The sequence below is a fragment of the Mesorhizobium sp. M1403 genome (genome assembly GCF_040317695.1).
Lineage (GTDB): Bacteria > Pseudomonadota > Alphaproteobacteria > Rhizobiales > Rhizobiaceae > Mesorhizobium.
This window is the reverse complement of the sequence record NZ_JAMYKY010000006.1, coordinates 57672-111135: the sequence shown is the minus strand read 5'-3', so window position 1 is coordinate 111135 and position 53464 is coordinate 57672. Positions and strand designations below refer to the sequence as shown.

66 protein-coding genes and 1 pseudogene (2 of these 67 only partly in view) are annotated in these 53464 nt (G+C 62.8%); 34 read left to right on the top strand and 33 right to left on the bottom strand.

What is annotated here, in order from left to right:
- The 5 genes in view from NKH01_RS13465 to NKH01_RS13445 are tightly spaced (at most 23 nt apart) and all read left to right on the top strand, a layout consistent with a single transcriptional unit that may run on beyond the window.
- Positions 1-988: the 3' portion of a glycosyltransferase family 4 protein gene (locus tag NKH01_RS13465; RefSeq protein WP_353020469.1), read on the top strand. 113 nt of this gene lie to the left of the window's left edge; the window shows 988 of its 1101 coding nt (coding positions 114-1101); the start codon falls outside the window, past its left edge; it ends in the stop codon at positions 986-988.
- 2 nt (positions 989-990) lie between these two features.
- The gene (locus NKH01_RS13460; RefSeq protein WP_353020467.1) at positions 991-2121 is read left to right on the top strand and encodes a CgeB family protein; all 1131 of its coding nucleotides are present in this window, start codon (positions 991-993) and stop codon (positions 2119-2121) included.
- A complete protein-coding gene (locus tag NKH01_RS13455; RefSeq protein ID WP_353020465.1) occupies positions 2118-3212 on the top strand; it encodes a CgeB family protein in 1095 nt (364 codons plus the stop codon). Before NKH01_RS13460 ends, NKH01_RS13455 begins: the two co-directional genes overlap by 4 nt.
- Positions 3209-4318: a CgeB family protein gene (locus tag NKH01_RS13450; protein WP_353020464.1), complete on the top strand. Its 1110-nt coding sequence runs from the start codon at positions 3209-3211 to the stop codon at positions 4316-4318. The genes NKH01_RS13455 and NKH01_RS13450 overlap by 4 nt, the downstream gene beginning before the upstream one ends.
- 23 nt (positions 4319-4341) lie before the next feature.
- Positions 4342-5388, top strand: coding sequence for a UDP-glucuronic acid decarboxylase family protein (locus tag NKH01_RS13445; RefSeq protein WP_353020462.1), 1047 nt, complete (start codon positions 4342-4344; stop codon positions 5386-5388).
- A gap of 250 nt (positions 5389-5638) precedes the next feature.
- Here the strand turns inward: NKH01_RS13445 and NKH01_RS13440 are convergent, their stop codons facing one another.
- A complete protein-coding gene (locus NKH01_RS13440) occupies positions 5639-7471 on the bottom strand; it encodes a hypothetical protein (protein ID WP_353020460.1) in 1833 nt (610 codons plus the stop codon).
- A gap of 159 nt (positions 7472-7630) precedes the next feature.
- On the opposite strand from NKH01_RS13440, the gene NKH01_RS13435 reads away from it, so the two are divergent.
- The 10 genes and pseudogenes from NKH01_RS13435 (at position 7631) to NKH01_RS13390 (ending at position 16218) form a co-directional block, all read left to right on the top strand.
- Positions 7631-8734: an inositol-3-phosphate synthase gene (locus NKH01_RS13435; protein WP_353020459.1), complete on the top strand. Its 1104-nt coding sequence runs from the start codon at positions 7631-7633 to the stop codon at positions 8732-8734.
- Positions 8731-9327, top strand: coding sequence for a histidine phosphatase family protein (locus NKH01_RS13430; protein WP_023716620.1), 597 nt, complete (start codon positions 8731-8733; stop codon positions 9325-9327). The genes NKH01_RS13435 and NKH01_RS13430 overlap by 4 nt, the downstream gene beginning before the upstream one ends.
- 14 nt (positions 9328-9341) lie before the next feature.
- A complete protein-coding gene (locus NKH01_RS13425; protein WP_353020458.1) occupies positions 9342-10445 on the top strand; it encodes a CgeB family protein in 1104 nt (367 codons plus the stop codon).
- Positions 10445-11245 carry a nucleotidyltransferase family protein gene (locus NKH01_RS13420; protein WP_352850528.1) on the top strand — a complete coding sequence of 267 codons (801 nt, stop codon included), beginning with the start codon at positions 10445-10447 and terminating at the stop codon, positions 11243-11245. The genes NKH01_RS13425 and NKH01_RS13420 overlap by 1 nt, the downstream gene beginning before the upstream one ends.
- Before the next feature lie 2 nt (positions 11246-11247).
- Positions 11248-12009 (top strand): TIGR04290 family methyltransferase, encoded by a 762-nt coding sequence (locus NKH01_RS13415; RefSeq protein WP_023716617.1) that lies wholly within the window; start codon positions 11248-11250, stop codon positions 12007-12009.
- Entirely contained in the window at positions 12002-12934 is a 933-nt protein-coding gene (locus NKH01_RS13410; protein ID WP_353020457.1) for a glycoside hydrolase 5 family protein, read from the top strand. The genes NKH01_RS13415 and NKH01_RS13410 overlap by 8 nt, the downstream gene beginning before the upstream one ends.
- 20 nt (positions 12935-12954) lie before the next feature.
- Positions 12955-14019, top strand: a complete 1065-nt coding sequence (locus tag NKH01_RS13405; protein WP_353020455.1) for a glycosyltransferase — start codon at positions 12955-12957, stop codon at positions 14017-14019.
- A 7-nt stretch (positions 14020-14026) separates the two neighbouring features.
- Positions 14027-15016 (top strand): GNAT family N-acetyltransferase, encoded by a 990-nt coding sequence (locus tag NKH01_RS13400; RefSeq protein ID WP_353020453.1) that lies wholly within the window; start codon positions 14027-14029, stop codon positions 15014-15016.
- Between the two features lie 59 nt (positions 15017-15075).
- Positions 15076-15807: pseudogene (locus NKH01_RS13395) on the top strand (class I SAM-dependent methyltransferase); the annotation flags it as partial.
- Positions 15808-15999: 192 nt separating this feature from the next.
- Positions 16000-16218: a hypothetical protein gene (locus tag NKH01_RS13390; RefSeq protein ID WP_023717099.1), complete on the top strand. Its 219-nt coding sequence runs from the start codon at positions 16000-16002 to the stop codon at positions 16216-16218.
- Positions 16219-16588: 370 nt separating this feature from the next.
- Here the strand turns inward: NKH01_RS13390 and NKH01_RS13385 are convergent, their stop codons facing one another.
- Entirely contained in the window at positions 16589-17173 is a 585-nt protein-coding gene (locus tag NKH01_RS13385) for a sigma-70 family RNA polymerase sigma factor (protein WP_353020452.1), read from the bottom strand.
- 286 nt (positions 17174-17459) lie between these two features.
- On the opposite strand from NKH01_RS13385, the gene NKH01_RS13380 reads away from it, so the two are divergent.
- The 3 genes from NKH01_RS13380 to NKH01_RS13370 all read left to right on the top strand — a co-directional run bounded on the left by NKH01_RS13380 (position 17460) and on the right by NKH01_RS13370 (position 18471).
- Positions 17460-17663, top strand: coding sequence for a hypothetical protein (locus NKH01_RS13380; RefSeq protein ID WP_353020451.1), 204 nt, complete (start codon positions 17460-17462; stop codon positions 17661-17663).
- A gap of 127 nt (positions 17664-17790) precedes the next feature.
- A complete protein-coding gene (locus NKH01_RS13375; RefSeq protein WP_353020450.1) occupies positions 17791-18138 on the top strand; it encodes a DUF982 domain-containing protein in 348 nt (115 codons plus the stop codon).
- A 33-nt stretch (positions 18139-18171) separates the two neighbouring features.
- Positions 18172-18471, top strand: coding sequence for a DUF982 domain-containing protein (locus NKH01_RS13370; protein WP_084642356.1), 300 nt, complete (start codon positions 18172-18174; stop codon positions 18469-18471).
- A 43-nt stretch (positions 18472-18514) separates the two neighbouring features.
- Here NKH01_RS13370 and NKH01_RS13365 read toward each other — a convergent pair whose 3' ends face one another.
- Together NKH01_RS13365 and NKH01_RS13360 are read right to left on the bottom strand one after the other, a co-directional pair.
- On the bottom strand, positions 18515-18976 hold the full coding sequence (locus NKH01_RS13365) for a hypothetical protein (RefSeq protein WP_353020449.1): 462 nt from the start codon (positions 18974-18976) through the stop codon (positions 18515-18517).
- Between the two features lie 230 nt (positions 18977-19206).
- Positions 19207-20037, bottom strand: coding sequence for an SIR2 family NAD-dependent protein deacylase (locus NKH01_RS13360; RefSeq protein WP_502912622.1), 831 nt, complete (start codon positions 20035-20037; stop codon positions 19207-19209).
- A gap of 331 nt (positions 20038-20368) precedes the next feature.
- Between NKH01_RS13360 and NKH01_RS13355 the strand changes: the two genes are divergently transcribed.
- The 8 genes from NKH01_RS13355 to NKH01_RS13320 are packed head-to-tail and all read left to right on the top strand — an operon-like array spanning position 20369 to position 27926.
- The gene (locus NKH01_RS13355; protein ID WP_353020446.1) at positions 20369-22171 is read left to right on the top strand and encodes a methanol/ethanol family PQQ-dependent dehydrogenase; all 1803 of its coding nucleotides are present in this window, start codon (positions 20369-20371) and stop codon (positions 22169-22171) included.
- A 54-nt stretch (positions 22172-22225) separates the two neighbouring features.
- Positions 22226-22726: a c-type cytochrome gene (locus NKH01_RS13350; protein ID WP_353020445.1), complete on the top strand. Its 501-nt coding sequence runs from the start codon at positions 22226-22228 to the stop codon at positions 22724-22726.
- A gap of 38 nt (positions 22727-22764) precedes the next feature.
- Entirely contained in the window at positions 22765-23739 is a 975-nt protein-coding gene (coxB, locus tag NKH01_RS13345; protein ID WP_502912624.1) for a cytochrome c oxidase subunit II, read from the top strand.
- Positions 23736-25712 (top strand): cytochrome c oxidase subunit I, encoded by a 1977-nt coding sequence (ctaD, locus tag NKH01_RS13340; RefSeq protein WP_353020443.1) that lies wholly within the window; start codon positions 23736-23738, stop codon positions 25710-25712. Before coxB ends, ctaD begins: the two co-directional genes overlap by 4 nt.
- Positions 25709-26314: a cytochrome c oxidase subunit 3 gene (locus NKH01_RS13335; RefSeq protein ID WP_353020442.1), complete on the top strand. Its 606-nt coding sequence runs from the start codon at positions 25709-25711 to the stop codon at positions 26312-26314. The genes ctaD and NKH01_RS13335 overlap by 4 nt, the downstream gene beginning before the upstream one ends.
- Positions 26315-26354: 40 nt before the next feature.
- The gene (locus NKH01_RS13330; protein WP_353020441.1) at positions 26355-26657 is read left to right on the top strand and encodes a hypothetical protein; all 303 of its coding nucleotides are present in this window, start codon (positions 26355-26357) and stop codon (positions 26655-26657) included.
- The gene (locus NKH01_RS13325) at positions 26654-27532 is read left to right on the top strand and encodes a cytochrome c oxidase assembly protein (protein WP_353020440.1); all 879 of its coding nucleotides are present in this window, start codon (positions 26654-26656) and stop codon (positions 27530-27532) included. Before NKH01_RS13330 ends, NKH01_RS13325 begins: the two co-directional genes overlap by 4 nt.
- Complete coding sequence (locus NKH01_RS13320; protein ID WP_353020439.1) at positions 27513-27926, top strand: c-type cytochrome; 414 nt, start codon at positions 27513-27515, stop codon at positions 27924-27926. Before NKH01_RS13325 ends, NKH01_RS13320 begins: the two co-directional genes overlap by 20 nt.
- A 302-nt stretch (positions 27927-28228) precedes the next feature.
- On the opposite strand, the gene NKH01_RS13315 is transcribed toward NKH01_RS13320, so the two are convergent.
- The 9 genes from NKH01_RS13315 to NKH01_RS13275 all read right to left on the bottom strand — a co-directional run bounded on the left by NKH01_RS13315 (position 28229) and on the right by NKH01_RS13275 (position 34646).
- Complete coding sequence (locus NKH01_RS13315) at positions 28229-29155, bottom strand: hypothetical protein (RefSeq protein WP_353020438.1); 927 nt, start codon at positions 29153-29155, stop codon at positions 28229-28231.
- Positions 29152-29547: a phage holin family protein gene (locus tag NKH01_RS13310; protein ID WP_352493900.1), complete on the bottom strand. Its 396-nt coding sequence runs from the start codon at positions 29545-29547 to the stop codon at positions 29152-29154. Before NKH01_RS13310 ends, NKH01_RS13315 begins: the two co-directional genes overlap by 4 nt.
- Entirely contained in the window at positions 29544-30272 is a 729-nt protein-coding gene (locus NKH01_RS13305) for a hypothetical protein (RefSeq protein WP_245278485.1), read from the bottom strand. The genes NKH01_RS13310 and NKH01_RS13305 overlap by 4 nt, the downstream gene beginning before the upstream one ends.
- Positions 30273-30543: 271 nt before the next feature.
- Entirely contained in the window at positions 30544-31017 is a 474-nt protein-coding gene (locus NKH01_RS13300; protein ID WP_023716579.1) for a DUF2269 family protein, read from the bottom strand.
- Positions 31017-32303 carry an SDR family oxidoreductase gene (locus NKH01_RS13295; RefSeq protein ID WP_353020437.1) on the bottom strand — a complete coding sequence of 429 codons (1287 nt, stop codon included), beginning with the start codon at positions 32301-32303 and terminating at the stop codon, positions 31017-31019. The genes NKH01_RS13300 and NKH01_RS13295 overlap by 1 nt, the downstream gene beginning before the upstream one ends.
- Positions 32304-32339: 36 nt before the next feature.
- Positions 32340-32678, bottom strand: coding sequence for a hypothetical protein (locus NKH01_RS13290; protein WP_023716577.1), 339 nt, complete (start codon positions 32676-32678; stop codon positions 32340-32342).
- A complete protein-coding gene (locus NKH01_RS13285; RefSeq protein ID WP_023716576.1) occupies positions 32678-33040 on the bottom strand; it encodes a hypothetical protein in 363 nt (120 codons plus the stop codon). The genes NKH01_RS13290 and NKH01_RS13285 overlap by 1 nt, the downstream gene beginning before the upstream one ends.
- Positions 33040-34260: an NRAMP family divalent metal transporter gene (locus NKH01_RS13280; protein ID WP_353020436.1), complete on the bottom strand. Its 1221-nt coding sequence runs from the start codon at positions 34258-34260 to the stop codon at positions 33040-33042. Before NKH01_RS13280 ends, NKH01_RS13285 begins: the two co-directional genes overlap by 1 nt.
- Positions 34257-34646, bottom strand: a complete 390-nt coding sequence (locus tag NKH01_RS13275; protein ID WP_353020435.1) for a hypothetical protein — start codon at positions 34644-34646, stop codon at positions 34257-34259. Before NKH01_RS13275 ends, NKH01_RS13280 begins: the two co-directional genes overlap by 4 nt.
- A 227-nt stretch (positions 34647-34873) precedes the next feature.
- Here NKH01_RS13275 and NKH01_RS13270 point away from each other — a divergent pair, with 227 nt between their 5' ends.
- Genes NKH01_RS13270 through NKH01_RS13260 form a run of 3 tightly spaced genes read left to right on the top strand, consistent with a single transcriptional unit; the run spans position 34874 to position 35415 of the window.
- The gene (locus tag NKH01_RS13270; RefSeq protein WP_353020433.1) at positions 34874-35086 is read left to right on the top strand and encodes a DUF2934 domain-containing protein; all 213 of its coding nucleotides are present in this window, start codon (positions 34874-34876) and stop codon (positions 35084-35086) included.
- Positions 35087-35092: 6 nt separating this feature from the next.
- Positions 35093-35221, top strand: coding sequence for a hypothetical protein (locus NKH01_RS13265; RefSeq protein WP_353020431.1), 129 nt, complete (start codon positions 35093-35095; stop codon positions 35219-35221).
- A gap of 8 nt (positions 35222-35229) precedes the next feature.
- Complete coding sequence (locus NKH01_RS13260; protein ID WP_353005036.1) at positions 35230-35415, top strand: hypothetical protein; 186 nt, start codon at positions 35230-35232, stop codon at positions 35413-35415.
- Positions 35416-35432: 17 nt separating this feature from the next.
- On the opposite strand, the gene NKH01_RS13255 is transcribed toward NKH01_RS13260, so the two are convergent.
- From NKH01_RS13255 to NKH01_RS13230, 6 genes are all read right to left on the bottom strand, one after another.
- Entirely contained in the window at positions 35433-36218 is a 786-nt protein-coding gene (locus NKH01_RS13255; protein WP_352590418.1) for a GntR family transcriptional regulator, read from the bottom strand.
- A 76-nt stretch (positions 36219-36294) separates the two neighbouring features.
- On the bottom strand, positions 36295-37077 hold the full coding sequence (locus tag NKH01_RS13250) for an SDR family NAD(P)-dependent oxidoreductase (RefSeq protein ID WP_352590421.1): 783 nt from the start codon (positions 37075-37077) through the stop codon (positions 36295-36297).
- 99 nt (positions 37078-37176) lie between these two features.
- The gene (locus tag NKH01_RS13245; protein ID WP_352590424.1) at positions 37177-38091 is read right to left on the bottom strand and encodes a PfkB family carbohydrate kinase; all 915 of its coding nucleotides are present in this window, start codon (positions 38089-38091) and stop codon (positions 37177-37179) included.
- A complete protein-coding gene (gene uxuA, locus NKH01_RS13240; protein ID WP_353020430.1) occupies positions 38088-39287 on the bottom strand; it encodes a mannonate dehydratase in 1200 nt (399 codons plus the stop codon). The genes NKH01_RS13245 and uxuA overlap by 4 nt, the downstream gene beginning before the upstream one ends.
- 153 nt (positions 39288-39440) lie before the next feature.
- The gene (locus NKH01_RS13235; protein ID WP_353020429.1) at positions 39441-40100 is read right to left on the bottom strand and encodes a ThuA domain-containing protein; all 660 of its coding nucleotides are present in this window, start codon (positions 40098-40100) and stop codon (positions 39441-39443) included.
- Positions 40101-40111: 11 nt separating this feature from the next.
- The gene (locus tag NKH01_RS13230; protein WP_353020427.1) at positions 40112-41209 is read right to left on the bottom strand and encodes a Gfo/Idh/MocA family protein; all 1098 of its coding nucleotides are present in this window, start codon (positions 41207-41209) and stop codon (positions 40112-40114) included.
- 265 nt (positions 41210-41474) lie between these two features.
- Between NKH01_RS13230 and NKH01_RS13225 the strand changes: the two genes are divergently transcribed.
- Positions 41475-42383 carry a dihydrodipicolinate synthase family protein gene (locus NKH01_RS13225; protein WP_353020426.1) on the top strand — a complete coding sequence of 303 codons (909 nt, stop codon included), beginning with the start codon at positions 41475-41477 and terminating at the stop codon, positions 42381-42383.
- Here NKH01_RS13225 and NKH01_RS13220 read toward each other — a convergent pair whose 3' ends face one another.
- The 6 genes from NKH01_RS13220 to NKH01_RS13195 form a co-directional block, all read right to left on the bottom strand.
- Positions 42384-42785 carry a DUF1801 domain-containing protein gene (locus tag NKH01_RS13220; protein WP_198030445.1) on the bottom strand — a complete coding sequence of 134 codons (402 nt, stop codon included), beginning with the start codon at positions 42783-42785 and terminating at the stop codon, positions 42384-42386.
- Positions 42786-42874: 89 nt separating this feature from the next.
- Positions 42875-43345, bottom strand: coding sequence for a DUF1801 domain-containing protein (locus NKH01_RS13215; protein WP_023716564.1), 471 nt, complete (start codon positions 43343-43345; stop codon positions 42875-42877).
- Between the two features lie 4 nt (positions 43346-43349).
- Entirely contained in the window at positions 43350-43580 is a 231-nt protein-coding gene (locus NKH01_RS13210; RefSeq protein WP_023716563.1) for a hypothetical protein, read from the bottom strand.
- Between the two features lie 86 nt (positions 43581-43666).
- The gene (locus NKH01_RS13205; RefSeq protein ID WP_353005045.1) at positions 43667-44059 is read right to left on the bottom strand and encodes a VOC family protein; all 393 of its coding nucleotides are present in this window, start codon (positions 44057-44059) and stop codon (positions 43667-43669) included.
- A 75-nt stretch (positions 44060-44134) separates the two neighbouring features.
- Positions 44135-44545, bottom strand: a complete 411-nt coding sequence (locus tag NKH01_RS13200) for an SRPBCC family protein (protein ID WP_352590440.1) — start codon at positions 44543-44545, stop codon at positions 44135-44137.
- Positions 44542-44865, bottom strand: coding sequence for an ArsR/SmtB family transcription factor (locus tag NKH01_RS13195; RefSeq protein WP_023716560.1), 324 nt, complete (start codon positions 44863-44865; stop codon positions 44542-44544). Before NKH01_RS13195 ends, NKH01_RS13200 begins: the two co-directional genes overlap by 4 nt.
- Positions 44866-45064: 199 nt before the next feature.
- Here NKH01_RS13195 and NKH01_RS13190 point away from each other — a divergent pair, with 199 nt between their 5' ends.
- The 4 genes from NKH01_RS13190 (at position 45065) to NKH01_RS13175 (ending at position 46460) form a co-directional block, all read left to right on the top strand.
- On the top strand, positions 45065-45307 hold the full coding sequence (locus NKH01_RS13190) for a type II toxin-antitoxin system Phd/YefM family antitoxin (RefSeq protein WP_352482868.1): 243 nt from the start codon (positions 45065-45067) through the stop codon (positions 45305-45307).
- A complete protein-coding gene (locus tag NKH01_RS13185; protein WP_352482869.1) occupies positions 45307-45732 on the top strand; it encodes a type II toxin-antitoxin system VapC family toxin in 426 nt (141 codons plus the stop codon). Before NKH01_RS13190 ends, NKH01_RS13185 begins: the two co-directional genes overlap by 1 nt.
- 100 nt (positions 45733-45832) lie before the next feature.
- Positions 45833-46063 (top strand): AbrB/MazE/SpoVT family DNA-binding domain-containing protein, encoded by a 231-nt coding sequence (locus NKH01_RS13180; protein WP_023676182.1) that lies wholly within the window; start codon positions 45833-45835, stop codon positions 46061-46063.
- Positions 46053-46460 (top strand): PIN domain-containing protein, encoded by a 408-nt coding sequence (locus tag NKH01_RS13175; RefSeq protein WP_352856208.1) that lies wholly within the window; start codon positions 46053-46055, stop codon positions 46458-46460. The genes NKH01_RS13180 and NKH01_RS13175 overlap by 11 nt, the downstream gene beginning before the upstream one ends.
- Before the next feature lie 84 nt (positions 46461-46544).
- Here NKH01_RS13175 and NKH01_RS13170 read toward each other — a convergent pair whose 3' ends face one another.
- The 8 genes from NKH01_RS13170 to hisD all read right to left on the bottom strand — a co-directional run.
- Entirely contained in the window at positions 46545-47801 is a 1257-nt protein-coding gene (locus NKH01_RS13170) for an RNA polymerase sigma factor (protein ID WP_353020423.1), read from the bottom strand.
- Positions 47802-47919: 118 nt separating this feature from the next.
- Complete coding sequence (locus tag NKH01_RS13165) at positions 47920-48288, bottom strand: YciI family protein (protein ID WP_352547395.1); 369 nt, start codon at positions 48286-48288, stop codon at positions 47920-47922.
- 399 nt (positions 48289-48687) lie between these two features.
- The gene (locus NKH01_RS13160) at positions 48688-49470 is read right to left on the bottom strand and encodes an ABC transporter ATP-binding protein (protein WP_353020421.1); all 783 of its coding nucleotides are present in this window, start codon (positions 49468-49470) and stop codon (positions 48688-48690) included.
- A 10-nt stretch (positions 49471-49480) separates the two neighbouring features.
- Complete coding sequence (locus tag NKH01_RS13155) at positions 49481-50278, bottom strand: ABC transporter permease (protein WP_245278504.1); 798 nt, start codon at positions 50276-50278, stop codon at positions 49481-49483.
- Between the two features lie 97 nt (positions 50279-50375).
- A complete protein-coding gene (locus tag NKH01_RS13150) occupies positions 50376-51377 on the bottom strand; it encodes an ABC transporter substrate-binding protein (RefSeq protein ID WP_502897790.1) in 1002 nt (333 codons plus the stop codon).
- Positions 51378-51592: 215 nt separating this feature from the next.
- Positions 51593-52324: a histidine utilization transcriptional repressor HutC gene (hutC, locus tag NKH01_RS13145; RefSeq protein WP_352547392.1), complete on the bottom strand. Its 732-nt coding sequence runs from the start codon at positions 52322-52324 to the stop codon at positions 51593-51595.
- A gap of 31 nt (positions 52325-52355) precedes the next feature.
- Positions 52356-53378: a zinc-dependent alcohol dehydrogenase gene (locus NKH01_RS13140; protein WP_353020418.1), complete on the bottom strand. Its 1023-nt coding sequence runs from the start codon at positions 53376-53378 to the stop codon at positions 52356-52358.
- 15 nt (positions 53379-53393) lie between these two features.
- Positions 53394-53464, bottom strand: partial view of a histidinol dehydrogenase gene (gene hisD / locus NKH01_RS13135; RefSeq protein WP_352638894.1) — the 3' portion only. The gene runs 1252 nt beyond the window's last position; 71 of the gene's 1323 nt are visible here — the last part of the coding sequence; its start codon lies beyond the right edge, outside the window; the stop codon is at positions 53394-53396.

Here is a 53464-nt window from a genome sequence, read left to right as displayed (position 1 = left end):
CGTCGTGCTTGCCGGGCTTGGTCCAGAACCGTCCAGGCACCAGGCCGAGGAGGCCCAGTCGCTTGCGGCGCTGACATGGCTCAACACGCCGCCCGATTGGATGACCCGCAACGAGCACGTTCTCGACACATTGCAGCAGGAGTTGCGCCCACTCATCTGTGACTACGCTATCGACGTCGTCCATCTCAACGCGCCGACGCAGGCGGCGGCGCTCGATGTGCCCTGCCCCATCGTTGCGGTGTCGCATTCGTGCGTCGTGACATGGTTCCACGCCGTCAAGGGACAGGCGGCGGACGGCGAATGGGCCTGGCAGAAGGACCGTAACCGGCGCGGTCTCGACAAAGCAGGCATTGTCGTTGCACCCAGCCGCAGCCATGCCGACATGCTCGAAACCTGCTACGGGCCGATCGCGCGGCTGAGCGTCGTCGGCAACGGCGCACGGCCCGGCGCGAAGGGCGAAAGACGGGAATCGGTCGTTTTCGCCGCCGCGCGCTGGTGGGATGAAGGAAAGAATGCGGCGGTGCTTGACCATGCCGCCTCGCTGACGCGATGGCCGGTCTTCGTCGCCGGTTCGCTGCAAGGGCCGGACGGCCAGCATGTTGGCTTCAGCCACGCCGTTCCCGTCGGGCCGGTACCGCACGAGGAAGTGCGCTCGCTGATGGCGCGGGCCGGCATTTTCGTATCGCCGTCGCTCTACGAACCGTTCGGCCTCGCCACGCTGGAAGCCGCGATGTCGGCGACGCCCTTGGTGCTAGCCGATATCTCGACCTACCGCGAATTATGGGACGGCGCGGCGTTGTTCTACGACGTGCGCGATCCGGGCGATCTCGCCAGATGCATCAATGGTCTTTGCAGCGACGCGCAGCGCCGGCGAGAACTCGGTGAGGCAGCCGCCCGCCGAAGTCGCAGATTTTCATTGGCAAGACAGGCGACCGCCATGCGCGGCGTCTACGACAAGGCGGCCCTGGCCACCATGGCGGATAGTTGATTATGCGGTTTTTGTTCTACACCCATTCGATTGTTTCCGACTGGAACCACGGCAACGCACATTTCCTGCGCGGCATCATGCGCGAGCTGGTCGCGCGTGGGCACCAGGCGAATGCGCTGGAGCCCGCCGACGGCTGGAGCCGGTCGAACCTGCTGGCCGAGAAAGGGTCCTTCGCGATCGAGCGATTCCGGAATGATTTTCCCGAGTTGATGACAGTCACCTATGACGCCGCCTTCGACCACGAAGCCTGGATCTCCGATGCCGATGTGGTGATCGTGCACGAGTGGACCGCGCCGGACCTTGTCGCGCGGTTGGGTAGGGCGAAAGCAATTGGCGGGCGTTTCACGCTGCTGTTCCACGACACGCACCATCGCGCCATCTCGGCCACGCAAGCGATTTCCGCCTTGCAGCTTGAACATTACGACGGCGTGCTCGCCTTCGGCGAGGCGCTGCGGGAGAGCTATCTTCGCGCCGGATGGGGCAAGCGGGTCTTCACCTGGCACGAGGCGGCCGATGACCATCTGTTCCAGCCCCATCCTGAAATCGAGCGTAGCGCCGACCTGATCTGGATCGGCAATTGGGGCGACGACGAGCGCAGCACCGAAATCAGGGAGTTCCTGGTCGACCCGGTGCATGAACTTGGCCTGAGCGGCACTGTCCACGGCGTCCGCTATCCACGCGAGGCGCTCGCCGACCTCGCCACCGCCGGCCTGCGCTACGAAGGCTGGATCGCCAATGCCGACGTGCCGAAGGCATTCGCGGCGAACCGCATCACGGTTCACATCCCGCGGCGTCCATATCGCGAAAGCCTGCCCGGCATCCCGACCATCCGCATGTTCGAGGCGCTCGCCTGCGGCATCCCACTCGTTTCGGCGCCGTGGTCCGATGTCGAACGTCTGTTCAGGCCGGGCACCGATTTCCTGTTTGCAAACACCGGCTTCGAGATGCGGCATCATCTTCGCGCCGTGCTGCGTGACGCGGATCTCGCCGCTTCTCTGGCGACATCGGGCCTCGAGACAATTCGCTCACGGCACACATGCCGGCATCGGGCGGATGAATTGTTCGGCATGCTCGCCGAATGCGGGCACCGCCAAGCCGCCGATACGATCCTTGCAAAGGAGGCCGCCGAATGAAGATCGCATTTTACGGGTCGAGCCTGCTGTCGTCCTATTGGAACGGCGCGGCGACCTATTACCGCGGGCTGCTCAAGGCTCTGGCCAGGCTCGGCTACGACATCACTTTCTACGAGCCGGACGTCTACGATCGCCAGAAGAACCGCGACATCGAGGCGCCGGACTGGTGTGCCGTCGTCGTCTACGAGGCCACCCCGAATGCGCTCATGCAGGTGGCGGCGCGGGCGGCCGAGGCGGACATCGTCGTCAAGGCGAGTGGCGTCGGTTTCGCCGACGACGCGCTGTTGCGGGCGGTGCTCGATCACGCCCGTGCCGATGCGCTCACCGTATTCTGGGATGTCGATGCGCCGGCGACGCTTGGCCAGTTGCGCGACGAGCCCGACCATCCGCTGCATCGGGCGCTGCAGGAAATCGACCTCGTGCTGACCTATGGCGGCGGCGATCCCGTGGTCTGGGCCTATCGGACCATGGGGGCCGCCGAATGCGTGCCGATCTACAATGCGCTCGATCCGGAAACGCATCATCCTGTCGGCAAGGATATGCGCTTTGCCTGCGATCTCGCCTTTCTCGGCAATCGGCTGCCGGACCGCGAGGCACGCGTCGAGGCTTTCTTCCTCGATCCGGCCAGCCGCCTGGCCGATCAGCGCTTCCTGCTCGGCGGATCGGGCTGGGGCGACAAGCAGATGCCCGCCAATGTCCGATGGCTCGGCCATGTCGGCACGCGTGACCACAATGCACTGAACGTCACGGCCAAGGCGGTGCTGAACATCAGCCGCGACAGCATGGCGGCCAACGGCTTTTCGCCTGCGACGCGCGTTTTCGAGGCCGCGGGCGCCGGCGCATGCCTCATCACCGACGCCTGGCTCGGTGTCGACCTGTTCCTGAAACCCGGTGAGGAAATCCTGGTCGCGCGCGATGGCGACGATGTCGCCGAGATCATGCAAAGCCTTAGCGCCGAACGGGCCAAGGCGATCGGGGCATCTGCGCTTCGGCGGGTGCTTGGCGAACATACTTATACGACACGGGCCGTTTTGGCCGACGCCATTTTCAGGCGCCATTTCGAGCGTCCGACCGTGGAGGCGGCGGAATGACAAAGCCACTCGACATCGTCTTTCTTGGCCTGTCACTCTCGTCGTCCTGGGGAAACGGCCACGCCACCACCTTTCGGGGGCTGCTTAAAGGTCTCCGCGAACTCGGCCACCGCGTCACCTTTCTCGAACGCGACGTGCCGTGGTACGCAAGTCACCGGGATCTGCGCGATCCCGATTTCTGCGCCTTGCGCTACTATGAAACGACCGATGATCTTCGCCGCAATTTCGCGCGCTGCCTGCGCGAGGCCGATATCGTAGTCGTCGGGTCCTTCGTTCCTGAAGGCCCTGAAATCATCGACGTCGTGGCGTCGCTGTGCACGGGTCAGTTCTGCTTCTACGATATCGACACGCCGGTTACGCTGGCGAAACTTTCAACCGATGATTGCGAGTACATTGCCAGGCGGCAGGTTCCGTATTTCGACGTCTACTTCTCCTTCACCGGCGGACCGACGCTTGCCCGTCTGACGGCGGAATTCGGCGCGAGGCGGGCCGAGCCGCTCTACTGTTCCGTCGACCCGGAACGGCACCACGGAACCGGTGATCCAATCCGCTGGGATCTCGGCTATCTCGGCACTTACAGCCCCGACCGCCAGGCGACGCTGGAGGCGCTGTTGTTCGAACCGGCGCGTCGCATGCCGGAGCGCCGCTTCGTCGTGGCCGGCTCGCAATATCCGCGTGAAATTGCCTGGCCGGACAATGTCGATCGCATCGAACACCTGCCACCGGCAGATCACGCGGCCTTTTACAGCCGCCAACGCTACACGTTGAACGTCACGCGCAGTTCCATGATCGCGGCCGGATGGTCGCCCAGCGTGCGACTCTTCGAGGCAGCCGCCTGCGGCACGGCGATCATCAGCGATAGCTGGGCCGGACTGGACAGCCTGTTTCCAGAGCGGACGATCCACACGGCGCGCAGGACCGAGGACGTGATCGGCATCCTGTCTGGGGAATCCGACTGCGCCCGGCTTGCCATGGCCAGGCAAGCGCGCGTGCTCATCCTGGCAGCCCACACAAGCACCGCGAGAGCCCGCGAATTCGTTTCGCTGCTGGCGCGGGCCAAATCGCCACGTTCTGCTCTCGATCTGGATGTCGAGAGTGCAGCATGACCCGCAGACGGGAGAAAATAGAGATGCAGCTATCAAGAAAGGCGCAACGGACCAAGACCGTGCTTGTCGCCGGCGGCGCAGGCTTCCTCGGTTCGCATCTTTGCGAGACATTGCTCCAGGCCGGCTGGCGCGTGATCTGCGTCGACAATTTCCTTACCGGCCGCATGGAGAACATAGCATCGATCGCCGATCGTCCGGATTTTCGGCTGATCAAGCAGGACATTTGCCGGCCGTTGGAGCTTGGCGAACAGGTGGACCGCATCTTCAACATGGCGTGCGCGGCCTCGCCGCCACGCTATCAGGCCGACCCGGTCCACACGACGCGGACTTGCGTCATCGGGACGCTCAATCTGCTGGAGCTCGCCGCCCGCAATGGTGCCCGCTTCCTGCAGGCGTCCACCAGCGAAGTGTATGGCGATCCAGAACAGCATCCGCAAAAGGAGGACTATGTCGGCCATGTGAACTGCATCGGCCCCCGCGCCTGCTATGACGAAGGCAAGCGCACCGCCGAAACATTGTGCTTCGATTATTTGAGAATGGGAAAAGCCGATATCCGCGTCGCGCGCATCTTCAACACCTATGGTCCCAGAATGGACCCTGCGGACGGACGGATTGTTTCCAATTTGATCGTGCAGGCACTCGAGAGACGGCCGCTGACGATATTCGGCGACGGGCTGCAGACCAGGTCGTTCTGCTACGTTTCCGATCTGGTCGACGGCTTGATCCGGTTGATGGAGGTCAATCCCAGCCCGCACCAGCCGGTCAATCTCGGCAATCCGGGGGAGTTCACCATCCTGCAGTTGGCGGGCCTTGTGAGGCGCATGACCGGAACCGGATCGGCCTTGAAATTCCTGCCGCTGCCGCAAGACGATCCTCGTCGTCGGCAACCCGACATTTCCCGTGCAAGGAAGCTTCTCGGCTGGTCGCCAAAAGTGCCGCTCAGGCAAGGTTTGATGCATACCGTCAGCTATTTTGCCGAGCTTGAGGCGACGCAGATGGTCGACAGAAGACGTCGAATTGCCGCCAGCATGCGTTCTGCATCAGGCCGGCTGCAAAACCTGCCGGCCTGACGGCAGTATTTGCCACGTTCTCTCGGAGATCACGGTCGTTTCGCGCCGATCGTCGGTCACTTTTTCTCGTCGCGGGAACAACCCGTCCAGCTTCCGGTTCGGCCAGGGTACCGGCATGGAGACGATTTGTGCATCCAAAGCGATCCGCCAAAGACATCGAGCAAATGGCCGCAAGAGAGACGGCTGCCTTCCTGCAGCGCGCCTCCATCACCTATCTGGAATGTTGCGTGAGCCTGATGCTGACGCATCTTCAGCGGGAAGAGGTAGCCGCCATCCTCGAAAAGGAAGCGGATATGCTTCGCCGGCTGGACTGATCCTGCTCGAAGGGCCGCAGGTGCCCTTGGGTATCCAGGAACCGAAGCAACATCGCCGTATAACGTCTTGCCGCGGCCGCCAGCCGGATCTGTTCCCGATCATCGCCAGATCGTAAAGCCATGCTCCACAAGCCAAGCTGGAAGGCGAGATAGCAGGGCTCGTAGTAGTGGACCAGATTGGCATCGACGGGACGGGAGGCTCTCGCTTCCACAACCTTGCAAAGCGCCGCAGTCGCCGCGTCCGAGAGGCTGTATTCGACGCGGGCGCCGGCAATGTCCCAGGCGATGTCCTGACAGCCGACCAGATCGTGCGACCGGCAATGGTCGAGGGCGTCCGTCTTGATCAGCGTTCCGCCGCGCGAAAGGATGAACTCCCAAGGATGAAGCCGCCCGTCGATCTCGACCCGCTGCATATTCTTGGGTTGAGCCTGTGTCGAAAACCAGTTCTGCAGCTCCGCCGCGCGGCTTTCGCCCAGCGCCTCACTTGTATTCCGCACGGCCATGTCGGCAAGCACCTCCAGCGAGGCGCCCGGCTCGGAGGCGGGCAGATTGGCTGCACGCCAGGCCAGATAGCGCGCGAGATGAGCGACCACTCTTTCTTTCGAATGCCTTGCCCGGTCCAGAGTTGTACCCTCGATCCAGCGTTCGACGAGAAAGCCATGGCACAGCCCGGCGACTTCCGGACCAAAGCCTGCATCGTGCAGCCTCCTGGCGGTCTCGGCCTTGTGCATTCCGATTTCGCCGAGGCCAACGAACTTGACCGACCATTTTTCCCGGCCCGCAGAAGCGAGAAACTTTCGCCGTTCGAAGCCGCGGTGAACGGGTGGCCAATGATCCTTCGAGTAATAGTGAAAGCGACGCCACTCTCCGCCGGATGTTTCCGTCAGGCTGACCGCTGTGCTGCCGATCGTCCGGGCTACCCAATTCCGCAACGTCGGGACAGCGGATCCAGCGGGGAAAGTCCGTTCGAAATCCGCGGTGTGTTTTTGGCAAACCCTCCATGCCTCACGACTGTCCGCCGAAGCCTCGGGACCCGGGCCACCCAAATGGCTTGGGAACAGATGGATGCGCCTGGCATCGATGCCCAGCGCTTGTAGCCATGCGACCACGGCGTGGAACGAGCTGCCGGACAGACCCGGGCCTTCGTCGACGATGGCAAAGCGGGCCGACGGCTTCGTCATCCAGCCACCGATCAGCTCCGGATCGGCGGCAAGCCGCCTGCTAAACGGGTGGCCGGTCGGACGGACGCTGACGGGTGCTGGTGCGCCGATGGCTGCAGCCACCATCGCTGCAAGCCCCAGGCCGATGCTGCGGATGCCGATTACGCATGTGTTCGCATCGAGACCCGACTGCCGCGCGGCGACGAAATAGCTCTCCGGATAAAGCGCGTAATGGGCGTAGCCCTCAGCCGAGCCGGTCAGAATGTCGCCATCGCATTCGAGTTCGGCCAACATTCGCGGCACGTCAGCATCGACCGGGCCATCGATCGTGAATCCGGCCTCCCACGATCTACCCACGTGCCGGGCCAAGCCGACCAGCAGGTTTGCGCCCGCGATCCGCTGTCGAGAATTCCTGTCCGTGCCGTTGGCCTCGAATTCAGCATCGGCAAGGCCTTGGACCAGTTCCGAGGCCCTGATGAATAGGCCGACCAGGGCTGCGTGGCGTTCGATCCCACTTGGCATGTCCGCAATGTGCTCGGCCGCTTTGCACGCTGAGCCGCGAACACGTTGCGCGCCCTGCATTTGCTTGTGGTCGCCATAGACGATCATTGTCCCGTCCCGGTTGGCCTCACCCCTCGCTGCACAACTCGGCGGGCGCTACTTTGATCCACTATCGGTTGCACGATTTTTGCAGCCGGCAAGGAACAATCCGGGAGGAAGGCGGTTTGGCACGAAGAACTTACCTTCAACAGCATAGGCAGCGGTTTCGTGGGATCGAAGAAAGTTCGAATCGGTATAGTCGGCGTCGGCAACTGCGCTTCCTCCCTTGTTCAGGGCATTACCTATTACCGCGACGCAAGGAGCAATGAGCCCATACCCGGGCTGATGCACGCCGATCTTGGCGGCTACCATGTCAAGGACATTGAAGTGGTCTGCGCATTCGACGTCGCCAAGGGCAAGGTCGGACGCGATGTGGCAGACGCGATCTACAGCGCGCCGAACAATACTTTCCGCTTTGCCAATGTGGCGCCTACCGGCGCTCGCGTCGAACGCGGACCGACGCTGGACGGCATCGGCAAATATCTGCGCGACGAGATCGAGGAGGCCGACGAGCCGGTCGCCAATGTCGGCAAGATCCTCGCCGACAGCGGCGCCGAAGTCCTGGTGTCCTATCTGCCAGTCGGTTCGGAAGAGGCAACGCGCTTTTATGCCGAGTGCGCGCTCGAGGCGGGCTGCGCCTTCGTCAACTGCATACCAGTCTTCATCGCCTCGCGGCCGGAGTGGCGCCGCCGCTTCGAGCAACACGGCCTGCCGCTGATCGGCGACGACATCAAGAGCCAGGTCGGTGCGACGATCGTACATCGTCTGCTTGCCAACCTGTTTCGTGAGCGCGGCGTGCGTATCGATCGCACCTACCAGCTCAATTTCGGCGGCAACACCGATTTCCTCAACATGCTGGAGCGCGAGCGGCTGGAATCGAAGAAGATCTCAAAGACGCAATCCGTCACCAGCCAGATCGATGTTCCCTTGGAGCCCGGCAACATTCACGTCGGGCCGAGCGACCACGTGCCGTGGCTGACCGACCGCAAGTGGGCCTATATCCGGGTCGAAGGCACGACCTTCGGCGGTGTGCCGCTGAATGCCGAGCTCAAGCTGGAAGTGTGGGATTCGCCCAACTCGGCCGGGGTCGTGATCGATGCGGTGCGTTGCGCCAAGCTGGCGCTCGACCGCGGCATCGCAGGCGCGCTGACCGGTCCCTGCAGCTACTTCATGAAATCGCCGCCCGAGCAGTTCACCGACGCGGAAGCCCGCCAGCGCACGCTCTCTTTCATCGCCGGTAAGGACGAGCCGATGCTCGATGCCGCGGAATGACGACGACGTTCTTTCTGGTCCGCCACGCCGCGCATGACAATGTCGGCTGTTATCTTGCCGGACGGATGGCGGGCGTTTGCCTCGGCGAAGCCGGCAGGGCACAGGCCTCGCATCTGGCTGACCGTATGGCACGCGAGGCGATAGCGGCAATCTTTTGTAGCCCGCGCGAACGCACGCAGGAGACGGCCAATCCGATTGCACTCGCCTGCAATGCCGGTGAAATCGTAATCCGCGAGGAACTCGATGAGATCGACTTCGGCACCTGGTCGGGAAAGACCTTCGAGGAACTGAACCAGGATGCCGACTGGCGGGTGTGGAACGACCAGCGCCAGCAGGCGAGAACACCGAGCGGCGAGACCATGCTGGACGTGCAGCAACGCGTCGTCTCGCTGATCGAGCAGGTCCGCGGAACATACCAGAACCAGTGCGTTGCACTGGTCAGCCATGCCGACGTCATCAAGGCCGCCGTGTGCAAAGTGCTCGGCCTGTCGCTGGGGAACTGCTTTCGTTTCGATATCGACCCAGCATCGATCACCACGGTTGTTTGGGGAGACTGGGGGTCGAAGCTGATCAGACTCAACGAAGCTGCCTGACGAGGAATTGCCGGATGCGCATGGTCATTTTCGGTCTTACCGTGACATCGTCTTGGGGCAACGGGCACGCCACGCTGTGGCGTGGATTGATCCGGGCGATGGCCGGGCTGGGCTGGTCCATCACCTTCTTCGAGCGCAACACTCCCTATTATGCCGGGACGCGCGACCTCGACCAGTTGGATGGCGGCAGCATTGTCCTTTATCCGGACTGGCAGGACATCCAGAGCGTTGCCGAGCAGGCGGTGAATGAGGCCGATGTCGTCATCGTCACCTCCTATTGCCCCGATGCGGTGAGCGCATCGCGCCTTGCCCACCAGGCCTGTCGCGGGCTGAAGGTCTTCTACGACCTAGACACGCCGGTGACGCTGGCGCGAATCGAACAAGGTGAGCCTCCGGCCTATTTCGGGCCGGAAGGGCTTCGCGATTTCGACCTCGTGCTGAGCTACACGGGGGGGACCGCGATCGATGCGCTGAAGACGATGCTGGGCGCGCGCCGCGTCATGCCGCTCTACGGCCATGTCGATCCAGAGCGACACCGGCCGGCCCCGCCCAAGCCGGAGTTTGCCGGCGACCTTTCCTATCTCGGGACGTATGCGGCAGACCGCCAGGCCGGGGTCGAAAGGCTGCTGGTCAGTCCGGCTGCGCGCCTGCCGGATCGCCGTTTCATCATTGGCGGCGCACAATATCCGCAAGAGTTCCCGTGGAGCGACAATATTTTCTTCGTCCGTCACCTGCCGCCCGCCGAACACCCCGCCTTCTTTTCATCATCACGGCTGACCCTGAACGTGACCCGCGAGGCGATGGCCGAAAGGGGCTGGTGTCCTTCCGGCCGGCTATTCGAAGCCGCCGCTTGCGGTGCTGCGATGGTGAGCGACACGTGGCCGGGACTGGCGGCCTTCTTCCGGCCCGGCGAAGAGATCGTCGTGGCCAACAGCACCGACGACGTGGTCGCCGCGCTCGACCTGCCCGACGCAGAGCTTGACGCGATCCGCCGCCGGGCGCGGGAGCGGGTACTGGACGAACACACCTCGGCGCGGCGGGCGAAGGAATTCGACCGCATCCTGTCCGATGCACTGCACGGCTCCACGCATGGCGAGCCGTTGAAGGAGGCAGTTTGATGTTGGGCATCGTGCCCGCAGCCGGACGGGGAAGCCGCATCCAGCCGCTCGGCTTTTCGAAGGAGCTTCTGCCGGTCGGCAGCCGCATCGACGGCAACACCGAGCGGCCTTGCGCGGTCAGCGAATACCTGGTGCGCCGCATGGTGCGCGCGGGGGCTGACAAGATCTGCTTCGTCATCGGCTCGGGTAAGTCGGATATCCTCGAATATTATTCTGCCGGCTATGCTGATGCGGCCGCGATGTTTGTGGTGCAGCCCTCTCCGGTCGGCCTTTGCGACGCCATCTTCCGCGCCGCACCGCTCGTCGCGGCCGATGAGACCGTTCTGGTCGGGTTGCCCGATACGATCTGGTTTCCCGAAGACGGCTTCCTGGCCCTCCCGGACGACGGCCTGTCCTTCCTGCTGTTTCCGGTGGACCAGCCTGAATTCTTCGATGCCGTCGTTGTCGATGAGGACGACCGGGTGAAGCAAATCCAGGTCAAGCAGCAGAATGCCCAATCGAACTGGATCTGGGGTGCGTTCAAGATGCCCGGCCGTACCCTTCACCGGCTCGCCGCACTGTGGCGGGAACGGGACCGGTGCGACGAATATATCGGCACGCTGGTCAATGCCTACCTCGCCGCCGGAGGCGAAGCACATGGCATCAAGGCTGGCACCGCCTATGTCGATGTCGGTACTTTCAACGGCTACCGCACCGCACTTCGGCTGCTCGAAAGCGCCGCCAGTACCAAGGACGACCAAGCCGCCATGACGCTGCCCGGCCACCAGCACCTCCCTATCCTCGCAGGCGAAGGAGGCTAGCCATGCTGCATTCCGATGCCGAAATCCGCCGCCGCATCGATGCGCTCGGCCCATGGTTCCACAATATGGAGCTGGCCGGCGTGGAAACGGCTCCCGATCATTTCCTCGGCAATTACCCGCTGATCAAATGGCGCAAATTCGCCGACGCCATTCCCGCCGATCTTTCCGGCAAGGCGGTGCTCGACATAGGCTGCAATGCAGGTTTCTACTCTATCGAGATGAAACGCCGCGGCGCCGGCCGCGTGCTCGGCATCGACTTCGACGAGGCATACCTTGCGCAGGCGCGCTTTGCCGCTGAGGTTGCGGACTGCGACATCGAATTCCAGCAGCTCTCGGTCTACGACGTTGGCGCGCTGCGTGAGCGGTTCGACATCGTGCTGTTCATGGGAGTGCTCTACCATTTGCGCCATCCCTTGCTCGCTCTCGATCTGATCCGGGAGCACGTTGCCGACGACCTGATGATTTTCCAGTCGATGCAGCGCGGCAGCACCGACGTGCCGGCACTCGAGCAGAATTATCATTTCTGGACGCACGACCTGTTCGACCGGCCGGAGTTCCCAAAGCTGCATTTCATCGAGCATCGTTATGCCGACGACCCGACCAACTGGTGGATTCCCAATCGCGCCTGCACCGAAGCCATGCTGCGCAGCGCCGGCTTCGAGATCGTGCTGCAACCCGAGCAGGAGGTCTATTTCTGCCGCACCGCCGACGTACCGGCCGGCGGCGGCGCCATCTACCCGTCGAAAGGACAGATAAATGATTGAAGCCGCGATGATCTGGAACGAGCCCAACAACAAATCCCACTGGGATCCAGAGCTCGATCCCGACTGGAGCCGCTTCGCCAACATGGCAATCCTGGCCGCCGACGCGATAGCGTCGGAGAATCCGGCCTTGACCAAGGTCCTTGGCGGCATCTCGCCGATCGACGCCGCCTTCATGATACGGATGAAGGAATTCGGCGTGCTCGATCATGTCGACGCGGTCGCCGTGCACGGCTTTCCGCTCGACTGGAACCTCTGGCAGATCCACGAATGGCCGCAGAAGATTGGCGAGATCTCGGCTGTCACCGATCTTCCGGTATGGGTCAGCGAGGTCGGCGTGTCGACCTTCGGTGCCGAGGAGGTACAGGCCTGGGGCCTGCGCCGGACCGCGGAACTGCTGATCGGCAATGCACCGCGCATCCAATGGTATAGCCTCTACGACCTGCCGCGCGAATGGGAAGCGACGACGCGCCATCGTGAGGCGGAAGGCTCTTCCTACTACCGCCATTTCTACATGGGCCTGCTGCGCCAGGACGGCACGCCAAAGCCCGCGCTCGAGGAATTCCTGCACCACGCGCCGGCAATGGGACTGGTGCAGTGGTTCCATTTCGAAGATCACCGGCTGGATGACGCCGTCGCCTGGATGAAACGGCTCGGCGTCACCAATCTGCGCACCGGGCTTTCCTGGGCCGACAGTTTCAGGCCGAACGCACTTGACTGGTTCGACCGGCAAATGGAGGCTTTGGCCGACTTCGACGTGACGGTCACCTTCTGCTTCACGCCGGAACACCGCGGAATGATGCCGCACCACGCCAGCCCGCCGCTGGTGCCGGAGGAATTCGCCGAGTTCTGCGCGGCAATGACGCGCCGCTATGCCGGCAGCATCGCTGCCCCTTCCGCCGGCAGACAGCGCGCCTCCGCAGCGTGAGGAGCTTCGGCTCGCCAGCCATGACGCTCACCGTCCTCAACGTCGCCTATCCCCTCGCCCCGGTCGGGCCGGATGCGGTCGGCGGCGCCGAGCAGGTGCTGTCGATGCTCGACCAGACGCTCGTACAGGCCGGACACCGTTCGATCGTGATCGGCTGCCAGGGCTCGAGCGCTGCCGGCACTCTCATCGAGACGCCGGCCGAACCGGCTGTGCTCGATGAAGCGGCGAAGCGTCGGGCCCAGCGTGCTCATCGCGCTGCAATCGCTACCGCTCGCGCCCGTTGGCCAATCGACGTGGTTCATTTGCACGGCATCGATTTCGATGCCTATCTGCCGGACTATGGGCCGACATTGGTGACCTTGCACCTGCCGCTCGACTGGTATCCGGCCGATGCTCTCACCCCGGCGCGAGAGGATCTGTGGCTGCATGCGGTATCGGCGGCTCAGCAACGAACCGCGCCACCGGGCGCCAGGCTGATCGGGCCGATCCCCAACGGAGTGGACATCGACGCGCTGAGCGAGCCACAGGTCAAGCGTGAGTTTGCGCTCGTGCTCAGCCGAATCTGCCCGGAAAAGGGCATTCATCTGGCGCTGGACGCAGCCAAGAAGGCCAACGTACCGCTGGTCATCGGCGGCAAAGTCTATCCCTACGAAACCCACACAGCGTTTTTTCGCGACGAGGTCGAGCCGCGGCTGGACAGTCGGCGCCGCTTCCTCGGTCCGCTCGGCTTTGTCGCCAAGCGGCGCCTGCTCAACACAGCCCGCTGCCTGGTCGTCCCGAGCCTTGCCGCGGAAACCAGTTCTCTCGTCGCCATGGAGGCACTCGCCTGCGGCACCCCCGTGGTGGCCTTCCCGAATGGCGCACTTCCGGATGTGGTCGAGCATGGCAAGACGGGGTATCTCGTCAGAGATGTCGACGAAATGGCGGAAGCCATCGTTGCCGCACCCGGCCTGGACCCTGAGACCTGCCGGGCCGAGGCGCGGCGCCGCTTTTCACTCGACCGCATGGTCTCCTCCTACATGGACGCCTATCGGGCGCTGGCACGGCTCGGCACAGACAGCGGACAGCTCGCGGCGGCGAAGTGAGCGGGACATGCTCCGCAGCGAGATCATCGACGATGCGGCGGGCCTCGAAGCCCTCGGGCCACACTGGTGGGAACTCTGGTCGCGCAGTCCCTCGGCGACGCCGTTCCAGTCTCCCGCATGGCTGGTGCCGTGGTGGCGGACATTCGCTCCCGGTGAGCTTGCGACGGTCGCCGTCTGGAGTGGCGACGATCTGGTCGGCCTGGCGCCACTCTATCTGGAATGCCAGGAAGCCGGCGCGCGGTTGCTTCCGCTCGGGATTTCGTTGAGCGACTATCTGGACGTCCTTTGTCTTCCCGAGATCACCGAACCGGTCGGCGCCGTCATCGCCGGCTCGGTTCTTTCCATCGGCTGGTCACAGTGGATCTTGCCGGATCTGCCGGCCGGCGGTGCCGGCCTCGCCATCAGGCATGCCGCACTCGAAACAAGCCAGGCTGTCGGCGACGCTGCCTGCCCGGTGCTCTCCCTCACGGGCGATGAGACGCTTCTAAGCTGTGTTCCGGCGCGGCGACGGCGCCAATTGCGCCGCGCCCATAGAGCCGCTTCGAGACGTGGCCGGGTCGCCATCGAACCCGTTTTGTCCGATCCGCAGACATTCCTCGATCATTTGATCCGCCTTCACCGCGCGCGCTGGGCCGGAAACGGCGACGGCGTCCTGTCCGACAGCCGCGTGGAAGAATTCCACCGTCAGGCGCTGCCGCTGTTAGCTGCTCAAGCACTTGCCCGATGCTGGCTTGTCGCCATCGATGGCGCGATTGTGGGCGCCTATTACGGGTTTCATCATCGGGGCCGCGCTTACGCTTACCTCGGTGGCTTCGATCCGGCCTATGCGGAGGAAAGTCCCGGCGCGCTGCTCATCGGCCAGGCGATAAGGCAGGCGATCTGCGAAGGCGCGGAAGAGTTCGATTTTCTGCGCGGACAAGAGGCCTACAAATACAGCTGGGGCGCCGTCGACCGGTGGACGATGCGCAAGATCTGGACGCGGAGCAAAGGGGGGTGAGCGCGACCCGATCGAGATCTCGGCGGGCGACATCAGCAACGCAGGTGCTGGAGGAGTGCATGGCAGATGGTGCCGGCGTCGAAGCCGTCATCGCCAGGCTGGCTCTCCGTTTTGAGACAGGAATCGACGCCGTAGAACTGGCGAAGATTGCGCAAAATATGCACTCGGCCGACCCGCGAAAGACGGCGGAACTACAGCGGATTGCCGACCTGCTTCAGCGCAGGCCCGAGATCTTCGTCACGCTCCGCAAAACGGGTGCTGCGGTTCGGCACGAACGCGGTGAGGGAGAGACCGACGATGCGGTCGTCGAGCGGCTGGCGGCCGGGTTTGACGCGGCGGCGGCGATCTCCCCGGCGGCGAGCGTCCAGCTGTCATCGCTGGGCAATGAGGAAAAGCTCTCGGCTGCTACGGCTGAAATCGTTGCATGGCTGGAGAGGCGAGGCTTTACCGGCACTGACCGTGACATACTGGACATCGGCTGTGGTATCGGTCGGTTCGAACAGGCGCTCTCTCCTCTGTCGCACCGGATCGTCGGCGTCGACATATCCCCAGCGATGATCTCGATCGCCCGCCGGCGATGCGCCGGGCTCGGCAATGTAGAATTCCGCCCTACCCGCGGTTTCGATCTTGCCGATTTTCGCGATGCCAGCTTCGATCGCGTGCTGGCCGTCGACAGCTTTCCCTATCTGGTGCTGGCCGGCCTCGCGGAACGACATTTCGTGGAAATCGCCCGCGTGCTGAAGAGGCCGGGCATGGCCGTGCTTTTGAATTATTCATATCGCGGATCGCCGGCGCTGGATCGCGCCGACGTTCATGACTTCGCCAATGCAAATGGCATGCAAGTCCTCGTCGACGGCGAAAAGCCGTTCCGGCACTGGGACGGCGATGCCTTCCTGCTTACCATTTCCGGCGGAACATTGCGGCCCAACGCTGGTTCGGATGCCGAACGGGAAAAGCCGCTCGACAGTATGAAGGAGGACAAGATGGCGTCCGGCAGCAAGAAGCACATCGGTCGCGGCAGTCACGGCAAAGGCGCTGGCGCTGGCGCGATGACCGATCTTCCCAAGGACAAGATCGGAGAGAACGCCGTTCTGTCCAACAGAGACAAGAAGCAGCACACCAAGGAGCGTGGGCTCGACGGCAATCGGGTCAAGTCCGAGCAGTACCAGGATCATTCAGCGGATCGGCGGCCTGAAAACTGATCGTTGCGGCGGCATGTGGCTTGCAGCCGGCGAGCAATTGAAACGCAGCGAGAGCCCAACTGCTGACCAAGCTGTGCAAGGACCGAAGCCGGTCGCATGGAATAGCCTGCAAATTCTTGCAAACTCGCACTGTTGCCACCAGAGTGAGGTGAAGGGACCAACATTTGCCAAGAGAACGCGATGTCTCGCTCAAGGGAAGATTCCGTCAGCACGCGTGCCGATCTGACGATAGACCGGGAAATCGCTTCTTTGCTTGCGGCCATCGAACAGGAAAGGGTTCCTGACCGGCTGACCAAACTTGCGATCGAATTGCAGCACGCGCTTGTGGAAAGACGATTGCGCGAAACCAGCAACTAACGTGACATGTATATTAGCGGCGCCTCTCGGCTTCGAAGTCCAGTTGTCCTTCGGATAGGTAGCTGCGCCTTTCCATCAGGGTTTGCGAGGAACTTTCGCCAAGGTATTCCAGCACGCCGGCGCGTGCCCTGTTGAGCCGGCTTTTCACGGTTCCCACTGCGCAACCGCATATTTCGGCCGTCTCCTCATAGCTGACGCCCAGCACGCCTATCAGCATCAGAACCTCGCGCTGGTGCTCGGGAAGGCTCTGGATGGCCTGGTGGACTTCCTTGCCCTGTACGGACCATTCCTGCGTCGCTTCCGAGATTGGACGCAGGGAAGCGCAGTCGAGCAGGCCGGGCGCTTCCCTCACTGCGGCCCTGACACGCGTGTAGTAGGTGTTGCGCATGATGGTGAAGAGCCATGACTTCATACGCGTTCCAGCCTCGAACTTGTCGATGTTGGCCAGTCCCTTGGTCAGCGTCTCCTGGACCAGGTCGTCCGCATCATCGGGAGTGCGGCAGAAGGTGCGGGCGAAAGCCCTCAAAGCGGGTATCAGGTGGACGATGGAAACTTCTTCGGTTTCGCGGGGCGCGAAGGCGTAGGCTGTGGGTGGCAATGGTCCAGCTCCCGTCCAGAATGAGTTCGTGAGCGCAGACCAGTTAAATGCATTGGGCGAAAGATCGTTCCGAGTGGCGAAAATCACCCGGCTCCAGAAACCGGAGAGGCTTGGCTGTGCAATCCAGCCGCCGGCGATATTTTTGACGGAACAACCACCGGTATCGCGGAGTTCGAATCGAGGTCGTCCGAAAATCCGGGGCGCCATTGGCGCGTCGAAACGGATTTCGCAGAGAGCCTTGGCCGCCTAAAGGACGGCCCGCCACCTCAAAAAACAGGAGGAGTCCATGACAGGAAACAAGCACGTTAAAGGCAAAACGCCGGCCGATAGCGACCTCGCCAACGATCCCGGCATCGGCAGCTCCAAGGGCACGATCAAGGAGGGCGACCGGCTCGATCAGGGCGACAACACGTTCGAAGGTGATGTCGAGAACGACACCACGCCCCAAGGCGGTATCAATCCCCGGCAGAAGATCCGGACCAACAAATAATGCCAGGACCGGCCGCCGCACGATCGAACAAACGCGCTGCAACCCGTGCAGCAATCCCGCGTTAAAGAGCATCGGCCTCGCGTCCGTCCCGAGCGTTGATGCGACAGGCTCTTTCGCGGAGACACAGATGACAAAAAAATCCTTTGGCCGCCCCGTTCCAATTCTCGTCGGCCTTGGTTTCCCTCGCCATGTCGAAAATATCTGGCAGGCCTATGACGTCTTGAACGAATGGCCGAGCCGCGGCCCGGCGCACAAGGCGGCGTTCGACGCCTGTCGCGCCGGGCTGGCTGACGAGGTCGATACCCAGACGGTGCGCGCGGCGTTCGAAGCATTCGCCCGCAAGGCGGGCATTCTGGCGCACGATATGACGACCGAAACACCAGCACGCATTACAACACCTGCGAAGGCTCACGACGTTTGGCTAAAACGCCCATCGGACGGCCCTCCAGACCCTGGAGAAACCCAGCTTACTTGAAGCGGCCAGCTTGCTTGAACCGGGAGGAATACGGTGCTGAGAATAGAGTTCGATACTCCTGTTTGCATCTATTTCGGCAAGCCTGGGCGGTCGCGATTGGTCAGTTCCGTTTTCGAAGCATTATATTGCCTGAAAAGCGAGAAATGGCCGGCGCGCAACGCGCCGCTGTCGCTGATGGCGGCAGATTTATTGAATCGCGCCCGGACCGGTGAAATCACGGCCGCCAAAGCCCGCCAAGCATTTGTCGACGCCGCTTGGGAGGCGAACATTCTTGTCGAGGGCGAGCCGCATGATGCGCATGCCCCGACAGCCTTCATGTCCGACATCGAGTGAGCCGGCAGGCTGCCTCCCGGCAGTTCCGTCCAGCGCCAGCTTATCACGAATGGCTGGCGTTCTCGGCCTTTTTCTCGCGCTGCTGCCTGAGGACCTCGTCGGTTCCGACGAGCTTCTTCGATCCGCCGGGGATCGCGGTGGAGACGACCGCCGGCGGGTCGCTCGCCGGGAAAGAATCCTCCAGACCAGCCTGCAACTGGTCTTCCAGCGTCTGCGGCTCTTCAGAGCGGCCGGGAGTCCTTCGAGTATCTACGTTCTCCAGCGGCTGTGTCATATCCGGTGACGACTTGACGTCTCGAATCCAGCCATAGAGCTGTTCGATGGCAAATTCCTTCATCGTGTCGAAATCGGCTTTCTCGTCACGCGATGCCTCGATTTGGTCGACCATGGTCTTCTCGAAACGTTCGAGGCTATCGCTTCCGCAGGCCCGGCAGAGACGCACCAGCGCCTCGCGCAGTATGAGGGGCGCAAAGTGCGCCGTTGCCTCAAGCCTGAGCTGCTGCAAACGCTCTGGGGTGGCGGCTTGGAACTTCGACATGTTCGACCTCTCGCCTTGTGGAGCATGTCAACGAAAATTGTCGATGGATGTTCCATAGGGGCGGCCGCCGGTGCATCGCTCGATCCTCAGCGGTGTGCGCCACCACCGAGTGCCATGCGGATACCGAGGCCGACAACGAAGCATCTGTATCAGGATGACCGTCTCGAGAAAGGCAGCTTCGTCACTGCACATACTTTTCACGCGCCGTCTGGCCGGCCGACCCTGTCCTTGAGTTCGTTCAGGAATGTGAGCAGCGCGTCCTCAGGATCGTCGGCATCCTCGGTCAGCATATCGATGCCCCAGCGTCCGAGGACGGCCTCCTGGACGATGCTTGGCTGCGGCATGAAGATGAAGGATTTCGGCCGATTCTTCTCATAACCGGACCGGCGCCAGGTCTGCCAAAGCCGATGCAGCAGCAGACGGATGTTCATGTCGGACATACTGTAGCCGATGAATAGGATGGTGCGCCCTAGCGCGTCGGCGCGAAATTTCACATCGAGCGGCGAATCGAACGATAGCCGTTCAAAATAATCGGTCTCCGCCAGGACCAACGATTTGTCGTCGTCGAAATCGCCGTGGAATTTGATGATCTGCGTCACCTCGCCGGTGGCCTTGGGCAAATCCTTCGCATTGGCCACTTTCACAAAGGGCCGGCTATGTATCTCGAAGGCAACTTCGAGGTTTCGGTCGTAGTTTGTCGTGTAGATAATCGGAAAATCGAGCGACACGATGAGCTTGTGGATCGCCGAGTCCTGGACTTTCTCCCGCGAGACGCTCCATTCGCGATCCATCCAACTGCGCAGAGGGCCGAGGCTCCCCTGCTTCAGCCGGTAATATTCGGCAAGAGCCTGATAGCTGGCTTCAGGGGCGCCGATCATGTCCTCGTGAAGGCCGAGCTCGTTTTGCATGTGCTCGATGAGCTTTTGCCAAGACGGCAAGCCGACGCTCATCGACACCCCGGCTCCAACGAACAAGATCGCTCGTCGCTCTTTCACCGATTGGGCCAGTTGCTCGACTGCAGACAGCATTCGACACAACTGCGATAGGCGCCGCTCCGTTCCAGCCGAGCCCGGACGCCGCGGGAATGGATTTATTTCCGACTTGAAACGCGAACACTCGGATCGGCTGTCCCGAGCGCCCGGCTACCGACTTTGGCCACCGAATCCGACATTTATTGCGTTCCATTGGCACTTCTGCGCCGCTCACGCGTTGGAGAGTGTTCAACAAACACGGCGCAGCTGCAGCTAGCTAATGGAGCTCGGCGCCAACGTCGGCAGCTCGACGGCAAATGAGGCAAGCGCGACTGGTGGCGGCGAAAAATTGAAAATTAGGGTGCCTGGCAAAGCGGGAAAGAGGCCAATGGCGGCGATGCTGGGCTGGACGCTGCTGGCAGGGTTTGCGCTGATCGCCGCGGCGGTAGCTCAGCCCGAACCAAGTCCTGCGATAAATCCGCCGGCCGCAGCTGCTCCGCCCGACGACGGCCAGTGGGCGATGCCCGCCAAGAACTATGCCTCGACCCGCTACAGCGAACTTACGGAAATCACCGAAAACAACGTCAAGGACCTGCAGGTGGCCTTCACCTTCTCGACCGGCGTCAACAAGGGTCAAGAGGCCGCGCCACTGGTCGTTGGCGATACCATGTACATCGTGACGCCGTTTCCCAACATCCTCTACGCGCTTGACCTTGCCACGCCTGGCGCGCCGATGAAGTGGAAGTTCGAGCCCAATCCCGAACGTGCGGCGCAGGGCGTTGCCTGTTGCGATGTGGTCAACCGCGGTGCGGCCTTCTTCGACGGGCGCATCTATTTCAACACGCTCGACGGCCACGTTATCGCCGTCGATGCGGCCACAGGCAAGCCGGTCTGGAACACCCACATCGGCAACATCAGCATCGGCGAGACCATCACGATGGCGCCGCTGGTGGTGAAGGGCAAGGTGCTGGTCGGCAATTCCGGCGACGAAATGGGCGTGCGCGGCTGGATCAAGGCGCTCGACGCCGGCGACGGCCACGTGATCTGGACGGCCTATAGCACCGGCCCGGATGCCGAGGTGCTGATCGGCCCGGATTTTAGGCCGCATTACGACATGGACAAGGGCAAGGATCTCGGCGTGACATCATGGCCGCCCGACGCCTGGACGATCGGCGGCGGCACTGTGTGGGGCTGGATCTCCTATGACCCGGATCTGAACCTGATCTTCCACGGCACCGGAAATCCCGGTCCGTGGAATCCGGATCTGCGACCCGGCGACAACAAATGGACCGCCGGCATCTTTGCCCGCGATCCAGATACCGGCGCGGCGAAATGGTTCTATCAATGGACCCCGCACGATTTGCATGATTACGACGGCATCAACGAGCAGGTGCTGCTCGACGTGCCCTGGCAGGGCAAGCCCCGCAAGGTGCTCGTCCGGCCGGAACACAACGGCTACGTCTATCTGCTGGACCGCACCACGGGGGAGGTCTTGTCGGCGGTGCCGTTCGGTCCGGTCAATTCCAGCAAGGGCATCGATCTCAAGTCCGGCCGGCTGATTGAGAATCCCGACAAGCGGACCAGCACAGGCAAGGTCGTCCGCGACATCTGCCCCGCAGCATCAGGCCTCAAGAACTGGCAGCCTTCGGCCTTCTCGCCGAAGACGGGGCTGCTCTACATCCCGCACAACAATCTCTGCATGGATGAAGAAGGCACGCAGGTGAACTACATTGCCGGCACGCCTTATGTCGGCATGAATGTGCGCATGATCCCCGGGCCGGGCGGCAATCGCGGCGCATTCACCGCCTGGGATATCGCCGCCGCGAAGCCGGCGTGGAGCTTGAAGGAGAACTTTCCGGTGTGGAGCGGCGCCGTCGCCACCGCCGGCAATGTCGTGTTCTACGGCACGATGGAAGGCTGGTTCAAGGCGGTCAGCGCCAAGACCGGCGAGCTTCTTTGGCAGTTCAAGACGTCCTCCGGCATCATCGGCCAGCCGATCACTTATCGCGGCCCCGACGGGCACCAATATGTTGCGATCCTTTCGGGCGTCGGCGGCTGGGCCGGTGCGATCGTGTCTGGCGACCTAGACCCGCGCGACGCCACCGCCGCATTCGGCTTCGTCAACGTCATGAAGGATCTGAAGGATATAACTACGCCGGGAGGTACGCTGTATGTGTTCCGGCTGCCTTGAGACGGCAGTCGTCTGGGGTCTGTTGGCCGGCCACTTCGCCGGGGCAGCACTGCGATGAACCGTCGCCTTCCACGGTTGCTGTCGGCAATGCTCGCCCTTGCTGCTTGCCAGCGCGAGGAACGTGATCCGCGTCCTCAGCCGGCGCTCGGTTCGGGTGACCAACCGGTGCCGGCTTCGTCCGACGCCAAGGCCGGCGCGTTCGAGGCCAATGCCTTCCACCTCAGCGAAGGCAAGCGTCTGTTCAACTGGTTCAACTGTTCCGGGTGCCATGCCAATGGCGGCGGCGGTATGGGACCGGCCCTTATGGACCAGAAGTGGATCTATGGCGGCTCGATTGAAAGCATCCACGCCACGATCAGGGATGGCCGGCCAAACGGCATGCCTAGCTTCCGCGACAAGATCCCGGATGACCAGATCTGGGAGCTTGCTGCCTTCGTCCGCTCACTGAGCGGCAACGCACCGTCCTCCGCCGCACCGGGCCGCGACGACGACATGATGCCCCATCCATCCGAAAATCGCCTGCCGGATGCGGCGACGCTGGGGAAATCACCGTGAAACGCCTTATCCGAACGGTATGCTGGTACACAGCCTGCATGCTGCTTCTCGCAGGATGCAGCGGCTGGCAATCCGCGCTCGATCCAAAGGGCCCGGCCGCGGGCGAGCTCGCATGGCTGATCTGGTTCTTCACCGCGCTGTGCACGGTGGTCTGGCTCCTTGTGATGGCCGCGCTGATCATGCCATTGGCCCGGCGCCCGGCGCCGCTTGGCGATCTGCTTGTCCTCGAGGCTGCCGCCGAGCGTCGCAAGATGCAAATTGTCGTCGCCGCCCTCGGCGCTACCGCCCTGATCCTGGTCGGGCTGACGCTGCTGAGCTTCTTCGCTAACCGGAGGCTTGCCGCCATCGGCTCGGATGCAGCGCTGACGATCCGCGTGACCGGGCATCAATGGTGGTGGGAGGTCCGCTACGAAAACGACCAGCCGAACCGCATCCTGACGACCGCCAACGAAATCCATATCCCGGCGGGCGAGCCGGTGCGGCTTGTCATGACCTCGACAGACGTCATCCATTCCTTCTGGGTGCCGAACCTCTCGGGCAAGCTGGACCTCATTCCCGGCCACGAGAACGTTCTCGATCTGAAGGCGGACAAGCCCGGCGTCTATCGCGGCCAGTGCGCCGAGTTCTGCGGCGCGCAGCACGCCAATATGAGCACCTTCATCATCGCCGAACCCCGGCCCGTCTTCGACGCCTGGCTGAAAGATCAGTTGCGGCCGGCCGCCGCCCCCATGTCGGCCGAGGCCAAAACCGGCCACGACCTGTTTCTCAAACGGCCGTGCGCGATGTGTCACAAGATCGGCGGCACCATCGCCGGCGGCACGGTCGCCCCCAACCTCACCCATATTGCAAGCCGGCAAACGCTCGCTGCCGGGACGCTGACGATGAGCCGCGGTAATCTCGCAGCCTGGATAGCCAATCCGCAGGGGATCAAGCCAGGCGCCCACATGCCCGTGGTACGACTGGACGGGGACGAGCTGAACGCGATCGTCGCCTATCTCGAGGGCCTGAAATGAGCAACGCCGACGTGGCCCGTGGGCGTCGGCTCGCCGGCGAGCGCGCAGCGGCCAGCAAAGGAGACCTGGCCCCCGTGCGCGAGGGTCCTCGCGACACCGGCCTCGACGACGCCAGCCTCGATGGCTGGCTGGCGCGGACATGGCAGACGCCACCGGGCATCATCGGCGCGCTCTCGTGCGTCGACCACAAGATTGTCGCGCGGCGCTACCTGATCACCGCTTTCGTCTTCCTGTGCCTCGGTGGCCTCAGCGCCGTTGCCATGCGCATCCAACTGTCAGGGCCGGAGCGCGGGCTGATCGGGCCCGACCGCTACAACCAGCTGTTCACCATGCATGGCGTGACGATGATGTTCCTGTTTGCAGTGCCGATCGTTCAGGCAACCGGCATCTACCTCGTGCCGCTGATGGTCGGCACCCGCAACATCGCCTTTCCGCGCCTCAATGCATTCAGCTTCTGGATCTACCTCTCGGGAGGCCTCTTCGCCTGGGTGTCGTTTGTGCTCGACATGGCGCCCGACGTCGGCTGGTTCTCCTATGTGCCGCTGTCCGGCCCTGAATTCGGGCCTGGCAAGCGTTCCGACGTGTGGGCGCAGATGATCACCTATACCGAAGTGTCGTCGTTGGCGGTCGCGGTTGCCACGATCGTCACCGTGCTGAAGCAACGCGCGCCGGGAATGTCGCTGGACAAGATCCCGCTCTACGTCTGGGCGATGCTGGTCACCTCTTTCGTGATCGTGTTCGCGATGCCGGCGGTCATGATCACGTCGACGTTCCTGATCCTCGACCGCCTGGTCGGCACCCATATCTTCAATCCCGCCGAGGGCGGCGACGTATTGCTGTTCCAGCACCTGTTCTGGTTCTTCGGCCACCCCGAAGTCTACATCATTTTCCTGCCGGCCACCGGGATGGTGTCCTCGATCATCGCCGCTTTCGCGCGGCGGCCGGTATTCGGCTATCTGGGCATGGTACTGGCCTTGATTGCGATCGGCTTCCTGTCGTTCGGCCTGTGGGTCCACCACATGTTCGCAACCGGCCTGCCGAAGCTCGGCGCGAGCTTCTTCACCGCATCCAGCATGATGATCGCCATCCCGAATGGGCTGCAGATCTTCTGCTGGCTGGCGACGTTGTGGGACGGACGACCGATAATCAGGACGCCGCTGCTGTTCGTGTTCGGCTTCTTCTTCACGTTCGTCGCGGGCGGCCTGACCGGTGTTATGTTGGCGTCGGTGCCGTTGGATCTGCAAGTGCACGACACCTACTTCGTGGTCGCGCACTTCCACTACGTGCTGATCGGCGGGTCCGTGTTCCCATTGCTGGGCGCGACCTATTTCTGGTTTCCCAAGATCACCGGCCGGATGATGAGCGAGCGCCTAGGACGCTGGCACTTCTGGCTTGCCTTCATAGGCTTCAATGCGGCGTTCTTCCCGATGCACATCGTCGGCCTGTGGGGCATGCCGCGCCGGGTCTACACCTACCCGGTGGAGCTCGGCTGGGGCAACATCAACCTGTTCATCACAGCCGGCGCTCTCGTCCTGTTCCTGAGCTTCGTTCTGTTCACTATAAACTTGGTGCGCAGCGCCTCGAGGGGCGCCCCGGCTGGGGACAATCCCTGGAATGCGGGCACTCTGGAATGGGCGACGACGTCTCCACCGCCGAACTACAATTTCGCCCGTATTCCGGTGGTTACGCACGCCGAGCCGCTATGGGGCGAACGCGATACACTTCCCGTGGCGACCGGGCTTCGCGTCGACGTGCGCGAACTTGTCATTTCGACCGTGGCAGAGGCGGACCCCGATGTGCGCGAGAAGTCGGCGACGCCGTCGATCTGGCCATTGTTCGCCGCGCTCGCCGTCGGCGCCACCTTTCTCTATTCGATCTTCAGCCCGTGGGCGGTGGTCTGGGGAGCCGGGCCGATCGCCATCACCTTGATCGGCTGGTTCTGGCCGAAAGGCGATCCGGAGGATGAGGAATGAAACAGCGCCCTGTCGCCGATCTCTCCAAACTCCCGACCTTCGGGATCGGACCGCGCAGCCCGACCTGGTGGGGCACTCTTGCCTTCATGGCGCTGGAGGGCACCGGCTTCGCGCTCGCCGCGGGCGCCTATCTATACCTCGCCTATCTGTCGCCCGTATGGCCGCTCGGCGCGCCGCCGCCGAACCACTGGCCAGGTACCATCGTCACGCTGTTGCTGCTCGCCAGCGTGGTGCCCAACCACATACTGAACCGCTACGCCGAAGCCTGCGCCATGGTGCCGGTACGCATTGGACTGGTGGTGATGTCGCTGCTCGGCATCGCACCGCTTGTCGTGCGTTGGTTCGAGTTTCCGTCCCTCAACATCTATTGGGATAGCAACGCCTACGGCTCAATGCTGTGGGTGCTGCTCGGCCTTCACACAACGCACCTGATCACCGATGTCGGCGACACGCTGGTGCTGACGGTTCTGATGTTCACGCGCCATGGCTATAGCGGCCGGCGTTTCGGAGATGTGGGCGACAACGTCTTCTATTGGGATTTCGTGGTCGCGACCTGGATCCCGATCTATCTGTTGATCTACTGGATGCCGAGGCTTGACTGAGATGCGAGCGCTTCGCTTGGGCACATCATGGGGCGGGCTGTTGTCTGGACCTTTGGCCTGGGCGGTGTCGACGCAGCTGAATTACGCGGTCGTGGAGTGGCAGTGCGCCCACGGCGTTCCCGTCATACCGGCCATTGCGCTGATGCTGGCATTACTGGCCTTGCTTGGCGGCGTTCTGTCGTGGCGGGCGCGCCAGCAAGGCGGCGCCGCCTTTAAACCGGGGCGTACGCGCGGCACCGAGGATTTCGTCGCCAATGTCAGCATTCTCAGCTCGGTGCTGTTTGCGCTGGTAATCGTCATGCAAGGCGCCGCCTCGCTCATTCTTGACGGCTGCCTAAGATGAGCTTCGACGCGCTCGTCTCGACCTCGATCTGCTACGGTGCCGGCGCCCCGCAGGCTGGCTGGACGCTGGCGTTGCCGATTACGCTGCCGTTGGTCGTGGTGGCACTGCTCTACACGGCAGGCGCCACCCGATTGGTGCGGCGAAGTACTCGCAGCCGGTCGTTGCGGCTGCGGCAGGCCCTGCTGTTCGCGGCCGGCTGGGCCATTTTGGCGGCAGCACTGGTCAGTCCGCTCCATGCATTGGGTGAGCGCGTTTTCACCGCCCACATGATCGAGCACGAGCTGTTGATGGCGGTGGCGGCGCCCCTGCTGGTCGCCTCCTGTCCGGCGACGGCGATGATGTGGGCATTGCCGATCAAGCTGCGGCTGGCATTTGGCGCAGCCGGGCACGCGAAGGTGCTTCGAACTGTTTGGGCCGCTATCAGCCGCCCTGTAACCGCGACCTTCCTGCACGGCGTCGCAATATGGGCGTGGCACGTTCCGGTGCTGTTCGAGGCAGCGCTTGCACAAGGTGTCCTGCACTATGCGCAACATGCCAGCTTCTTCGGTTCGGGGCTGCTGTTCTGGTGGGTGCTGCTGCCGCGCTCCGGCCGCGAACAAGCCTGTGGCAGCGCGGTCATGCACCTTTTCTTCACCTCGCTGCACAGCGGCCTGCTCGGGGTGCTGCTGCTGGTCTCGCCAAGGCTGTGGTATCCGGAAAACGGCACCGGCGCAGAATTGTGGAGCCTTAGCCCGCTCGAGGACCAGCAACTCGCCGGTCTGGTCATGTGGGTTCCCGCCGGCCTGATCTACGGCAGCGCAGCGTTGCTGATGGCCGCCCTGTGGATCCGCTCGAGCGGACGAAAGGAGGCGCCGCATGCGCTTCACGCTGCCTAGAGCCGTAGTCGGCGCTGCGGCGATCGTCGCGCTCGTTGCAGCCCTGGCCGGGATTGCGTTGTACTTCGAGCAAAGCCGTCGGGTCGAGCAGAAGGCCGACAATGCGACCGGCGGTGTCGGCGCCCGCGCCATACCGATCATGATGGCCAATGGCTGCGCCGGTTGCCACACCATCACCGGCGTTCCCGGAGCGCAAGGGCTGGTCGGCCCCCGCCTCGACGCCAGCCTAGCCACCCGGGTCTATATCGGCGGCGTATTGTCCAACAACCCGCCAAACATGGTCCGTTGGATACGCGCCGCAAGGGAGATCAATCCGCACACGGCAATGCCTTCGACCAGGATTTCTGAGCAGGAGGCGCGGGATATCGCTGCCTACCTCTACTCGCTGAAATGACATCGTTGCTCGCCTAGTCGAGATCAAACCCTGCCGGCGGTCTACGATGCCGGTTTGCCGGGACCGGCATTCGTCACCGCCTTCGGCTCGATGCCTTACTTGCCGACGAACCTTTCGGAACCGACCCGCATCGGCGAGGCTGCGCGCGATCACGTCGGACATCGCGGCCAACGCGAGCGCCCGCTATGGCCCGGCAATCTGCTGTGCGGATTGTTTCGCGGGCATCTCGGATATGAGCTTCTTTGGCGAGGCAACCGCGAGGCGACCCGCGGTCGGAATCGCCACGAACGACCGCCGCGCTATCAAGTCGTTTCGGGAGACTCGTTCGATTTGGGAGCCTCGTCGGTCTCCGGCAAACGATCGCGAATGGCTTCCTCGGTTTTGCTTGCCGTCTTTTTCACGACTTTCTCGACGCGGTCGACCAACGTCTCGGCGTCGCCGCTGGAACCCTGTCGGTCAGCCTCTTCCTTTACAGTCTCATATGCTTCGGCGGCGACCTGCTTGGCTTGTTCCACGCCTTCTTCAAAGACTTCTTCGGCACTGTCACGAAGCTTGTCGCGGTAGGGGCCGAGTTGCGCGTCTTCCGCGGCGGTGTGAGGCAGCATCACGCCGATGGCGGTGCCCACGGCAAGGCCCACCGCGGCCATTGCCAGAGGTTCGCGCTGGAACAGGTCCTGCGCCGACTGACGCACCCGCCCCGTGATATCGGTGGCGGCCGAGCCGACCTGCCCGGCCGTGCTTGTCAATCTTTCTTTGGCGCCGCTCGCAACGTCTGCCACAGCCTCAGTCGCACCGCCTGCCACGGAAGCAACCGAACGAGCGGCATCGGAGAGCATGGAGCCGGCGGAACCTTCGCCCTCGGCACCGTACTCATCGCCGCGTGAGCCCTGCCAGGCCCCGCCCAAGCCCCTCTGGTCAGAGAAGTTTCGGGTGGCGTGTTCCCTGCCGGTCGAATAGGCACCAAGTGCTGAACTGTCTACCGACGTGCCCTTGCCAAGCATCAGCCAGGCCAGGCCCGCGCCGACCAATGTAAGCGGCAACGGATTGTCCCTGACCTGAGTCTTAAGATTGCTGAGCATGGCGGATCCCTCGCCGCTGAACATCCCGGTGAATTCGTCGATCAGTTGGCCCGGTGTCATCTTGCTGCGGATCGAGTCTGCGGTATCTGCCACTCTGGCGCGAGCAATATCAGCATCGCGTTCCAACTCGGCTGCGGATTTGTCGGTCATCTTATCTGTTCCTTGATCACGCGTGCGTCGCGTTTAAGTTGGTCTTGTGTCCGGTCGGGGGTCAACTCTGAGGGAGCCATGCTTGCCTTGCCGGACCGCAAGAGTACGACGCCCAGTACTGCCACCACGACGCCGACCAGCAGCGAGGACCATCCGGCTCCCAGCCCGGCGCTCGCCAAGGCAATCACCAGCGCCTGCAAAAGCACCATCAGGGCGGCAAGCAGGCAAATGACGCCTCCCATTACCTCCACGGCGCCGGCGCCGACCTTGCTTACCTTTTCCGACATTTCAGCCCGCAACAGCCTGCTTTCGGTTTGAAGCAGTGTTGTGACCTGCTGTGCCAGATCGCTGACAAGGGTTGTCAGGCTGCGAGTGTCCTGATTGTCAGTCATGGGTTTCGCTCCAGGCTTGCATTGGCCCAGTCATCGCCGGACTGATCGGATCCTAGCGGGGCCGGCTCAACTGCCTCTGCCGATTGCCATCCGAACTCATTCGAGCGAGGACCCGTCTCGGGCGCCCGGCCTGTTTCCGACTGGCCCGGTGCTCCGGTTTGGGCAGAGGGTGGCGAGCTCTTGATGAACCGTCCCAACGCCAGGCCTGCCAATACCGAACCGGCGATCAGCGCGCCCGAGTTTTCGCGGCCGAACGACTGAATTTCGCCAAGCACCTCGTCGAACGGTTTATCCTTCAGGGACGAGGAAAGCCGCTCGAGCCCGCCTGCGGCGTCAAGGGCGAATTTCGAAGCGGTCCGTTGATCATTGTTGGCAAGATGCTCGCTTGCCGCGCGCAATGCGCCGCTGAAGGCCTTGAGGTTGGCGCTCACGTCGCGCTGCGTTCCCTCCGCCTTGTTGAACAATGCTTGCTTTGCTTCCGATGCGTAATCTCCGGCTTTCCTGGTGATCTCGTCACGCGCATCGTGGAGCGCTTCCGTCGCGGTCTGCTTTTCCCGTTGTAGTCTTTCCGAAAGCTCGCTTCTGGCTGTCTCGAAATCGGCCGGCTGACGGCCCTGATCGTCCTGGTCCTGCATGGTGTCTCCTAGTGGAATCCGAGGAAGGAGAGGATCGCAAGCACGACGACGACGAGGCCGATGAGATAAATAACACTGTTCATGGCGCAATCTCCTCCACTGCGCACCGAACTTGCCTGTGCTTCCCGTGTTCCCTCGGACGTCATCTTTTTTGGTAAGCGAAGCCTAACCCGCCTCAAGACGGGATCTTGTCCTGTGCCGATGGCGGTGAGCGCGCGGTTGGGAATGATACGGGACCGGACTCCGGTGCGACTTACGGGTCGAGGCGCAGTTCCTTTCCGGCAGATATTCGTGCTGCATGGGCCGGAATTTTTCCGCAGTGCTTTGACTGCGCATTATCGCAGTTGGACCTGCCTGCGACCTACCACTCGATTGCTGGCCGCGCGATCATCAGCCAGAAAATTCCGAGTACGGCAGCGAAGGCGGGGACGCCGAAGGCGAACCACAGCCAGAAGAGCCGATGATAGCGTGGCGGCAACGGCGCGCCTGCAGCGGCGGCTTGCGAGGCCAGCTTGCGCATCTCCATCTGCATCCAGACGACCGGGAGCCAGAACATTCCGGTGAAGACATAGAGCGCGATCGAAAGCACGATCCAGCCCTCCGACAGCGAGTAGCCTGCCTGCCAGGCGAGCGCAGCGCCCGTCAGCGGCTGCGCGACGACGGCCGTCGCTGTGAAAAGAAAGTCGGCTACGACAACCATGCGCGCCACCGCCGCAACCGTTGCCGTATTGCCCGTCCTGTGGGCGAGCAGCATGAAGAACGCGATGCCGGCGCCGGTGCCAAGCAGCACGGCCGCGCCGATGACATGCAGAAATTTCAGCAGGAAATAGTGCATCAACGCTCCTCCAGCACTGCCAAGGCTACAAAGTGCAGCACCAGGATCGGCAACACTTTGAGGAACGGCCCAAGCGGTTCGTTCCACAGCTCCGGGCGCAGGAAACTTCCGACGGCTAAGTAGAGGAGCGAGAGCGCGATGCCGCCATAGAGGCCTTTTCGCGTCGTCGACCGCCAAGCTATGAGCGCGCCAATGGCGATGTCGGCCAGAGCGCCGACGATCACGGTAGGCGCCGATAAGATGCCAGCCCCGGTGCTTTGCATCAGATCGATGCCGCCGTTATAGCCGGTGGTCAGCGACAGAATACCCGTCGCGATCCAGAAGAACGGCAGGACGACGAAGATCGCAGGCTTGATGAAATACAGCCGGGCAAACCATTTTTCCTGCACCGTTGCCGGATTGAGCGCGAGGAAACCCGCCAGGGTTTGCGGCCGTATACCGGTCAAGGCGGCCCAGTTGGAGGGATCTCCAACCGCCCCTCGGGCGATCTCCCTGGCCGCGTTGGTGCGCATCGGTGGGCGCCAGCCGAACATCGCGGCAAGGTCGCCGAGGCGGTAGAGAAGCCTTGCAACAGCCGCCGGCAAGACAAAGCTAACTGCCGGAGCCCAACCGAGCCATCGGCGATAGCTGCCGACGACCTCGTCCATAGTCAGCTGTTCGGGACCGACAAGTTCCAGCACGACGCGAGACGGACTGGCGGGAGCGAGAAGGAAGACGACGGTTGAGACAACGTCGTCGAGTTGTACCACCTGGAGCCCGCCGGTGTCGGGCATGGACGGCAGCACCGGCAGCGAGGCGAGACCCCGAAACAATGCGCTGGCTCCAAACACCGGCCGCCCGAGCACCACGGACGGGCGCAGGATCACCCAGTTCAGATCAAGCGCCATTAGCGCTTGGTCGCCGGCCAGTTTCGTCGCCGAGAACGTCGAAGGCTGCGCCCGATCGACGCCTATCGCCGAGAAGTGGATCACCCGGGCAACCCCTGCCCTCGCACAGGCGAGGAAGAGTGCTGCCGCCGCATCGCGATGGACTTCCCGCGTCTTTTCACGGGGGCTGTCCTGCAGAACGCCGGCACAATTGACGACGGCGTCGATGCCCGTGAGATGCGGCAACCAGTCTTCGGGCTGCAGCGCCACCGCCATGTCCAGCACCAGCAACTGATAATTGCCGGCCCGGTTTGCGCCGGGGCTGCGGACCAAGCCGATCACCTCATGCCCTTCGGAAAGAAGGCGTGCGACGACCGAGGCACCGATCAGGCCGGTGGCGCCGGCAACCAGAACTTTCACACTGGACCCCATTCTCCGACGGCGGGACAGTATCGTTCATTCCCGCTTATCGCCCTCGATACTCCCCTTCATAGCGGAAAGTTCTTCCTCCGTGCATAACAACCGCGGCCGCGCCGGGTCGGAGATGTCGAGCTTGTCCCAGGGAATGCGGTACATGCTGTCGCGACTGCGCATTCGAAAGACGTCGAGGACCGCAATGCCGATGGCCGAAGCGGACAGGCGCTCGAATGCTGCGTAGATGCCGACATGGTACTCGGTAACCACGAGGTCATCGCCATCCGGTTCGGCGCGTATCTCCTCGATATGGCCGATGCTTTTGCCGCGCTGCGAAAGCACATTCCTGCCAGCCAATTGCTCAAGATTGACGGTGGCCATCATCCAGCTCCCGGGATACGCCCAATGACATGATCGCGCAGCCAGTCCTGCCAGTCGAAAATCGCCGTTTCGCGGACGTCGATATCGAACTCGATGTCGACGCCGATGTCGCGCACCTTGTTCCATGCGATGCGGTGCGGCTCGGCATGGCGCCTGCCGCCGAGCCTTGCCGCAAGCCGCGCCATCCAGCGCCCGGGCCGCTCGCCAAGCCGGCGCGCCAGCGTGATCGAACCGAGCTCGACCGCAATAATTTTTGGCGGCTTGCCTGGCCTGAGTTCGGCCACCAGCCCGTCCACCTTGCCGATCTTGACCTGCTCGCGGTCGACCACTTGCTTGTCCAGGATGTCGCGCAGCAAATCCATCAAGTGCCTCCGAATATCTGCAAAGGAATAGTCACGACTGCGAGCACGAAACCGAGCGCTATGATGAAGATGACCGCTGCATTCGCGATCAGCCCATTGCGGTGCTCGCCGACATAACGCTCGTCGTTCAGCAGGAAGAGGAACGGAACCACGGTCAGCGGCAGGCTGGCGGCCGTCAGAGCCATGGAAAAGATGGTGAGCTTCAGCGGATCGAGACCCAATGCGATCGGAATGGCGGCGAGAAACAACGAGATCGTATAGACGGTGCTGAAGCCGGGATCGTCGCGCGGTTTCAGGTCCTCGCCCCAGGTCCAGCCGAAACCCTGCGCCACAAGGTACGCTTGCTGCAGCCCGATTTCGAGCGCGGCACCGAAGCAAGCTATGCCTAGTGAAGCAACGAACAGGACGAACCCCCAGAAACCGAAGATCGGAATCAGCATCAGCGGCAGTTGGTGGTAGTCATCGATCTGCTCAATGCCGTGCGCCGCCAGCACCAGCGCTGCCACGATCAACACACCGATAGCGATTGTGCCGCCAAAACACATGCCCAAGCCGGCAATGGCCCGATTGGCTCCGAGATAGCTCTTGTCCCATTGGCCCTCGATCGCTCCCGACGAATAGAACATGAACAAATAGGGCGAGATCGACGCACCAAGAATGCTGACCGCCATGAACCAGTAATTGGCCGCGTCGTGCTCGGGCAGAGTGGGCACGGCACCGGCCGCAACCTGTCCCCAATCGGGCTTCAGCATGACGGCGCCAACCACGAAGCACAGCGTGACCAGCCCGAGGACCGCGACGCCTTTTTCGATGAATCCGAACGTGCCTTTCCAAAGGAACAGCCATGCCAGAAAAGCGACCGGCAGCGCCCACCACTGAAAGCCGATGCCGGTGGCGAGCTCGAGCGCAATGGCAACACCGCCGATTTCGGCTGCCATGACCAGGAAGTTGACCAGCAAAGTCGCAAGCAACGGCCACAGAAAGGCGTTGAAGCCAAACCGTTCCCGGATCCCGTCGGCGATGGTGTGATGGCTAACGGCGGCGAAGCGTCCGGCCATTTCGACCAGGAAGATGATGCAGATCGTGCCCAGGACGACGGCCCATATCAGCTGGAACCTGAACGCCGCGCCGGCCTGAGCTGCGGTCGCCATCGATCCGACCTCGAGAAAGCCGCCAACGCTGGTGACGACGCCGAGCGATATTTCGAGTAGCTTCTTCATGATTTCGGCGCGAAATATCTGGCGTAGGACGCGCTCAGATCGGCGGCGGCAGCCCGCAGATCCCGCTGCGCGTGTTCCACGTCCGAGCGGTTGCCGTTCTGCACTGCGGTCGCTGCGCGTGTTACCGCCGCCGAAAGCTGTCCGACCGCCGTCGTCAGACCGGCTTGCTCGCTGGGCTCAGGCGACTTGGCGGACTGGATTTGCGCACCGGCATCGGCGAGGGCCTTGCCGACCGATTGCAACGTGCGCGACGTGTATTTCGAAGGGGCTGCCCCAGCGACCCAAGCCTGCAGGACCAGCGATGCGGTCTGTGTGGCGGAAGCCGCGATTTTCGACTGCTGCTCGACCTGGTCGGAAGACGTGCATGCCGTCAGTACAGATATCATCAGCAGCAAGCACAGGCGGTCTGGTCGAAGACCGACGGCTGTAACGGCATTTACAATACGTGCTCGTAGCGTTGCTGCCACACGATTGTTCTCCCCGCACCAAGCGACTTCGGCGTGAAGTTTGATCTAGAGCGCCCGGTAATCACGTCAACTGAACCGGATGAACGGCGCTGGCAGCGCGGAACAAACCAGCGATCGCCGGATTAGGTGATGAGGAGGCAAAGGCCATGGGCAGGGAAGAGCGTATCAGGCAGCGAGCCCATGATATCTGGGAGCGCGAAGGCCGTCCGCAAGGACGCGAGCGCGAGCATTGGGATCAGGCCGTGCAGGAGATCGAAGCTGAGGGTTCCGAGGCCGAACGCGGTCCGGTCGTGCCCGATCCAACGGTCGGGGCCGGCTCCAATCCCGAGGCGCGCGGAAGCAAGCGGCGGGGGAGGTGAGGCCCAATGCCTCGTCTCGTCGCCTGGATCGTGGTCGTCCTGGTCGTGCTGTTCGCCGCCTGGCTGATGATTGGGCGCGACAGAACCGGCGGCGGAGGTCAGCCCACGCCGCACGCAATTGATCAAAATGGATAGTAGCCGACATGACGGGAACCGATGCTCCTGAACAAGACCCGGCGGAAGGATCGCGATCGATAGTGGAAAAGCAGCTCCGCAAGGAGCAAGGCGGCGAGGGTCAGAATCGCAAAGCCGAGCCAACTTCCGACAAATCCGGCAGCAAGACCAAAACGCCTTCGGAAGAGCGCAAGAAAGGCTCAGGCTTGGATTGAGCCGGCTGACCGCGGGCTCACACCGCTGGTTGACGTTCGACCGAACTGCCGCCATCTGCTTCGGTCCTCTTTCCCGCAGGGCCGTTTGCCTCGAAATAATGGGGATAGCGCTCCTGGACGATTTCGAGGACCTCGAAGATACGGCGAAGATGCGTTCGCATTGCTTCTTCTGCCGCAAGCGCGTCGGCCTGCTCGAGCGCATCGACAATCCGCCGATGCTGGCCGAGGACCACCGACATGCTGTCGAGGCGCGGGAAAGACAGAAAGCGGAAGCGGTCCATGTGCAGCTTCGCCGCGCTGATGTCGGCCCAGATTCCGGGGAACCCGGCATGGCTGGCGATGTGCTGGTGGAACAGCTCGTCCGACTTGAAGAAGCGCCTGTCGTCCGCAATGGAGGCGAACGTCTCCTGGACCGCCAGTTCGCCTTTGAGCACGGCAAGCAGGTCGGCACGGCGCAGGCTCTCGACCGCACGATTGATCAGGCCGACTTCGAGCGATTCGCGCAGGAACTGCGATTTCTCGAGATCGGCGATCCGGAGCGGCGCCACCATGCTGCCGCGCTGCGGATAGATGTCGATCAAGCCAAGACCGGCCAGCCGGGCGAGCGCCTCCCTGACAGGTGTGCGACTCACGCCGAGGGCTTCCGACATCGCCTTTTCAGAAATCAGCTCGTGCGGCTTCAGGCGGAAGGTCAGGATCTGGTCGAGCAGGACCTCGAACGTCCTGGCCGCAACTGAAGCGCCGGGGCCGGTTTCGCCCAGCCGCCCCTCGGTGAGGGTCCGCATTCCCAAAAGCCCTGCCATCGGCGATCCCCTTATAGGCTCTGCAGTTTCAAGCCGTTCATGAAATGCCTGCGCAGCAGCAAGAACAGCGCCGGCGTTATTCCTTGCGCGGAGAACCGCCGATGCGCGCCAGCAGCCCGCCATCGACGCGCACGACCTCGCCGGTGACGAAGGAGGCATCGTCGGACAGCAGGAAGGAAACGACGGCGGCAATCTCTTGCGGTCGGGCGGTGCGGCCGAGCGGATGCATGTTGTCGAGGATGCGCAGTATCTCGTCGGGCTTATCGTTGAGCTTGACCGCATCCCGCAGCATCGGCGTGTCGACGGCGCCCGGAGCGACGGCATTGACGCGCACGCCGAGGGGCGCGTAGTCGACGGCCATCGATTTGACGAGGCCGATCAGGCCGTGCTTGGCCGTGCTGTAGGCCAGAACCCCTTCCTGGCTGGCCAGGCCCTGCACCGAGCTCATATGGACGATGGCACCGCGGCTTTGGCGCAGCAGCGGCATCGCCGCACGCGACAACAGGTAGGCAGCCTTGAGGTTGACGTTCATCACCTCGTCCCAAAGCGCCTCGTCCGTAGTCTCCACTGTTCCGTAACGCTGGATGCCGGCATTGTGGGAGAGCATGTCGAGCCCGCCGAACACGGACCGGGCAAGCTCGACGGCGCGGCCGCAGGCTTCTGTGTCGGCGGTTGAGCCAAGCACGGTGCGCACGGTCACGCCGCGCGCCGAAAGCTGCGCCGCGACCTCATCCAGCTGATCGCCCGCCCGGTCGAACAGGATAAGGTCGACGCCTTGCTCGGCCAGCCTTTCGGCCACAGCACGGCCGATGCCCATGGCTGCCCCGGTGACCAGTGCGCGTTTTCTGAATTCAGCCATTTATCCTCCCAAGAACAGTTGCCGATCGATTACCATGGTAGTCGATCGGCGCAATTTGACGCGCTCTTTTCCGCGGAGCCGGCCCAAGCGTGTCCGGCATCATGCCGATCCTTGCATGAAAGCCAGCGTTTCCGCGCGCGTCGGTGCGCCAACACGTCCGCCAAAGCGCAGGCATTTCAGGGCGGCGGCGGCGCTGGCCACTGCTATGGCCCGCTCTTCGTCCCAACCTTCGGCCAGACCGAGGGCGAAGGTGCCGTGAAACACGTCGCCTGCCGCCAGGGTGTCGACGGCTTCGACCCGCGGCGACGGCAGGTGACGGACATCATTGCCACCCGGGTGCTGGAACGCGGTGCCGTTCGCCCCATCGGTGACGGCCACGAAGGCGCCGGTCCGTTCGCCGAGGATAGCAACGGCAGAACCGGCGGATATCTCCGGACCGCAAAGGATGCGTGCCGCCGGCAGCGAAGCAACGACATGCGAGGCGATCGGCAGCAGCCGGTCGAGCACCGGTCGCGACGCGACATCTGCGTCAAGGACCGCCGGAATGCCGTATTCACGAGCTTTCGCCAGCGCCAGGGCGGCGGCTCCGGGCCAGCGGACATCGACCAGCACGGCGTCGAACTGGGAAAAATCCGCGGGTGGAAGGCGGTCCGGATCGGCTTGCGTGACGGCATCGTAGAAGGGCACGATCATACGTTCGCCGGCGGCGTCGACCAGGATCGTAGCAATGGCCGAGCGGCCGCCCTCGACCCTGCGCACCAGCGAACAGTCGACCCGCTCCGCCTCCATCTGGCCAATGACATCGCGGCCGACGGCATCGTCGCCGACGCTTGCCCATAGCCAGACCTGTCCGCCCTGGCGGCTGGCCGACGCGGCGGCGCTGGCCGCCATGCCGGCCGCGATCTGCACGGCCTCGCTTGGCAGGAACTTGCCGGCGCCGGAGGGCAGGACATCGAGGCGCAAGATCGTGTCGTAGGTGAGCGCGCCGACACAAAGCAGGCGGGGCGCCGTCATTGCAGCCGGTAGCCGCGCTGATGGGCAATCGCCGTCATCACGCCTCTCAGTTCGGCAAGGCCGCGAAGACGGCCGATCACGGGGTAGCCGGGATGGGTGTGCCGCGCGGCGTCATCGATCAGCTCGTGGCCATGATCCGGGCGAAACGGCAGCAGCGCCGCCGGTTCGCCGGCGTCGCGGCGGCGTTGCTGCTCGTCGAGCAAGATCGAGACCACCGAGACCATGTCGACATCGCCGCTCAGATGCTCCGATTCCATGAACGAGCCGTCCGGGTCCTTGCTGACGTTGCGGAGATGCACGAAGTTTATCTTGTGCGCAAAGCGCCTGGCGATGGCGGGCAGGTCATTGGCCGGGTTGGCGCCCAGCGACCCCGTGCACAAGGTGAGGCCGCTATTTGCCGATGGCACTGCGTCCAGGATAAAGGCGATGTCGTCGGCGTTCTTGACGATCCGGCACAGGCCGACGAGATCGCGCGGCGGATCGTCCGGGTGAATCGCCAACGTGACGCCCGCCTCTTCGGCCGCCGGCAGCACGTTTTCGAGAAAACGGACGAGATTCTCGCGCAGCCGGTCGTGCGAGAGGCCCGACTGCTCGGCCACCACTTCGCGCAATTCTGCTATGTCGTAGCGCTTGAAGGCGCCTGGCAGGCCGGCCATGATGTTGGCAAGCAGGCGCTCTTTTGACGTATCCGGCGTCGTCTCGAACCATTCGCTCGCCCGCTGGAGAACATCGGACGCATAGTCGCGCTCCGATCCCTTGCGCTGCAGCATGTAGCAATCGAACGCGGCAAGCTCGTGCATGTTCATGCGGAGCGCCCGTCCGCCGCCCGGCAGCGGCGCAGCCAGGTCGGTCCGGGTCCAGTCAAGGATCAGCATGAAGTTGTAGCAGACGGTGCGCACACCGCAGGCGCCGAGATTGCGTAAGGTCTGCCTGAAATTGTCGTAGAGCCGGTCGAGATCGCCGCGGCCGAGCTTGATGTCCTCGTGCACGGGGACGCTCTCGACGACGCTCCATTTGAGCCCCATCGCCGGATCCGCCTCTATCAGCGCCTGGCGCTGCCTGATGGCGTCGATCGGCCAGACTTCGCCGTAAGGGATGTCGTGCAGTGCCGTCACGATGCCGGTCGCGCCGGCCTGCCTGGCATGGGCAAGCGTTGCCGCGTCGCTCGGACCAAACCATCGCCACGTCTGCTCCATTCGACCTCCAACTGCGGAATTCCACGATCAGACCACAGGTGGTATTGAATACTACCATGGCAGTCAATTGCCTGCAGTCCTGTGCCTGGGTCGGCGTTTCGGGCGGCCGCCCTTTGAAAAATTACAACGATACGTGGCGTTCAGATTGAACGGCTACGCAAGGTCCGCGTTTCGGCTGGCCCAAATCGCGCCGCGTTCGAACATCGTGCGCATTTGCGGCACGGCGAACTCGTCGGCGGTGTGGCCGAGCGCGCTGTAGAAGACGCGGCCCTTGCCGTGGCGGCGCTTCCAGACGACCGGCATGACGACGCCGGCGATGAAATCGAGATGCTCGCCGGTGAAAGTAGTCGTCGCCAGCACCTCGTTGGTCGGATCGACATGCATGTAATACTGCTCTGAACGGTAGGCGAAGCCGTCGATGCCCTGCATGACCGGATCGTCTGGCCTGGTGATGTCGACGTGATAGTCGATGATGTTGCCGGGATGGGCGACCCACTGGCCGCCGGTCATGAACTGGTATTCCGGCTCGTTGCGGAAGCTGTCGCACATGGTGCCGTGAAAGCCCGCAAGGCCGGTGCCGGCCCTGACGGCGCTGGTCAGGTTTTGCAGCTCCGGCTTTTCGATCGTCGACATGGTGATCACCGGGACAATGAGATCGAGCTTGCCCAGCTGCGGATCGGCAAGCGCCGAAGTCCCCTGTTCCAGTTGCACGTCGAAGCCGTTGCCGGCCAGCATCTCCTTGACGATTTCGGCGCTTCGGGCCGGGGTGTGACCTTCCCAGCCGCCCCAGAAAATCAATGCCGTCTTGCTCATCGCATTATTCCCTATTCCAGAATTCCGAAAGGCAGGTCGGCGCGCATCGGCGCCGGCCGGGCGCAGCCATATCTGAGGTCGATACGCTGCCCTATCTCTGCTGAAGAGATGATCGATTCCATGATTTCCAGGACATGGAGGGAAAGCTCGAGACTGGCGCGGTGTTGCCTGCCGGAGACGATCGCCTGCGCCATGTCGGCAAGGCCGAGGCCCCGGTAATTGCCGTCGCCATAGGAATGGATCTGATCGGCCACCTTCCAGTCGCCCTTGCGCTGGCCGGTCCTGATGTCGCCCTGGAACTGATTAGGATCGGAGATGATCATCGAGCCCGTGGTTCCGTAGAGTTCGATGTGATTGTGTTCATGCTTCCAGACGTCGAAGCTGGTGGTGATCGAAACCGCCGCCCCGTTCTCGAATGCGAGCAGGCCGGAAATATGGGTCGGCACCTCGACCTGGATGGTTTCGCCCTGGCGCGGTCCAGAACCGATGGTACGAGTGGCATAGGATGACTTCGCCTGCCCGGTCACCGACTTTACCGGGCCTAGGAGATTGACCAGGCAGGTCAGATAGTAAGGTCCCATGTCGAGCATCGGCCCACCGCCGGGCTGATAGTAGAAATCTGGATTGGGATGCCAGAGCTCGTGGCCGGGCACCTGCATGAAGGCAGAGCCGGCGACAATGCTTCCAACGGTGTCCTCATCGACCAGCCGCCGCGCCGTCTGGTGGGAGCCGCCAAGAAAGGTGTCGGGTGCGCAGCCGATACGCACGCCCTTTTCGCGTGCGGCCGCGACGAGCCGCTCCGCGTCGCTGAGCGTCGTTGCTAGCGGCTTCTCGGAGTAGACGTGCTTGCCTTGCCCGACAGCCTGCAAACCGACCGGCACGTGATGCTGCGGCGTGGTCAGGTTGAGCACGATCTCGACGCGGGGATCGGCTAACAGCGCCTCGATCGGCATGGCAGCCAGGCCGTAGGCCGCTGCCTTGGCCTCAGCTGCCGTCCGGTTGATGTCGGTGACGCCGACAATGTCGAGCACCGGGAATTGTGGCGACGCCTTCAGATAGGCGTCTGAAATGTTGCCGCAGCCAATGATGCCGACACCGATCCTCCGCATGGGCTTCTCCTCAAAAGGCGGCATTGATGAAACAGCAGAACTCGTTTGTCACCCCCTTTTCGGCCAGGCGATGTTGTCCCGTGAAAAGGATTTACCTCGAGAGCCTCAGAACCGCGGCCCGATCACAATCGCGCGCCTATGCGCGAGCCGCTTGCTTTCGAGGTCGAACGCCCGGTACTCAGCAACACTGCTTCATGTAGCTTGCTCGACATTCTTGATGCCGGCGTTGAGCACTGCACCGATTTTCACCAGTAGAAGGACGCACATGATCCGCCCACAAGGAACCATCGCACCGATCCTGACGCCGTTCGAAAACGACGGCCGCATTGCCCGCGACCTCTGGATATCACACGCCAAGTGGGTGCTGGATCAGGGAGCGCATTTCCTGTCGCCGTTCGGTACCACGGGCGAGGCGTTGTCCGTCTCGTTGCGCGAGCGCATGCAAGCGCTGGAGTGGCTGGTCGAGGCCGGCATTTCGCCAAGCCATCTGATGCCCGGCACCGGTGTCACAGCACTTGCCGAAACCGTCGAGCTGACGGCGCATGCGGTCGGTCTCGGCTGTGCCGGGGTGATGGTGCTGCCGTCGTTCTTCTATACGGCCGCCGGCGACAACGGACAGGCCCGCTACTACAGCGAGCTGATCGAACGGGTGGCGAACCCGGCGATGAGGATGATCCTCTACCACATCCCGCAGAATTCCGGCGTACCGGTGAGCCCGGCGCTGACCGCCCGGCTGAGCGAAGCGTTTCCCGATGTCGTGGTGGCCTACAAGGACAGTGCCGGTGACTGGAACAACACCGCGGCGGTCATTGCGGCAGCCCCAAAGGTCGCGGTGTTTCCGAGCTCGGAAGCACAGCTGACGAAAGGCCTCGCCAACGGTGCTGCGGGGTGCATCTCGGCGACGATCAATCTGAATGCGGCAGCGATCCGGGCCCTCTATGACGCAACGCTGGCGGGAGAGGACATTACTGACGCGGAGGCCGGCATCAAGGCGTTCCGCAAAATCATCCAGGATGCCGGCCTCATCGCTGCGATGAAGGCGGTCCTGTCAGCACGATCGGGCGACAGGCGCTGGCTGAACCTGCGCGCGCCGCACGAGAATGCAACGCAGACCAGCGGCGAAGCTTTGCTCGCCGCTCTCGGCCCGCTAGCCGACCATATCGGCCGGAGCTGACTATCGGGCAGCGTTCAGGGCGGCAGCAGCGCGTATCAGCGCCTTGAACGCATTCTCATCTATAGCCTCGCCCTCACGGATATCGATGGCGCGCCTGGTGTTGCCTTCGAGGCTGGAGTTGAACAGGCCCGAAGGGTCCTGCAGCGAGGCGCCCTTTGCGAAGGTCACTTTCACGACGTTCTTGTAGGTCTCGCCAGTGCAGATTATTCCGGCGTGCGACCACACCGGAACGCCTCGCCACTTCCACTCCTCGACCACTTCCGGGTCGGCCTGCTTGACGAGAGCGCGGACATGCGAAAGCGTCTGGCCTCGCCAATCGCCCAGCTCGCTGATCCTCGCATCTATCAGCTGAGAGGGAGAGTTGCCTGCATTTCCTTCCATCGAGCCACTCTTCATCGTCATTGTCGCTTTCCCTAGGGTTGTTGCCGCTCGCCCGTCACATGAATACCGCTAGTCGGCACCTGGTTTGCGGGAATGACTGGCATTCCCACTCACATTCGCTCGCCCGGCAATTGGCTGGCTTGCTTCACCCAGGCGGCCAGTTGAGTTTCGTCCAGCTGGTCGTCCTGGCGGATATCGAGGTAGCGCACGTCCTTGTGCTTGGACTCGCCTGGAGGGACAGGATGGAGCGACGCGCCGCGGAAGAAAGCCAGCTTGATGTACTTTGTGAAGCAATGGAAGTTGAGGAACCAGCCTTGACCCTCTACGCCATAGAAGGGCGAGTTCCATTTGACGGCTTTGCGCACGTTGGGCACGCTGCGCACGATGAGCGCGTCGAGGCGGCGCCCGACGTCGCGTTTCCAGCCCGGCATGGCCGCGATGTAGGCTTGCACAGGGGCGTCGCCATCGGCCTTCGCTATCTGCGGGTTGCCGCCTGCGAGGAGGACCGGCTTGGCAGCGGCAGGGTTGGCGGCGGGCTTCTTCGCGACCGCCAATGACCTGATGGACGTCTTGTTGGCCATGCGTTCACTCCAATGCGCCGGTGCCCCCTGCGTTGCGCCACTTGGGAGCGTAAGGCAGCACGAACATGTACAGACCGGTAAGCAGGAGCAAGCCGAGCGGAAACAGCGGCAAAAGGTATACCCAGTAGGCGGGTTCCTTGCCTGCTCCCAGGCTGATGAAGATAGCGGCGACGACCGCCGCAAAGATAATCGACAGCCAGCGGTGGATCTGCCGAACCCATTTGTTCCAATCCATTGAGACCTCCTCTGAAGACGAACCGAAGCGGATCGGCGGCCCGTTTGGCGACTCCCGCCGGGCAGCCACGCCACTGAACGCGTGCCTTACCAGCGCGCCAGCTGGGTGATTTGAACGAGATTACCGCAGCCGTCGTTCAGCTGGGCGATGGTCGAGCCGGTTACTTCGGTCGGCGGCATGGTGAATTCGGCGCCGCGCGCTTTGATACGCTCGTAGTCGCCCTTGATGTTGTCGCTGAAGAACATGACCGCGGGCTGGCCCTGCTGGAACATGGCTTTCTGGTAGGTCTTTGCGGCCGGGTTGTCATTGAGCGCGAGTTGCAGCTCGGCACCGTCCGGCTCGTCGGGTGATGCGACGGTCAGCCAGCGAAACGGCCCATTGCTGAAATCGGCCTTCTTCGTAAAGCCGAGCGTTTCGGTGTAAAAGCCCAGAGCCTTTTCCCGGTCATCCACGTATACTTTGGTCAACTTGATCTTCATTGGCTTGCCTCCATTATCGCCCCCGCCATCTGCCGCTCTGTAACAGAGCCCGTGCTTGAATAGCGCCCGCGGACCTCAGTCCGTCCGCGCCAGAACCTGCTCCAGATCGTCAAAGAACCTCGGCCAGCCGACTTTGGCACCCCGGAAGTAAGGCTGCTGATCCGGCCGGAAGCCCGACTGCTCCATGCGCAAGCGGACCCCGGTACTCGTGGGGGTGAGGGTCCAGGAGACGACACTCTTGAGATCCTTGGTATCCCACGTGTAAGTCAGCGTTCTGTTCGGCTCGACCGTCTGGACCTGACATTCGACGGAGCCCCAGGCTGCGTGAAGATTAAAACGGTGGTCCGCGACAGGCTTGAAGTCGTTTTTCATGAGCCACTCCTCGATCAAGTGTGGTTGCGTGAGCGCGCGCCAGATCTTCTCGGGCGGATAAGCGATCTCCCGTTCGACAACGACGGAGAGTGTTTCGGTCGACGTCCGGTTCACTGGTCCATCCTTTTGAGCAGGTCTTCGAGGTCGTCGAACCGGCTCTGCCAGAACCCGGTCATCTGGCTTGTCCAGTCGATCAGGGGGGCAAGCGCAGCAAGCTGCGCGCTATAGTGGGTCTGTCGTCCTGCATGGCGGTCGCGCACCAGCCCCGCCTGCCTCAAAACCCCGAGATGCTTCGACACGGCCGGTTGCGAGATCCCGGCCTGAGCCGTCAGAGCCCCGACCGTCTGCTCTCCTTCGCGACACAGTCGCTCAAAAATAGCGCGCCGAGTCGGATCGGCAAGCGTTCTGAAGAGTACATCGTGAGCGTTTGGCATTGGGATCGATAACCCTTCGGCTATTGATCGATGTATAACCATTGGGATATGTATTAGTCAAGCGGAAAGCGGCATAATTCTCGTTGCAGGAGCGATCACCTGCTTCGCTCACGCAGCCAGTTGCTCATTCGCCGTACTCTGCGCTGGAATCGTTAAGCGTGATGCGCTATATGACCATCTACATGGTCAGGAGCGTGACATGGGCGTGGTCAATCTGGCGGACGCCAAGGCACATCTGAGCGAGCTCGTCGACCGGGTCGAGGCTGGAGACTCGATCGACATCACCCGGCGTGGCAAGCCGGTCGCCCGACTCACGGCTGTGGCCCGCCCCCGCAGGCGGATCGACGCCGTCCTGCTCCAATCCCTGACCGCAACCATGCCTCTGCAGGCTCAGGCCGCCGCCGATCTGGTGCGATCGATGCGAGATGGCGATCGCTATTGATGCTTTATCTCGACACTTCGCTGATCGTAGCAGCGCTATCCAACGAAGCCATGACCGCGCGCGTTCAGGGCTGGCTGGCGGAGCAGGACCCAGCGCAACTTGTGATCAGCGACTGGACCATCACCGAGATGTCCTCCGCCATGGCGATCAAGCTTCGGACCGGACAGATTGACCTGGAGCAGCGCGCAGCAGCGCTCGCGATGTTCAACAAGCTGGTCGCCGAGAGCTTCACCGTGCTGCCGGTGACGGGCGGGCATTTTCGGGTCGCCGCGAAATTCGCCGATCAGCATACGCTCGGGCTTCGTGCTGGCGACGCCCTGCACCTCGCGACGGCATCCGAGCATGGCGCCACGGTGCGAACCCTCGACCAGCGGCTCGCCGAGGCAGGGCCGATACTCGGCGTGCCGACGCAGTTGCTGGCATGATCAAGGCTCCTCCTTCAAATGCATATATCCCGAGTTGCCTTGATCTCGACCACTTCTGGATATACATTTCTCCTGGCGTATATCTAGGAGAGGAAGTGGCATGCAGGTCGCCAAATGGGGAAACAGTCTTGCGGTCCGCCTTCCCGCCGCTGTGGTCGAAGCGCTTGAACTCAGGGAAGGCGATGAGATCGAAATCCATGTCGCTGACGCCCGCCAGCTTGGCGTCGCGCGGAAGCCCGGGCGCGAGGAGTTGCTGAAGCGTCTCCGCGCCTTCCGTGGTCGGCTCCCCGCTGACTTCAAATTCGATCGGGACGAGGCGAATGCCCGTTAGTTTTTTTGATACCAATGTCCTTCTTTATATCGCGTCAAGCGATACGGCGAAGGCTGATCGGGCCGAGGCGGCCATCGCTGCTGGCGGGGCGATCAGCGTGCAGGTTCTCAACGAACTCGCCAACGTCGCGCGTCGGAAGATGCAAATGTCATGGACCGACACGCATGCGCTGCTGACCATGCTGCGCGGCCTGTTGACGGTTCATCCGCTCACGCTCGAGACCCACGAAACAGGATTGAGGCTCGCCGAGCGGTACAGCCTTTCCACCTATGACGCGATGATCGCGTCCGCGGCGATTCACGCTGGCTGCGATACACTTTTGTCAGAGGATATGCAGCACGGAATGGCGCTCGACGATGGCTTGCGCATCGTTAATCCCTTTCGCGTTGCGAGCTGATCGGCTTATTGAAGGAGCTCGCCGCGAGCGCACTGGCTGCTTTCGATGATACCGAGCGGCGCTTCAGGCACGGAGAGCGATGCTTCAACCACAAGCGTCGGCGCGGGCGAGGAGAAAGGCCGCTTCACGTACGTTGCGGGTGAGCTTGGCCGCCGCCTCGAATTCGGCGCGGGCCTCGGCCAGCCGGCCGGCCCGAAACAGAAAGTCGCCCCTCGCCGCCGGCAATGGCGCGTAATTGCGCAGGGCGGCGGCGTTGGCAATCTCGTCCACCAGACGAAGGCCCGCTTCGGGCCCGAAGGCCATGCTGTGGGCGACCGCTCGATTGAGATCGACCACCGGCGAGGGCATCACTGCTCGCAGCCGGTCGTAGAGCGCTGCGATGCAGGACCAGTCGGTATCGGCCGGATTGCGTGCCCGCGCATGGCAGGCTGCAAGCGCGGCTTGCAACGTATAGGGGCCGTCGCCCCCGAGGGCTTCGGCGCGGGCCAGCGCGTCAAGGCCTCGGCGGATCAGCAATTGATCCCAGCGTGCGCGATTCTGCTCGGTCAGGGTCAAGAGGGCGCCGTCCGGCCCGATGCGTGCGGGCAGGCGCGATGCCTGGATTTCCATCAGAGCCAGCAGGCCGAGCACCTCGGCATCCTCGGGCATCAGCCCCGCCAGCATGCGGCCTAGCCGTTGCGCCTCCAGGCACAGGCCCGGCCGGACAAGGTCATCGCCGGCCGTGGCAGCATAGCCTTCATTGAAGATGAGATAGATGACCTCCAGCACCGAGGACAGACGCGCCGCACGCTCGGCACCGCGCGGCACCTCGAATCTGAGCCCGGCCTTTCCGATCGTCTTCTTTGCGCGGACGATGCGCTGGGCGATCGTCACCTCGCTCGACAGGAAAGCACGGGCGATCTCGTCCGTCGTCAGACCGCCGATGACACGCAGCGTGAGCGCCGCGCGGGCGTCGGCCGAAAGTACGGGGTGGCAGGCTGTGAAGATGAGGCCCAGCAGCTCGTCGCCAAGATCGTCGTTGATGGCCATTTCGATCACCTCGGCCGCGCCGTCGCACTCGCCGTCAAGCTCCCGCGCGATCTCTTCATGCTTGCGCCCGCGCATCTTGTCGCGACGAATCGCGTCGATGGCGCGGCGTTTGGCGACCGTCATCAGCCAAGCGCCGGGATTGGCCGGCACGCCGGCCCTGGACCATTCGGACAGGGCTATGACCAGGGCGTCTTGCACCAGCTCCTCTGCAAGGTCGACATTGCGCACGAGACGAACCAGACCCGCGATGAGCCGGGCCCGTTCAATGCGAAAAATCGCTTCGATCGCCTGGTGCGTCTCGCCTGCAGTCATGCTGCTTTGTCGGCCAAAGCCATAACGGAGGCAAGCAGATTGCGGACGACAGTCTCAGTTGCCGCTGAGCTTCTCGTGCGTTAGGTCATGGATTTCCGCGACCTCCGGCGTCAGATTCTCATTGCCAATCAGCCATCTCGTACAGCGGCCGGATTTCGATCTCGCTCGGTCCCGGCATGGGATTGGGGCAGCGCTTCACCCAGGCGACCGCCTCGTCCATATCCTTGACTTCCCAGAGCCAAAAGCCGGCGACCAGTTCGCGGGTCTCGGCGAAAGGCCCGTCGATGACCGTCCGGCGGGGACCATCGAACGCTACGCGCTTGCCCTGCGAGGAGGGCTTGAGGCCGTCGGCGTCGAGCAAGATGCCGGCATTGCGCAGCTCATCATTAAATCTGCCCATCGCCTCCATCGCCTCCTTAGCCTCGGGCGTGGGGAGAAAGCCCTTTTCGCTGTCCTCGGTAGCCTTCACGAGCACCATCACACGCATCGTCTGTCTCCTTGTTTGAGCCGGCCTCATAGGCCGGCATCGGAACGACGAACGGAGTTTAGGAAATCGACATTGTCCTGCAAATTTTTTTCGACGGTTGAGGCGCGGGACGCCAATGGCCGCTTCCGGGTCAGGAATCGCGACGGCGCGATATTGAGATTGGGCGCTTGACGGGCGCCCGAGTCACAAGCTCGAACACGAGTTTCAAGAACGCCTTGATCGGGCGAAGCTCCTGCTACCCTTCAGACGGCCGCGAATGAACCTGTGAACCGGCTTGTGATCGGCAATCCGTAGCGGCATCAGACGTTATCCGGCTGAAACTCCGTCTTCCGAGACGATCCCCGCGCCCAGCCGCGTTCGTTGCGCTGCTCTTGGACCTGACACGCATGAGTGACCCGCCTAAACCATTTCGGGACGTTTTGAAGCCTCGCGGATCGCCTTGTGCACGCTGCGCTGCAAATCCATGAAAGCCGGGGTTTCCATGACCTCTTCCCGGCGCGGGCGCTCGATGTCGACATTGAAGGTCTGCATGATGCGTCCCGGGCCGATCCCCATCACAACGATGCGGTCCGACAGGTAGACCGCCTCTTCCACATCATGGGTGACGAAGAGCACGGTGAGCCTGTGCTCCTCCCAGATCTGCGTCAGGAGTTCCTGCATCTGATGCCTGGTCAAGGCATCGAGCGCGCCAAAGGGCTCGTCCATCAGAAGCATTTTGGGTCGATAGGAAAGAGCACGCGCTATAGCCACACGTTGCTTCATGCCGCCCGAAAGCTCAGACGGATAGCGATTGGCGCTGTGCGGGAGCTTGACCAGATCGAGATGCTCGCGTGCTATCCTGCGGCAGGTCGCGCGATCATGACCCGCGGCCTTGAGGGCAAACTCGATGTTCTGCTGCGCCGTCAGCCAGGGAAGCAGGGTGTAGGACTGGAAGACGACGCCGCGGTCGAGACCCGGCTGCAGGATCGGCGAGCCATCGATGGCAAGATCTCCCGCGTCGAAATCCTGCAGTCCGGCCACGATCGACAGCAGCGTGCTCTTGCCGCAACCCGACGTGCCCACCAGCGAGACGAACTCGTTGTCGGCAAGATCGAGATTGATATCGCGCAGCACTTCCGTGCGCCGCGCGCCCGTGCCGAAGCTCTTGTGGAGGCCTTTGATCCGCAGTTTGGGCAAACTCATCGGCCCGGCCTCATTGCACGTGGCCCTCCTGCCGGAACAACACTTTTCCCAGTGCCTTCATGACCTGGTCGGTGATGAGACCAAGCACGCCCAGCAGCAGGATGTAGCCGATGATGGTGTTTGTCTGGAAATAGCGCTGGGACACGGTGATGCGGTAGCCGAGGCCTGATGTCGCCGCGACAAGTTCCGCCAACACCAGCCAGGTCCATGCCCAGCCGAGACTGATGCGCAGCGTATCCCAGATGCCTGGCAAGGCGCTGGGAACCACGATGCGCGTCAGGATCTTGCGATCCGGCAGGCCGAGCGTCCTGCCAAGGCCAATGAAATCAGCGGGAACCCGCTTCACATTGTCCATGATCATCAGCACCTGCTGGAAGAAGGTGCCGATGAAGATGATCAGGAACTTCTGCGCATCGCCCGTCCCGGACCACAGGATGGAGAGGGGCACGAACGCGACCACCGGCATGTAGCGGATGAAATCCACAAGCGGCTCGATCGCCGCTTCCCAGGTCCGGAAGCTGCCGATCAGCACGCCAATCGGAATCGCCAGGGCCGAGGCGATGAGGAAGCCAATGGAAATACGGTATATCGAGGTCCTGAGATCCAGCCACAGCGTGCCGTCACCCGCGAGCTTGCCGAGTTGGGTCACCACGCTTCCCGGCGAGGGCAGGAAAATCGGCTTTACCAGCCCAAGCCCCGTTGCCGCCCACCAGGCGAGGCCGAGGCCGGCAAAGACGGCCACCGCTATCATCAGGAAGCGCGAGCGTGCGATAGGCGCGCCGATCCCGGAGGATCGGCGACGGCGCATCGGCTGTTTGGTCACCGGCCCCGGTGCTGCGTGAGACGGGCTTGGCTTGGTCGCACGCTGCTCGGACATTTGCGTCACCACCGCGAGCCGGCCCTCGTCATTTCGCGGCCTTGACGAATGACGGGTCGATCATCTGCTCCGGCGTCACGTCCGCCTGAAGCAGCCCGGCGTTCTTGGCGGCCGCCTCGACATCGGCGAATGTCTTGGTGGAAAATTCGCCCGTCAGCGCATCCTTGTTTTCGGCGAGAGTATAGTAACGCACGCCATCAAAGGCGGTGTTGAGGTCTTCGACGCTCGAACCGACCGCCTTGGAGATGATCGCCCGGCCGTCGGGCGTGTCGGCGTTGTAGGCCTTCAGGGCCGCATCCCAGGTCTTGATCATGGCAAGCACCTGGCCGGGACGCGACTCGATCACCTCATCGCGCACCACGAACACGTCGCTGATCAGGCCGGGATCTTCGCCCGCGGTGAAGAGCAGCTTGACATCCTTGTTCTGCGCCCTGGCCGCGGTGAGATAGGGCTCATAGGTAACCGCGACCGGCACCTGGCCAGCGATCAACGCACTGCCGGCATCCGCCGCCGGCATCGGAACCGGCTGGACATCGGCGATGGACATGCCGTTCTTGGCCAGCGCGTATTTGAGCAGGATGTCGCTCGTCGTGCCTTCCTCGAAAGCGACCTGCTTTCCCTTGAGGTCAGCGACGGACGCGATGTCCTTGCCGGCGATCATGGCGTCCGCCGTCATGCTGACGTCGAGCAGAAGCACGATCTTCACCGGCAGGCCGGCCGCAACCATGCCCATGGCCGTGTGGGTCGCGATATTGGCGGCATCGAGCTGGCCGCTGGCCAAGGCGGCGTTGATGTCCTTGTCCTCGGCGAAGTTCACGATCTGTACGTCGGACAGCCCGTTTGCCTTGAACAGACCCTTGGCTTCGGCGACGTGCCACTGGCCGTAGCCAAGCCATGGCTCGATGCCGATCTTGAATGTTCCTGCCTCAGGCGTCGCCGGAATGGTTGTATCGGCCGCGTAGGCCGCCGGGGCGAACCCGACGGCAGCAGCCATAACGAGTGCCCGAAATTGTCCTGCTAGGTTACGCATCGTCTTGTTCCCCTTGATGATCAGGCCGCTTTTTTTGAACCAAACATCCGGCCTGGTGAGAATGCGGGCTTCTGCTCTTGCGGCACCGTGCCTCGGCATCTTAGCGTCAGTTCAACCGAAGTGCGACGACACTTCAACGTCAGCAACAGCGGATGTCAAGGCTAAATACATACATGCATATACAAGTCAGACCTCTCTGAATCGCTTCACTGCGATCAGGTTTTTTTGGACGGAGAATACCGACTGCCAAGCGAGTAGCGGCTTCCAACGTAAGTCAGCTTGCTGATCGTGGCAACGACGGCGCCCGTCCATGTCCGGCGATGCAGAAGCAGGCAGCAGCTGCCGGCATCGATGCCCAGATGCCGCGCCGTTTCGGCATCGGCAGGGGTCGCCGAAATGATATGCTCGACCTCCGTCACCGGGGTTTTCTGCATGAGATAGTCGTAGGTTGCTGTCCTGGAAAAATCCTGCTTGTCATAGTCGGGTATCAGGCCCGGGTTGACGAAGCGCTCTTCCAGTTGCACAGGCAGGTCGTTCTCGAAGTTGACGACAATGGAATGATAGATCGACGCGCGCTTTGCGAACTCGAACGAAAGCGCGAGTTCCTTTGTCGGCATGATCTCTTCGAGGACGATAACCGCGGAGCGATGCCTGTTTCCCCGCGCGACAATTTCCGCTGCGATGTTGTTGATTTCGATCAGTGCGGATTGCGGTCGAGGTGGCGCGATGAATGTGCCGACGCCCTGGAGCCGGATTAGAAAGCCCGCAGAGGTCAACTCCCGCAAGGCACGATGGACCGTCATCCGAGACACGCCGAGTGTCGCCACGAATTCATTTTCGGACGGCAGCTTCCGATCCTTGCTCCATCGCCCCGTTCCGATGTTCGTCAGGATGTAGTCCTTGACCTTCTCGTAAAGAGGGCTGGCGGTGTCGGGCAAAGTGATCATTTCAAAAATCCTTTCCGGCAACGTTCGGAAATCACACGCGCCCGGCAGACCGCATCCGGATGATTGTTTTCAAGCCATCGCCCTGCCCCGCCAACAGCCGCTCATAGGCTGCGGGAACATCATCCAGACCGATCTCGCGGTCGATCAGTTCGACCATGGGCTCGGCCAATTCGCCGAGCATCCGGATGGCGTCGGGAAGCTCATCTGCAAAGGCGTGGCATCCCAGCAATGTGATTTCGCGTTCAACCAGGATGTTGGGATCGATATCGAGGCGCCCATGGAATATGCCGACCATCGCAACGATGCCGCCGGCATCGAGAACGCCGAGCAGCTGGCTGAGTGCTCCGATGCTGCCGGTCGCTTCGACGGCAGCGAGCAAGGGGGCATCGGCGGTCGCCGCGGCAATGGCGTCCCGGTTCAAGTCGACGATGCTGGCGCCTGTCACCCGCGCCACCCGGGCGCATCGGCCAGGGTTGCGATCGGCGACGAGCACGGTACCTGCGAAGGTTCGAGAGAGCAGCAGCGCGGCAAGACCGCCAATGGTGCCGCAGCCGACGACAAGAACGGAGCCGACCGTTTTCGGCAGACGCCGCACTGCATGCAACGCTACAGCCAGCGGCTCGGCCATCGCCGCGATCCGTTCGTCAAGCGCGGTATCGACGACGTGCAGCAGGCGTGCTGGCAGGACCGCTTGTTCGGCAAATCCGCCGTCGCATATTTCGCCAACAAAGCCCAGCGACGTGCAAAGATGCCGCCTGCCTGCATGGCATTGCGCGCACTCTCCGCACCAGAAGCGGGAATCGGCGACCACTCGGTCGCCAACAGCGACGGTGTCCACGCCCTCGCCGATGGCGATCACCGTGCCTGTCAGCTCATGGCCTGCCGTCGAAGGCGACCGGCTTATCCACTGGCCCGTGCGGAAGTTGTGGAGATCGGAACCGCAGATGCCTGCGGCATCGACCCTCAGCTTCACCCAGCCCACCTCGGGAGCGCCTGGCGCGGCGATATCCTCGACGCGCAAGTCGCCGGGTCCATGGAGTCGTGCCGCCCTCATCGTCATCGTTTCCGCTCAGCCGGCGAGATAGCGATCGCGGATCTCCGAAACCGCGTTCTCATGCGAGCTGAACCCTTCGTAACGGG

Excerpts from the sequence above, each read along its gene's own strand:
- NKH01_RS13460 (WP_353020467.1), top strand. The coding sequence starts at position 991 with ATGCGGTTTTTGTTCTACACCCATTCGATTGTTTCCGACTGGAACCAC.
- NKH01_RS13455 (WP_353020465.1), top strand. The coding sequence starts at position 2,118 with ATGAAGATCGCATTTTACGGGTCGAGCCTGCTGTCGTCCTATTGGAAC.
- NKH01_RS13450 (WP_353020464.1), top strand. The coding sequence starts at position 3,209 with ATGACAAAGCCACTCGACATCGTCTTTCTTGGCCTGTCACTCTCGTCG.
- NKH01_RS13445 (WP_353020462.1), top strand. The coding sequence starts at position 4,342 with ATGCAGCTATCAAGAAAGGCGCAACGGACCAAGACCGTGCTTGTCGCC.
- NKH01_RS13440 (WP_353020460.1), bottom strand. The coding sequence starts at position 7,471 with ATGATCGTCTATGGCGACCACAAGCAAATGCAGGGCGCGCAACGTGTT.
- NKH01_RS13430 (WP_023716620.1), top strand. The coding sequence starts at position 8,731 with ATGACGACGACGTTCTTTCTGGTCCGCCACGCCGCGCATGACAATGTC.
- NKH01_RS13425 (WP_353020458.1), top strand. The coding sequence starts at position 9,342 with ATGCGCATGGTCATTTTCGGTCTTACCGTGACATCGTCTTGGGGCAAC.
- NKH01_RS13420 (WP_352850528.1), top strand. The coding sequence starts at position 10,445 with ATGTTGGGCATCGTGCCCGCAGCCGGACGGGGAAGCCGCATCCAGCCG.
- NKH01_RS13415 (WP_023716617.1), top strand. The coding sequence starts at position 11,248 with ATGCTGCATTCCGATGCCGAAATCCGCCGCCGCATCGATGCGCTCGGC.
- NKH01_RS13410 (WP_353020457.1), top strand. The coding sequence starts at position 12,002 with ATGATTGAAGCCGCGATGATCTGGAACGAGCCCAACAACAAATCCCAC.
- NKH01_RS13405 (WP_353020455.1), top strand. The coding sequence starts at position 12,955 with ATGACGCTCACCGTCCTCAACGTCGCCTATCCCCTCGCCCCGGTCGGG.
- NKH01_RS13400 (WP_353020453.1), top strand. The coding sequence starts at position 14,027 with ATGCTCCGCAGCGAGATCATCGACGATGCGGCGGGCCTCGAAGCCCTC.
- NKH01_RS13390 (WP_023717099.1), top strand. The coding sequence starts at position 16,000 with ATGGCGTCCGGCAGCAAGAAGCACATCGGTCGCGGCAGTCACGGCAAA.
- NKH01_RS13380 (WP_353020451.1), top strand. The coding sequence starts at position 17,460 with ATGACAGGAAACAAGCACGTTAAAGGCAAAACGCCGGCCGATAGCGAC.
- NKH01_RS13375 (WP_353020450.1), top strand. The coding sequence starts at position 17,791 with ATGACAAAAAAATCCTTTGGCCGCCCCGTTCCAATTCTCGTCGGCCTT.
- NKH01_RS13360 (WP_502912622.1), bottom strand. The coding sequence starts at position 20,037 with ATGCTGTCTGCAGTCGAGCAACTGGCCCAATCGGTGAAAGAGCGACGA.
- NKH01_RS13355 (WP_353020446.1), top strand. The coding sequence starts at position 20,369 with ATGGCGGCGATGCTGGGCTGGACGCTGCTGGCAGGGTTTGCGCTGATC.
- NKH01_RS13350 (WP_353020445.1), top strand. The coding sequence starts at position 22,226 with ATGAACCGTCGCCTTCCACGGTTGCTGTCGGCAATGCTCGCCCTTGCT.
- coxB (WP_502912624.1), top strand. The coding sequence starts at position 22,765 with ATGCTGCTTCTCGCAGGATGCAGCGGCTGGCAATCCGCGCTCGATCCA.
- ctaD (WP_353020443.1), top strand. The coding sequence starts at position 23,736 with ATGAGCAACGCCGACGTGGCCCGTGGGCGTCGGCTCGCCGGCGAGCGC.
- NKH01_RS13335 (WP_353020442.1), top strand. The coding sequence starts at position 25,709 with ATGAAACAGCGCCCTGTCGCCGATCTCTCCAAACTCCCGACCTTCGGG.
- NKH01_RS13325 (WP_353020440.1), top strand. The coding sequence starts at position 26,654 with ATGAGCTTCGACGCGCTCGTCTCGACCTCGATCTGCTACGGTGCCGGC.
- NKH01_RS13320 (WP_353020439.1), top strand. The coding sequence starts at position 27,513 with ATGCGCTTCACGCTGCCTAGAGCCGTAGTCGGCGCTGCGGCGATCGTC.
- NKH01_RS13315 (WP_353020438.1), bottom strand. The coding sequence starts at position 29,155 with ATGACCGACAAATCCGCAGCCGAGTTGGAACGCGATGCTGATATTGCT.
- NKH01_RS13310 (WP_352493900.1), bottom strand. The coding sequence starts at position 29,547 with ATGACTGACAATCAGGACACTCGCAGCCTGACAACCCTTGTCAGCGAT.
- NKH01_RS13300 (WP_023716579.1), bottom strand. The coding sequence starts at position 31,017 with ATGCACTATTTCCTGCTGAAATTTCTGCATGTCATCGGCGCGGCCGTG.
- NKH01_RS13290 (WP_023716577.1), bottom strand. The coding sequence starts at position 32,678 with ATGGCCACCGTCAATCTTGAGCAATTGGCTGGCAGGAATGTGCTTTCG.
- NKH01_RS13285 (WP_023716576.1), bottom strand. The coding sequence starts at position 33,040 with ATGGATTTGCTGCGCGACATCCTGGACAAGCAAGTGGTCGACCGCGAG.
- NKH01_RS13280 (WP_353020436.1), bottom strand. The coding sequence starts at position 34,260 with ATGAAGAAGCTACTCGAAATATCGCTCGGCGTCGTCACCAGCGTTGGC.
- NKH01_RS13275 (WP_353020435.1), bottom strand. The coding sequence starts at position 34,646 with ATGATATCTGTACTGACGGCATGCACGTCTTCCGACCAGGTCGAGCAG.
- NKH01_RS13270 (WP_353020433.1), top strand. The coding sequence starts at position 34,874 with ATGGGCAGGGAAGAGCGTATCAGGCAGCGAGCCCATGATATCTGGGAG.
- NKH01_RS13265 (WP_353020431.1), top strand. The coding sequence starts at position 35,093 with ATGCCTCGTCTCGTCGCCTGGATCGTGGTCGTCCTGGTCGTGCTGTTC.
- NKH01_RS13260 (WP_353005036.1), top strand. The coding sequence starts at position 35,230 with ATGACGGGAACCGATGCTCCTGAACAAGACCCGGCGGAAGGATCGCGA.
- NKH01_RS13255 (WP_352590418.1), bottom strand. The coding sequence starts at position 36,218 with ATGGCAGGGCTTTTGGGAATGCGGACCCTCACCGAGGGGCGGCTGGGC.
- NKH01_RS13250 (WP_352590421.1), bottom strand. The coding sequence starts at position 37,077 with ATGGCTGAATTCAGAAAACGCGCACTGGTCACCGGGGCAGCCATGGGC.
- NKH01_RS13245 (WP_352590424.1), bottom strand. The coding sequence starts at position 38,091 with ATGACGGCGCCCCGCCTGCTTTGTGTCGGCGCGCTCACCTACGACACG.
- uxuA (WP_353020430.1), bottom strand. The coding sequence starts at position 39,287 with ATGGAGCAGACGTGGCGATGGTTTGGTCCGAGCGACGCGGCAACGCTT.
- NKH01_RS13235 (WP_353020429.1), bottom strand. The coding sequence starts at position 40,100 with ATGAGCAAGACGGCATTGATTTTCTGGGGCGGCTGGGAAGGTCACACC.
- NKH01_RS13230 (WP_353020427.1), bottom strand. The coding sequence starts at position 41,209 with ATGCGGAGGATCGGTGTCGGCATCATTGGCTGCGGCAACATTTCAGAC.
- NKH01_RS13225 (WP_353020426.1), top strand. The coding sequence starts at position 41,475 with ATGATCCGCCCACAAGGAACCATCGCACCGATCCTGACGCCGTTCGAA.
- NKH01_RS13220 (WP_198030445.1), bottom strand. The coding sequence starts at position 42,785 with ATGACGATGAAGAGTGGCTCGATGGAAGGAAATGCAGGCAACTCTCCC.
- NKH01_RS13215 (WP_023716564.1), bottom strand. The coding sequence starts at position 43,345 with ATGGCCAACAAGACGTCCATCAGGTCATTGGCGGTCGCGAAGAAGCCC.
- NKH01_RS13210 (WP_023716563.1), bottom strand. The coding sequence starts at position 43,580 with ATGGATTGGAACAAATGGGTTCGGCAGATCCACCGCTGGCTGTCGATT.
- NKH01_RS13205 (WP_353005045.1), bottom strand. The coding sequence starts at position 44,059 with ATGAAGATCAAGTTGACCAAAGTATACGTGGATGACCGGGAAAAGGCT.
- NKH01_RS13195 (WP_023716560.1), bottom strand. The coding sequence starts at position 44,865 with ATGCCAAACGCTCACGATGTACTCTTCAGAACGCTTGCCGATCCGACT.
- NKH01_RS13190 (WP_352482868.1), top strand. The coding sequence starts at position 45,065 with ATGGGCGTGGTCAATCTGGCGGACGCCAAGGCACATCTGAGCGAGCTC.
- NKH01_RS13185 (WP_352482869.1), top strand. The coding sequence starts at position 45,307 with ATGCTTTATCTCGACACTTCGCTGATCGTAGCAGCGCTATCCAACGAA.
- NKH01_RS13180 (WP_023676182.1), top strand. The coding sequence starts at position 45,833 with ATGCAGGTCGCCAAATGGGGAAACAGTCTTGCGGTCCGCCTTCCCGCC.
- NKH01_RS13175 (WP_352856208.1), top strand. The coding sequence starts at position 46,053 with ATGCCCGTTAGTTTTTTTGATACCAATGTCCTTCTTTATATCGCGTCA.
- NKH01_RS13170 (WP_353020423.1), bottom strand. The coding sequence starts at position 47,801 with ATGACTGCAGGCGAGACGCACCAGGCGATCGAAGCGATTTTTCGCATT.
- NKH01_RS13165 (WP_352547395.1), bottom strand. The coding sequence starts at position 48,288 with ATGCGTGTGATGGTGCTCGTGAAGGCTACCGAGGACAGCGAAAAGGGC.
- NKH01_RS13160 (WP_353020421.1), bottom strand. The coding sequence starts at position 49,470 with ATGAGTTTGCCCAAACTGCGGATCAAAGGCCTCCACAAGAGCTTCGGC.
- NKH01_RS13155 (WP_245278504.1), bottom strand. The coding sequence starts at position 50,278 with ATGCGCCGTCGCCGATCCTCCGGGATCGGCGCGCCTATCGCACGCTCG.
- NKH01_RS13150 (WP_502897790.1), bottom strand. The coding sequence starts at position 51,377 with ATGCGTAACCTAGCAGGACAATTTCGGGCACTCGTTATGGCTGCTGCC.
- hutC (WP_352547392.1), bottom strand. The coding sequence starts at position 52,324 with ATGATCACTTTGCCCGACACCGCCAGCCCTCTTTACGAGAAGGTCAAG.
- NKH01_RS13140 (WP_353020418.1), bottom strand. The coding sequence starts at position 53,378 with ATGAGGGCGGCACGACTCCATGGACCCGGCGACTTGCGCGTCGAGGAT.